Here is a 54,474-nt window from a genome sequence, read left to right on the forward strand (position 1 = left end):
TCCGCCGCGAACGGAGCGATCTTCGCCTCGGCCAGCGAACGCACCGCCTCACGGAGCATCCCGTGCTCCTCGGAGATCCGGAAGAGATCGAAGTCCTGGCTCATGATCGCCACTCCTGTTTCACGACGGTACTCAGTACCCTTCATTATGCATGCGCGCGGCAAAAAGGGAACTCAGTGCCTTCCCTTCGCGGTACTGAGTTCCCTATCCTTTTCGTGCCGAACTTCTGCCGAACTTCTGCCGAACGAGCCGGTCCGAGCGCAGGGAGATGACAGCGTGATCCACTCAGCCATCGATGCCGACACCCGCAGCACGACGCTGTACTTCCAGCGCTGCACGTGGTGCAACAACCCGACCTTCCAGCGGCTGCTCTGCCCCACCTGCGGATCCACCGACCTCAGGCTGGAGCCCAGCGAGGGCACCGGCGTGGTGCGGCGCTGCGCGGTCGAGCAGGCCCGGACGCCGCTGGTCCGTCAGAAGTCCCTGATCCGGATGGCGGAGGGCTTCGACGTCTGGTGCATCGTGGACGGGATGCGCAGCACCGTGCCGGTCGGCACCCGGGTGCGGCTGCTCCCCTCCCCCGACTCCGACCAGCCGGAACTGCGGCTGCTGCCGATGGAGCCGCCACCGCCGGTGCAGGACACCGAGCCGCGCCCGCTGCCGCCGGCCCAGGGCGGCTTCACCCAGCACCTCGCCACCCAGCACCTCGCGGCCTTCGTCGCGGAGTGATCCGCCGGGGGATCGTGCGGCGGGCGGGGCGGACGGCGCGCCCGGGGCGCTGCCGGAGAACGAGGGAGAACGACGGAGGGCGTGGCACCGAGTACCACTCGGCGCCACGCCCTCCGCTGTCGTCCGGGGATCAGGCCTTGCGGGCCTTCACCTCGGCGGTGAGCTGCGGCAGCACCTCGAAGAGGTCGCCGACCACGCCGTAGTCGGCGAGCTCGAAGATCGGGGCCTCGGGGTCCTTGTTGACGGCCACGATGGTCTTCGAGGTCTGCATGCCGGCCCGGTGCTGGATGGCGCCCGAGATGCCGTTGGCCACGTACAGCTGCGGGGAGACCTGCTTGCCGGTCTGGCCGACCTGGCTGCTGTGCGGGTACCAGCCGGCGTCCACGGCCGCGCGCGAGGCGCCGACGGCCGCGCCCAGCGCGTCCGCGAGCTCCTCGACCACGCCGAAGCCCTCGGCGGCACCGACGCCGCGGCCGCCGGAGACCACGATGGCGGCCTCGGTCAGCTCCGGGCGGCCGGAGGACACGCGCGGGGTCCGCGAGGTCACCTTGGCCGCGTTGCCGGTGAACGCGACGGCGACGTTCTCCACCGCGCCGGCGGCCGGGGCGGCCTCCGGGGCGACGGCGTTCGGCTTGACGGTGATGACCGGCGCGCCCTTGCTCACCCGGGAGTCGACGGTGTACGAGGCGGCGAACACCGACTGGGTGGCGATCGGGCCCTGGTCGCCGGCGCGCAGGTCGACGGCGTCGGTGATGATGCCGGAGCCGATCCGCAGCGCGACGCGCGCGGCGATCTCCTTGCCCTCGCCGGAGGACGTCACCAGCACGGCGGCGACGTCGCCGGCCCCGGCGATCTGGGCCAGGGCGTCCACCTTCGGGACGACCAGCTGGTCGGCGAACTCGGCGCCGTCGGCGACGTACACCTTCACCGCGCCGTACTCGCCGGCCTTCGCCGCGATGCCGGCCGCGGCCGCACCGGCGCCGAGGACGACCGCGGACGGCTCGCCGATACGGCGGGCCAGGGTCAGCAGCTCCAGGGCCGGCTTGCGGACCGCACCGTCGGCGTGGTCCACCAGAACGAGAATCTCAGCCATTGCTCAATGTCTCCGTGTTTCGCTGTGGCAGGGGGTGGGTGGCTGGGCGCGCCGGCTCAGATGAACTTCTGGTCGGCGAGGAAGGCGGCGAGCGACTTGCCGCCCTCGCCCTCGTCCTTGACGACCGTGCCCGCGGTCCGCGCCGGACGCGCCGCCACCGACTCGACCGCCGTCCACGAACCCGCCAGACCGACCTCGTCCGCCTCGATGCCCAGGTCGTCCAGGTCCAGCGACAGCACCGGCTTCTTCTTCGCCGCCATGATCCCCTTGAACGACGGGTACCGGGCCTCGCCCGACTGGTCCGTCACCGAGACCACCGCCGGCAGCGCCGCCTCGACCAGCTCGGTCGCCGCGTCACCGTCACGACGACCCCGCACCACACCGCCCTCGACCGACACCTCCGACAGCAGCGTCACCTGCGGCACACCCAGACGCTCCGCCAGCAGCGCCGGCAGCACACCCATCGTGCCGTCCGTCGATGCCATACCACCGATCACCAGGTCGAACCCGGTCTTCTCCAGCGCCTTCGCCAGGACCGCCGACGTCCCGATCACGTCCGTGCCGTGGATGTCGTCGTCGTTCACGTGCACGGCCTTGTCCGCACCCATCGACAGCGCCTTGCGCAACGCGTCCTTCGCGTCGTCCGGCCCCACCGTCAGCACCGTCACCTCGGCGCCCTCGTTCGCCTCCGCGATCCGCAGCGCCTGCTCCACGCCGTACTCGTCCAGCTCCGACAGGAGGCCGTCCACACCCTCCCGGTCGGTGGTGTGGTCGTCCGCGAAACGACGGTCACCCGTCGCGTCCGGGACGTGCTTCACACAGACGACGATCCTCAAGCTCATGAGCGGTTCTCCTGTCACGGGTGCACGGGTGCACTGGATCCATGGCCTCAGGCATGCCGGGGGTACTGAGTGCCAAGTCCGGCCCGGCGCGGCCCGCGCACCGCAAGCACCACCTGGACCGGCATACCGTGTCGGCTCTCTTCGACTGGCGTCAGAGGCTCCACGGAGAGAATACGGCACTCAGTACCCCTCGTAAAGGAACTCAGTACCCTTCCCGGCTCCGGGGGCCGGCCGGCGGCGCGGGAAGCGGACACAAGGTTTCCGCAAGCACCGACCAGATCGCGTCATGGAATCCGCCAGACGCCCCGGGGACCATCGACCCCGGGGCCCGCGAACGGCCCCGAACCTGGGATCAAGGAGGGGGAGAAGGATGACCTTGGTGCACGGGGAACAGGACATCACCACGACGGACGGAACGCGCCGGACGCCGGCGCCCTGGAGCAACAACGGGCCCTGGGAAACCCTGCGGGACCGCAAGGAGGTGCTCGTGGTCGCGCAGACCATGGTGTACGCCAAGCGGCTGCACGACTTCTACTCGCTGCTCGCCCCGGACCTGCGGGTCCACGTGCAGTTCACGGTGGCACCGCACATGTTCAACGGGGGCGCCGCGGAGATCCTCCGGGCGCTGGGCGGCACCGTACTGCCGTGGGAGCAGGCGGTCCGCCGCGAGTTCGACCTGATCCTGGCCGCCGGCTCCCAGGGGATCGAGCAGCTGCACGGCCCGGTCGTCCGGCTGCCGCACGGGGCCGGCAACATCAAGCTGGCCCGGCGCAGCGCCCCGGACGGCGAGCGGGCGGCCATCGGGCTCGGTCGGGACTACCTCTACTGGGAGGGACGGCTCGTCCCCACCTCGTTCGCCCTGGCCCACGAGGAGGAACTGCTCGAACTCCGGCGCGGCTGCCCGGACGCCCTGCCGATCGCCGAAGTGGTCGGCGACCCGTGCTACGACCGCATCTCCGCGGCCCTGCCGCACCGGGAGGACCACCGGAACGCCCTGGGGCTGCGGCCGGACGAGAAGCTGGTGCTGGTCTCCTCCACCTGGGGCGACGGCTCGCTCTTCACCCGGCTCGACGCCGTGCTGCCCAGACTCACCTCGGAACTGCCCCGGCACGGGTACCGGGCCGTCCTGCTGCCCCACCCCAACATCGCGGCCCAGCACTCGGCCTACGCGGTGCGCTCCTGGGCGAAGGCCACCACCCGGGGAGCCGTCACGGTGATCCCGCCCGAGACGGACTGGCGGCCGCTGCTGGTCGCCGCCGACTTCGTCATCGGGGACCACGGCTCGGTCACCCTGTACGGCGCGATGACCGGCGTCCCCGTCCTGCTCGCCGAGTACCCGCACCGGCACGTCAACCCGCGCTCGCCGGCCGCGCAGCTCGCCCGGACCGCCCCCGCGCTCGCCCCCGGGCACCCGCTCACCGGCCAACTCGCCTACGCCGCCGAGCAGTACCGCCCGGAGGACTACGCGGCCATCGCCGACCGGATCAGCTCCGAACCGGGCCGATTCGACCGCAACGCCCGCCGGCTGCTGTACCGCGTCCTCGGGCTCGGCCAGCCGGCGCACACCCCGGATCCGGAACCGCTCCCGCTGCCCGAACCGCTGGACGCGATCGCGGCGGCCGACGCGCGGCGGGCCGGATGACCGCCGCGCTGCACACGGTGCGCCTGGCGCCGGTCCGCCCCGGCGGGCACGACGGCTCGGCGACCACGCTGTTCGAGGCCCGGGTGACGTCCACCACCGGCGTCCGCCACGGGCTGCTGGCCGCCGACCCGGCGGCGGCGGCGGAGCGGCCGGGGCCCGGGTTCGTGGACGAGCACCTCGTGCTCGACCTCACCGAGCCCGGCGGCCTGCGCTGGCGCCGGCACGCCGACGTGCTGCACCTCGGTCCCGTTCCGGTGGTGGACGCCCACGCACGGCTCGCGGGACTGCTCTCCGCGCACCCCGGATGTGCGGTGGCCACGGCCGAACACCGTCCGGGAGCGGTGCTGGTGCTCGCCCGGACCGGGGAACGGCTCGTCCTGCGGGCCTCCGGGCCGGGCGGCGGGCCCGTCCCGCCGCCGGCCCTCGGCTCGCTGGCGCACGCCTGGCTGGCGGCCGGACGGACGCTGGACGAACTCGACCGGGTCAGCGCCGCCGGGTGCCGTACCCCGGGCTCCGGGTGCCGCACCCCGGGCTCCGAGTGCCGTACCCCGGGCTCCGGGTGGAGCCGGCTCACGCCTCCGGTTCGCCCGGGCAGGGAGTGACGGCGCCGTCCACACCGTACGCGGCGAGGCGGTCGGCCAGTCTGGCCGCCTCGGCCGCGGCACCGACCTCCTGGTACCGGGCCCTGGACTGCTCGAACCGGGCCCGCGCCGCGTCCGGTCGGCCCCGCAGTTCCTCGACCTGCCCGGCGAACTCCAGCGTCCGCGCCTCCCAGTGCGCGGACAGCCGGGCCCGGAACCCCGCCAGAGCCTCCTCCAGATGGGCCTCGGCACGCTCGTACGCACCCAGCCGGCCGTGCGCCAGGCCCAGGAAGGCCGTCGCGCGGGCCGCCTCGTAGTCGTCCTCGATCGAGGCCAGCTCGCGGCCCGCCCGCTCGACCGGCTCCACCGCCTCGGCCGCCCGGCCGGCCAGCAGCAGCACCTCGCCGTACGCCAGCCGGGCCAGCGCCGAACCGCGCAGGTAGTCCTCGGCCTCGCGGAGCCGGACCACCTCGTGCAGGCACTCGGCGGCCGTGTCCAGCCGGCCGGCCATCCGGTGGGTCTGGCTGAGCCCGTACAGCGCGTCCGCCTGCACCAGCGGACGGCCCAGCTCCCGGGCGAGGACGAGGGCTTCGGTGAACCAGCGTGCCGCCTCCTCCCCCTCCCCCGCGTTCCGCAGTCCGTTCCCGCCGTCGGTCAGCATCCGCAGCTCGCCGCTGCGGGAGCCGGCCGCCCGGGCCGCGTCCAGGCCGATCCGGGTGGCCTCCACCCACAGCCGGGCCGGGCGCAACCGCAGGAACAACGGCCACATGGCGTCCGCGAGTTGCCACGCCGCCGCGGGGCGGTCCAGTTCCCCGCACCAGCGCAGGACGCCCGCCAGCCGGTCGCGTTCCGCGTCGTACCACTCCAGGGCCGGGACGTCGCCCCCGAACTCCCGGGCCGGGTGGACGGGGCGGCTGCGGTAGTCGCGGGCGAGGGTGCGGTGGGTCGGCGAGACGACCGCCTCGGCGGCCGTGGCCGAGGCGAGGTACCAGTCGACGAGCCGGTCCAGCGCGGCCCCGGTGGACCCGGCCTCCCGGACCCGCACCCCGTGCGCCCGGGCGTGCAGCCGCACCAGGTCGTGGAAGCGGAACCGCTCCGGCCCGGTCTCCTCCAGCAGGTGCACATCGATCAGACCGTCCAGCAGCCGATCGGCCCCGGCCGCGTCCACGTCCGCCAGCACGGCGGCGTTCTCCAGGGTGAACTCGGCGAAGGGCAGCAGGCCCAGCAGCCCGTAGAGCCGGGCGGCCTCCGCTTCCAGCACGCCGTAGGACGCGTCCAGCAGGTCCCGCACCGTCTCCCCCTCCACGTTCAGCACCGCCAGCCGGTCGGTGCCGCGGCCGAGCATCTCGGCGGTCGCCGCGAGCGACTGGGCCGGGCGCGCCGCGATGCGGGCCGCCGCCAGGCAGATCGCCAGCGGCAGCCCGGCACAGGCCTCCACCACCTCGGCCGCGGCGGCGCGCTCGTCGACCACCCGGTGCCTGCCGACCCGCGCGGCGAGGATCTCGGTGGAGGCCTCCCGGGCGAGCGGACCCAACGGCCGGAACACCGCACCGTCGATGCCCAGCCCGGTGAGCCGGCGGCGGCTCGTCACCACGACCACCGTGTGGTCCGAGCCGGGCAGCAGCGGCCGCACCTGGGCGGCCGTCGAGGCGTTGTCCAGCAGCACCGCGATCCGCCGCTCCGCCGCCAGCGAGCGCCAGAGCGCGGCCCCCTCCTCCAGGCTCCCGGGCACCGGGGAGATCCCGAAGGCCCGCAGGAAGCCGCCGAGGGCCTCGGCCGGGTCGGCGGGGCCACCGGGCGCGTAGCCGCGCAGGTCCGCGTACAGCTGGCCGTCCGGGAAGCGGCCGGCCTGGCCGCGCAGCCACTGCGCGGCCAGCGCCGTCTTGCCGACCCCGGCGGGGCCGGTCACCACGAGGGTGACGTCCGCCGCCCCGGCGTCGGGGGCCAGCGAGCGGTCCAGCGCCGCCAGGTCCGCCTCCCGCCCGATCAACCGCCGCGGACAGGGCGGGAGTTGCCTGGGCGTGGGCAGGGCGGAAGCGCCGTGCAGGTGCAGCCCGCCGTGGATCGTTCCGGCCTGCACCACCGGACCGGCGACCGTCGTGGCACCGGCCAGCGAGTTCCGCACCACTCCGTACGGCAGGTTGACGTCGTTCACCGGCGCCCGCCGACCACGGTCGATCCTGTCACTGGGCCCCCCGGCCTCGGACGAATTACCCCTGCGGCGCTATCACATGACGCTTCGTCACGTCGAGACAATTCCCAAAAGCATGGGCACCGAACCCTGCGGTGGTATGGCCGATTACCTCACGTGCATGCGATGCTCACCCGCGACACGGCAAGCTGGTAGCCAACCGGCGGGGGGCGTCATCTTGAGGTTCCATCTCCTGGGTTCAGTTGAACTGTCGGTGAACGGAGAGCCATTGGCCATTCCGTCCGACAAGCGGCGCCAGTTGCTGGCCGCCCTCGCCCTGGAGGTCGGAAGGCCGCTCTCCCACGACTCGCTCGCATACAGACTGTGGGGTGAGGATCCCCCGCCCAGCGCTCTGACCAGCCTGTACAGCCACGTTTCCCATCTGCGCACCCTGCTGGGACGGGCCGCCCGGAGCACGTCGGCGACAGAGCCCCGGGAGCCGCCCTCGATCGTCACCAAATCGCATACGTACACTCTGCGGACGGATCCCCTGCTGATTGACTGGTACCTGTATCTGGACCTCTCCGAACAAGCCGGACTACTCGCCGAGAACGGACAGGACCACCAGGCCAGAACCGTGCTGAGCCGCGCCGCGAGCCTGTGGCGCGGCGAGCCCCTGGCCGGCCTGCCGGGCAGCTGGGCCCGGACCACTCGTACCACCATGGCCGACCAGCACTTCACCACCACACTGCGCCGGGTCGAGATCGACCTGCGCATCGGCCGCTTCGCCGAACTGATCCCCGAGCTCACCGCACTGCGCGAGGACCGCCCCACCGACGAGCGCCTTGCCGGCCACCTGATGACCGCGCTCTACGCCGTCGGTCGACAGACCGACGCGCTGGCGGTCTACCCCGCCGTCGCCCGGCTGCTCCACGCCCACTTCGCCACCGAACCCGGCGAACAGCTCACCCGCCTCCACCAGCTCATCCTGCACGGCGAACCGCTCCCCGGCTCGGGGGTGCGGACCGGGACCGCGCCGGCCCCCCGCCCCGCGGCCGTGCCACCCGAGGACGTCCCCGGGCGGCACCGTCTGATCGGCCGGGAGGACGACCTGCGCCGTGTCCTGCCCGGCCCCGACACCCGGCTCGCCCGGGGCGGGGTGGTCACCGTCTCGGCGATCCTCGGCATGCCCGGAGTCGGCAAGACCACCCTCGCCCTGCACGCCGCCGACCTGATGCGCGAGCACTTCCCGGACGGCTACGTCCACCTCAACCTGCGCGCCCACGTCGGCAACCAACCGCCGCTCACCCCGGAGGCGGCGGGTGCCCTGCTGCTCAGACGCCTGGGCGTGCCCGCCACCACCATCCCACTGGACGCCGACGAGGTGTTCGCCCTCTGCGCCGAGGAACTGTCCTCGCGCCGCGCCGTCGTCGTACTCGACGACGCCTCCAACGCCGCTCAGGTCCGCCCGCTGCTGCCGCCCGCCCCGTCCGCCCTGATCCTCGTCACCAGCCGCCAGCGGCTCACCGAACTCCCGGGCGCCCGACCGGTGTTCCTGGACGTGCTCACGGTGGACGACGCCGTGGCCCTGTTCGCTGACGTGGTGGGACCCGAGCGCTCGACGGACACCGCGAGCATCATCGAGATCGTCGAGCGCTGCGGCCACCTGCCCCTCGCCATCGAGATCGCCGCCAGCCGCTTCAAGGGCCGCCCGTCCTGGACCCTCGGGCACTTCGCCCGGCGCTTGTCCAGGACGCACGGCCGGCTCGGGGAGATCCGCACCGGCTCGGCCAACATCGCCCAGGTCTTCGAGCTGTCGTACCGCTACCTCTCCGCCGGCCAGCGATCGGCCTTCCGACTGCTCGGCCTGTACCCGGGACCGGATTTCGGTGTGCACGCGGCGGCGGCGCTGCTCGGGCGTTCGATCGATGAGACGGACGAGGTTCTGGAGGCCTTGCTGAACTGCCACCTGATCCAGGAGATCGCGCCCGAACGGTACCAACTCCATGATCTCCTCAGGGAGTTCGCGACAGCATTGGGGGTGGAAAAGGATCAGCGGAAAGCAGCCGCCGATCGACTGATCCGCTTCGCCCTGCACGCCGCCGACCGCGCGGACCGCCTGCTCTATCCGCACAGATCGAGATCCGAGCTTCCGGACGATCAACAACTCGGCTACCTGGCAGAGCTGTTGACCGATATTGAGATGAACTCACCCGAATCGGCGAGGACTTGGCTGGAGACTGAACACGCCGCCCTGATCGCCCTGACAACGCAGGCGCCCCGCGCCGGCGTCGCGGAGAGCGGCGCCTGGCTCGCCCATGTCCTGGCCGGCCACCTGGACGCCGAGGCCTACTGGAGCGAGGCGCAGAGCCTGCACCGGGCAGCCGCAGCCCACTGGCGGTCGCAGGCGAACGACCGACAGGAGGCGCGGGCACTGATCGACCTCGGCGCGACACTCGCCAACGCCTCCCGCTACGAGTCCGCGGCCGAGGCCCTCGAACGAGGCCTCGGCCTGGCCCGGACCGAGGGTGACCTGGACGCGGCGGCGAACGCCCTCAACCTCCTCGGGCGGCTGCGGTGGGAGCAGACCAGGCTGCATGAGGCCCTGGCGATCCAGCAACAGGTACTGGCCATCCGGGAGGACCAGGGCGACCAGTGGAACTCCGCTCGCTGCCTGGTCAACATCGGCATTCTGCACCGTTCACTGGGGGACGAGAAATCGGCACTCACCGTCTATGGCGAAGCGTTGCTACTGGCCCGGAAATTCGATGACCGGGTCCTTGAATTCCGGGCACTGAACAACACCGGGGAGCTCCACATCAGCGCCGGACGAAATTCAACGGCCCGGGGGATATTTGAAAGGATTCTGGACGCCGCCGACAATGCGGTTCCCCCACTGGATCTGTCCGTGGCCCGCGCCAACCTCGCAGAAACGCTGGAAATCCCGGACGAGCTGGAAATCGCCCTCGCGCTCTACCGGTCGGCCCTGGCGACTTTCCGCGAGTTCGGAACCGTCCGCCACGAGGCCGATGGCCGCAACGGGCTCGGTCAGACCCTGCTCGCCGCCGGTCGCCACGAGGAAGCCCGGGAACAGCACGCGCTCGCATTGGAGCTCGCACGCTCCATCGGCACCGGCCGCGAGCAGGCGGCTGCCCTGCGCGGCCTGGGCCGCTGCGAGGCGGCAGCCGGAAACCCGTCCGCTGCCCTCGCCCATCTGACAGCGGCCGTCGCTCTCGCCGAGCAGGTCGACATCGCGGACGAGGCCGCGCGCGTCCGCTCCGCGCTCACCGAACTTGAATCGCGTTTTTCATATGATCGTCCTTCCTCGAAATAAAGTTCGAGACTCGGACGCTGATTTGGATCCTTCGGTCCGGTTATGCAAAGCTCTGCGCATCAAGCGGCTCCCGCCGACCGAACCGGACCAGAAAGCAAGAGCGCCATGTGCATGTTCATCTACATAGCCCACCAGATCCTCACTTCGAGTCCGATCTGGTGCTAGGCGCGTAGGACGACGGCCGCCTCTCCCGTGTACACCCGGAACGTCAGCGTCTCCTGAAGGTAGAGCTGAATCGTTTCGGCATCGTGGGAGAGGTAGCCCACCGAGGCGTCCTGGCCGAGGAAGAGCTCGAAGTCGCCGCCGCGGGCGGAGAGCAGGTAGGCGCCTTCGATGGCCGGGGCCCAGATGATGTCCCCGTCGAGGAGGCGGGCGATGTGGTTGTGGACGGGGTAGCCGTGGTCGCTGGTCTCGTTGACCGCGGTGAAGGCGTCCGCGCCGAGCAGGAGCGAGTACGGGCCGCCGACGCCGGCGAGGCGGAGGGCGGTGAGCCCGCGGCTGACGGCCTCCGGGTATTCCCTGACGTCCTGCGGGAGTTGGACCGCAGGGTTGGTGGAGGCGGCACGGATGCCGTCGATGCCGGCGGCGCGGTAGCCCTCGAAGACGGCGCGGTCCTCGGCCAGGGCGAGCTTGCGACCGGCGTCCTTGACGGGCTGCCAATCGGAGTCCCGGGAGCCGCGTTCGACGTCGTCCACGGCGTCGCGGCGGACGGTGAAGGGGACGCGCAGCTCGACCACCGGCTGGGCGGCGCGGGCGCGGGCCTGGATGCCGTCGGTCGGGGGGTCGATGGCGGTCAGGTGGCCGGTGCCGACGGCCGCGAGGGTGGCGCCCTCGGGGCCGTTGAGGTCGACCACCCGGCGGCCGGCGATGTGGAGCTTGAACGTCTGGCGGGCCTCCTCCTCGATCTCCTCCCACGCGGCGGCGGAGATCGGGGCGAGGTCCCGGTGGAGGTTGTTCATGTGCGGGGTCCTGTTCAGGTGGTCTGTCAGGGCGTCTGTCAGGGGGTCTGCTTGAGGCTTCCGATGCCGAGCGAGCCGTCCCCGGCACCGGCCGCGGAAACGGGGACGGCCACGGGAACGGCCGCAGGGACGGGGACGGACGCGGAAGCGGCCGGCGCCGGCGGCGGGGAGTCGAGGAAGTCGGCGGTCGGGACGAAGAACAGCCCGCCGGTGACGGCGGTGGAGAAGTCGAGCAGCCGGTCGGTGGTGCCGGGCGGGTTGCCGACGAACATGTTGCGCAGCATCTCCTCGGTCACCCCGGGGTCGGCCGCGTAGCCGATGAAGTAGGTGCCGACCTCGCCGTCGCGGCCGGCGGAGCCGAAGGTGCCGTACGGCATGTTGAAGCGGACGATCTGCCGTTCCTCGCCGTCCGGCCCGGTGATCACGGTGAGCGCCACGTGCGAGTCGGCGGGTTTGACGTCGTCGGACAGCTCGATGTCGTCGAGCTTGGTGCGGCCGACCGCCCCCTCCTGCTGCTCGACGCTCAGCGCGTTCCAGGTGTCCATGTCGTGCACGTAGCGCTGCACGATGACGTAGCTGCCGCCGGTGAACTCCGGGTCCTCGGCGCCGATCAGGGCCGCGCGTTCGGCGGCCCGGCCCTCCGGGTTCTCGGTGCCGTCGACGAAGCCGAGCAGGTCCCGGTCCTCGAAGTACTTGAAGCCCTGGACGGAGTCGACGACGGCGGCCGACCCGGCGAGCCGTTCGGTGAGTTTCGCGGCCAGTTCGAAGCAGAGGTCCATCCGCTCGGCCCGCAGGTGCAGCAGCAGGTCGCCGGGGGTGGCCGGGGCCCGGTGGCGGGGGCCGGCCACCTCCCGGAAGGGGTGCAGGGCGGACGGGCGGGGGCCCGCGAAGAGGCGGTCCCAGAGTTCGGAGCCGATGCCGGTGACGCAGGTGAGGGCGCCCTTGGGGGCGCGGAAGCCGACGGCGCGGCGCAGTCCGGCGAGCTCGGGCAGCAGGTCGCGGACGGCGTCCTCGCGGCCGGGTTCGACGGTGAGGACCAGGAAGACGGCCGCGCTGGTCAGCGGGGAGAGCACGGCTTGCGGTTCGGTCTGCATGGTCGTGACCTCTCTCGGGACGCCCGGGAGGCGTCCCATTCGGCGCGGTAGTCGGCGAAGATCTGCTGGAGGTGGTGTCCGATCTTCAGGTAGTCGAGGTCGTCCAGGTTCGCGAGCGAGACCCGCACGGACCACTCGGGCCCGTCGAAGCCGCCGCCGTTGAGCAGCACCGCACCGGTCTGCTCGGCGAGCCGGAACAGCGGCTCGGTGGGCTCGTAGTTCTTCTCCAGGAAGGTCGCGAAGTCCTTGCCCGCGACCCGCAGGCGCGGCGCGGGGACGCCGGGCGGGGGATGGACCAGCACTGATCCGATCATGGGAATGATTACATCGCAAAGCGGACAATCCAGCACGGCCGGCGCATAGCCGAACGGCCCCGCCGGAAGCCGTTCCGACGGGGCCGTTCGACGCGGGCCGTTCGATGCGGACCGTTCGACGCGGGCCGTTCGACGCGGACGGGCGGCCCTCCCCCGCGGACGCCGGGCGGGTTCAGACCCGCAGCGCCGCCAGCTGCTCGGCGAACGGCACCACCTGCTCGGGCAGCTCCGGCGCCGCCGGGCCGCGCCCGGCCAGCAGCGCCGCCAGCTCCCCGGCCGCCCGGTCGATCCGGCGCGGCAGGCCGTCGGTGAGCCCGTCCCCCGCCGTGCCCCAGTCGTCGGTGGCCGCGTAGACGGCGGTCGGCAGCACCACCGCGCGCAGGTAGCTGAACAGCGGGCGGACGGCGTGCTCCAGGGCGAGCGAGTGCCGGGGCGTGCCGCCGGTGGCGGCGATCAGCACCGGCTTGCCGGTGAGCGCGTCGTTGTCGATCACGTCGAAGAAGGACTTGAACAGACCGCTGTACGAGGCCGTGAAGATCGGCGTCACCGCGATCAGGGCGTCCGCCTCCGTCACCGCCCCGATCGCCGCGCGCAGCCCGGCGCCGGGGAAGCCGGTGACGAAGTTGTTGGCGATCTCCACCGCCAGGTCCCGCAGTTCGACCACGGTGACGTCCACCTCGCGGCCCTCCGCGGCGAGCCGGCGCACGGTCGAGTCGGTGAGCCGGTCCGCCAGCAGCCGCGTCGAGGACGGCTTGCTCAGTCCGGCGCTCACCACCACCAGCTTGTACGCGGTCACTTGGCCACCTCCGCCTTCTCGTTCTCCCGCGCGTCCCGGGCCGCGACCAGCGCGGCGTGGGTCGGCCCCTGCGGCACTCCGGCCGGGCGGCCCTTGGCGAACTCCTCGCGCAGCACCGGCACGACCTCCTCGCCGAGCAGGTCCAGCTGCTCCAGCACCGTCTTCAGCGGTAGGCCGGCGTGGTCCATCAGGAACAGCTGGCGCTGGTAGTCGCCGAAGGTCTCGCGGAAGGCCAGGGTCTTCTCGATGACCTCCTGGGGGCTGCCCACGGTCAGCGGGGTCTGCTCGGTGAACTCCTCCAGCGAGGGCCCGTGCCCGTAGACCGGCGCGTTGTCGAAGTACGGACGGAACTCGCGCACCGCGTCCTGGGAGTTCTTCCGCATGAACACCTGCCCGCCGAGGCCGACGATCGCCTGCTCGGGCGTGCCGTGGCCGTGGTGCGCGTAGCGCTCGCGGTAGAGCTCGACCATCCGCCGGGTGTGCTCCTGCGGCCAGAAGATGTTGTTGTGGAAGAAGCCGTCGCCGTAGTAGGCGGCCTGCTCGGCGATCTCGGGGCTGCGGATCGAGCCGTGCCAGACGAACGGCGGGACGTCGTCCAGCGGGCGCGGGGTGGAGGTGAAGCCCTGCAGCGGGGTGCGGAAGCGGCCCTGCCAGTCCACGACCTCCTCGCGCCACAGCTGGTGCAGCAGCGCGTAGTTCTCGACCGCGAGCGGGATGCCCTGGCGGATGTCCTGGCCGAACCAGGGGTAGACCGGGCCGGTGTTGCCGCGGCCCATCATGACGTCCACCCGGCCCTCGGCCAGGTGCTGGAGCATCGCGAAGTCCTCGGCGATCTTCACCGGGTCGTTGGTGGTGATCAGCGTGGTCGAGGTGGAGAGGATGATGCGGTCGGTCTGCGCGGCGATGTAGCCGAGCATGGTCGTCGGCGAGGACGGGACGAACGGCGGGTTGTGGTGCTCGCCGGTCGCGAAGACGTCCAGGCCGACCTCCTCGGCCTTGCGGGCGATGGCCACCATCGCCTTGATCCGCTCGTGCTCGGTGGGGGTGCGGCCGGTGGTGGGGTCGGTCGTCACGTCGCCGACGGAGAAGATTCCGAACTGCATGCTGCTCACCCGTCCCAGGTAGTCCAACTTTCAACCACCTTAGCACCCCGGCGCGGATCGTTATTCCCGCCAGTCCCGTTCCCGCCGGTCCCGTTCCCGCCGGCCCCGTTCCCGGCGGTCGGCGCCGGCCGCGGAACGCGGACCCGCCCCGGGCGGGGCGCCGTAGCGCTCCGCCCGGGGCGGTCACCTGTCCGTTTGCCGTTCCCGGCTCACATTTCGCTCGTGACGCTCACCCCGCTGAAGCCCTGCTGGGCGTAGAGGCTGAAGAAGATGTAGCCACCGGCCGGCGGGTCCGTGACGGTCAGCGTCTCGGAGTTGTCCGGGCCGGCCGAGTGCGTGGTGCTGCTCTCGGTGTACGCCCAGCCGGTCGGGTTGTAGTAGAGGTCGCCGTTGCCGGTGCCCCCACTGGTGGTGATCTTCACCTGCTTGGTGCCGGCCGGCACCAGCAGGTAGAAGTGCGCGTAGTTGCCCGTGGTCGCCGCGACGTTGCTGCGGGTGCAGTTGGCGGCCAGCAGACGGGTGTCGGTGGCGGTGCACTCCGGCAGCTGCGGCGTGGTGGGCGTACCGCCCCCGTCGGTGGCGCAGGCGCCCGCGGCGCACCTGGTCAGCCAGCTGTCGAAGTCGGCGTCGTAACGGGTGCCGATGGTGGTCTTCAGGATGGTGCGGGCACCGTTCCAGTCACCGACGCGGTACTTGGCGAGGACCGCGTCCATGTCGGAGCGGTGCTGCTCCAGCATGTAGCGCACGGCCAGGTACCCCCAGCGGTACACCCGGTCCTGGTCGCCGTAGGCGGTGTCGAAGAGGTCGCTCAGCCGGTAGGTGTGGCGGCCGGCCGCCGCGATGGCCGCGTCGTTGTTGACCTTGCGGTACGACCAGGAGACGTACTCGGCGAAGCCCTCCACCCACCAGACGGTCGGGGTGGTCATGCCGGCGTCGAAGTCGCCGTACATGTCGAACCGGCCGTCGAGGTAGTGGGTGTACTCGTGGTTGAGGTTCCAGATCTCGAAGGACGGGCGGGCCCACTCGGCCTCGTAGCAGAGGAAGCGCGGCTGGTTGCCGGCCGTGGCCGGCTCGCCCTCCAGGTACATGCCGCCGTTGTTGGTGTCGATGCCGTAGATCGCGGCGGCGAGCACCTGGTAGTCGAGCGAGGAGTGGAAGACCACGACCTCGATCGTGTTGTTGCCGTCGTCCTTGACCGGGCCGCTGTCCTTGGCCACCGCGTGGAAGAACGCGTCCTGGCCGTTCAGGCTGGTGCAGGCGGTGCCGACCTGGGTGCTGTCCAGCGCCTGGGCGAGGATCGTGATGCTCGGGCTGCAGGTGTGCTTCACGGTCAGCACGCCGGCCTTGAGCTGGTCGGCCTTGTTGCAGGTGCCGTAGTACGAGCAGTTGCCGGCGTCGTAGTAGTCGACGCCCTCGGCGACCGCGGCCCACTGGTAGACGGTGCGGCCCTTCGGCTCCGAGGTGCCGACCAGCCCCTTGGCGAGGGGGCGGACCTTGGCCTGGAGAGCCGTGTCCTTCAGGAAGCGGGTGAGCTCCTTGGTCGCGTTGTAGACCAGCACGCCGTAGGTGTCGCCGAGCAGGGCGTTGTTGCGGGTCGCGAAGTCGGACAGCGCGTCCAGCACGCTCGGGTCGGCCTCGACGGCGGCGTCGAAGCCGGGCACCTGGTGACCACGGAACAGCACGGTGAAGACCGGGTTGACGGCCCACGCCATGCCGGCCGGGTTCCAGGTGTCGGCCTTGTAGTCGCCCAGCAGCCGCTTGACGACCGGCAGGTAGCGGACGTTCTCCTGGGCGCTGTCGATCAGGGTGACGGCCTCGCCCAGGATGGGCCCGTTGCCCGCCGCGACGTCGCGCGAGTGCGCGCTGTTGAAGAAGGCGTCCAGGCCGGACTGGATCGCGGTCTTGAGGCCGGCGCCGTACTCGCCGACGTCCTGCTTGTGGTACCACTGCGCGAAGTAGCCGGCGCGCAGGTAGAGCACCAGCTGCTCGACCGACGTGCTGTTGTCACCGGGGTAGTTGGCCGCCGCGTCGCGCAGCGCGTAGGCCACCGTGCTCATCTGCTCCTCGCGGAACGCGCCGCGCGCGTCGCCGCCGGTGAGCTGGAACAGACTGTTGATGCACTGGATGTCGGCGTCCTTGATGTGCTGGACCAGGTCGCCGCCGGTCCGGCCGGAGAAGTCGCCGACGGTACAGGGCTTTTCGGCCGCCGCGCCGAGGCGCAGGGCCTTGGCGGTCGGCCGGACCTCGGCCGGCCGGGTGTCGACCGGGAGCGGGGCGCGCTGGTCGGTCGAGGCCAACTGCTGCCCGCTGTCGGCTCGTTCGGGGGCGCCGGTGGCGGGCTGCGGGGCCGGTCCGGTGGGGACGGGCGTGGGCGTGCCGCCGGGGGTGGGGGCGGCGGGAGCGGCCTGGGACTGCGGGGCGAACAGGCCGACCGCCAGGAACAGGGACAGGACGAGCGTCAGCAATCGTGCCAGCTGCGGGAGTCGCAGCAGACGTGAAGGACTCACGTGGGGGCCTCCGGGCCGTCGTCGGCCGCGACGTGGGGCGCGGCCGGTGGGGGTGTCGAGGACCGTTGGTGACGGCGCCGCGTGGGGGGCGGTTCCGTCGGGCACGGTGGGGGGTGTGACATGTACCATGGCACATCTCACATGGCCTTGGGAACCCGGGGCGTTGTGCGCAGTTCGCGGGGAATTCAGGTGGGACCGGTGATGACGGTCCGTCAACAGACCCGCCCCGGGCGGGGCGCTGTCGCGCTCCGCCCGGGGCGGTCACCTGTCTGGTTGCCGAGGTCGGCTCACATTTCGCTCGTGACGCTCACCCCGCTGAAGCCCTGCTGGGCGTAGAGGCCGAAGAAGACGTAGCCGGCCGGCGGGTTGGTGACGGTCAGCGTCTCCGAGTTGTCCGGGTTGGTCGACCGGAAGACGTGGGAGTTGGTGTAGGCCCAGCTGCCCGGGTTGTAGTAGAGGTCGCCGTTGCCGGTGCCGCCGCTGGTGGTGATCTTCACCTGCTTGGTGCCGGCCGGCACCGTCAGGTAGAAGTGCGCGTAGTTGCCCGTGGTCGCCGCGACGTTGCTGCGCACGCAGTTGGCGCCCAGCTGCCGGACGTCACCTCCGGCGCACTCCGGCAACTGCGGCCGGCCCGGCGTGTCGGCGGCACAGGCGCCGGCGGCGCACCTGGTCAGCCAGCTGTCGAAGTCGGCGTCGTAACGGGTGCCGATGGTGGTCTTCAGGATGGCGCGGGCACCGTCCCAGTCACCGGCCCGGTACTTGGCGAGGACCGCGTCCACGTCGGATCGGTGCTGCTCCAGCATGTAGCGCACGGCCAGGTACCCCCAGCGGTACACCCGGTCCTGGCTGCTCCTGGCGTAGACCGTGTCGAAGAGCTCGCTCAGCTTGTAGGTGTGCTGCGAGGCCACCGCGACGGCGTCGGTGTTGACGGCCTTGCGGTACGACCAGGAGACGAACTCCGCGAAGCCCTCGACCCACCAGTCGATCGGCTGGACCTGGCCGGCGTCGTAGTCGCCGTACACGTTGAACCGGCCGTCGAGGTAGTGGGTGTACTCGTGGTTGAGGTTCCAGATCTCGAAGGACGAGGCCCACTTGTTCTCGTAGCAGACGAAGCGCGGCTGGTTGCCGGCCGCGGCCGGGTCGCCCTCCAGGTACATGCCGCCGTTGTTGGTGCTGATGTCGAAGATGACCGCGGCGAGCACCTTGTAGTCGAAGTCGGTGTGGAAGACCACCACCTCGATCGTGCCGTTGTTGTCGTCCCTGACCGGGCCGCTGTCCCTGGCCACCGCGTGGAAGAACGCGTCCTGGCCGGTCAAACTGGCGCAGGCGGCTCCCAGTTGGGTGCTGTCCAGCGCCTGGGCGACGATCGTGATGCTCGGGCTGCAGGTGTACTTCACGGTCAGGTTGGCGGCCCTGAACTTCGCCGGGTCGTCACAGATGCCGTAGTACGCGCAGTTGCCCTTGTCGTAGTGCAGCGCCCACCAGGTCAGGGTGCCGCGCACGTACTTGCTGGGACCGCTCGGCGAGGACTGCGCGATCTGGGGGCTCACGTACGGGCGCAGCTTGGGCAGGAACTCCGGGTACTGCATGAACCGGCCCAGCTCGGTGGCCGCGTTGTAGACCATCGGGCCGAGGTCGGTGCCGATCAGGTCGTGGTTGCGGCTGGCGAAGGTGAACAGGGCGTCCATGACGCCCGGGTCGGCGTTGACGACGGCGCGGTACCCGGCCTGATCGGGGCCGCGGGAGAGCGTGAAGAAGACCGGGTTCACCGCCCAGGCCATGTTGGCCCTGCTCCAGGCGGCACTGTCGTAGTCGTTCAGCAGGCGCCGGATGACGGGCAGGTAGTGGCCGGCGTCCTGGGTGCTGTCCATCAGCGTGGTCGCCCCGAACAGCGGGCCGGCGTTGTCGGGCGTGACGTCCCGCGAGCGGGGGTTGGCGTAGAACGCGTCCAGTGCGGCACGGCTCGCGGTGAGCAGGGCGTCACCGTAGGGGCCGACCACCTTCTCGTTGTAGAACTCGACGTAGTAGCCGGCCTGCAGGTAGAGCATCAGCTCCGAGATCGAGCCGCTGTCGTTGCCCTGGTAGCTGTTGGCGGCGTCGCGCACCGCGTACGCCACCGAGACCATCTGGGACTCGCGGAACGCGTTGACGGCGTCGCCGAGGCCGATCTTGAACAGCGAGTTGATGCACCAGTAGTCACTGGACTTGATCTGCTGGACCAGGGCGCTTCCGGTGCGGCTGGTGAAGTCGCCCACGTTGCAAGGCTTTTCGGCCGCATCGGCCGCCTCGGCGCCGAGGCCCAGGGCCTTGGCCACCGGCTGCTGCTCGGGCGCCAGGCCTGGCACCTGGGGCGCGAGGGGCTCGGGCAGCGGCTGATCCGAGGTGGAACGCCTCCCGCCGTCCATCTTCGCCATGGCCCGGTCGGCCGGGTTCTCGCCGGTGGCCGACGGTGGCGCCAGCCGGGTGGGCGTGGTGGTGGGGGTCTCACCGCCGGGGGTGGAAGCGCCAGGGGTGGGGGTGGGGGCGGCGGCCTGGCTGAGCGGGGCGAACACGCCGATCGCCAGAACGAGGGTCAGAACGAGCGTCAACAGTCTTGCCAACTGCGGGACTCGCAGTAAGCGTCGGCCATTCACGTGGGGGCCTCCGGGCCGTCAAAGGCCGCGAGTTGGGGCGCGGCCTACGGTGGAGCGAGGTCCGTCGGCGACGGCACCGCGTGGGGCGGTTCCGCCGTGGAGACGGTGGGGATGTGCCATGTACCATTGCACACATCACACAACATTGTGAAGGCCTTTACCCAAGGCCCACCCATCCACGACAGCGGAAAGGGCACGGCGACGAGTCGTCACCGTGCCCTTTCCGCTTGCGAAGGAGGGGATTCCGGGAATTCCCGGAATCCCCCTCCCGGAGCGGCTACTTGCGGAGCATCTACTTGCGGAGCAGCAGGATCACGCCCGCCGTCACCAGGCCGACCACGACGGCGGCCACGCCGTACGCCAGGCGGTGCGCCCGCAGCACCGGCAGGAAGCGGTCCACGGCGTAGCGGCCGGGGCCGGTCAGGGCGAGTGCCGCGGCGCCCGCGGTCAGCAGCAGCTCGTACTCGCTGCCCTTCGGGGCGAAGAAGCCGCCGCCCCAGGTGACGGCTATCGCGTTGACCATCGTGCCGACGATCGCGGCGCCCGCCAGCGGGGTCAGCAGGCCGACGGCGAGGGCGAGTCCGCCCAGCGTCTCGGTGAGGCCGGCCACCACGGCCATGGCGTCGCCGGCCGGGTAGCCGCTCATGGTGAAGAACTGACCGGTGCCGTCGATCCCGCCGCCGCCGAACCAGCCGAACAACTTCTGGCTGCCGTGCGCGGCCATGGTCAGGCCGAGGGCCAGGCGCAGGAGCAGGAGTCCGGCGTCGTAGGCGTGCGGGGAGGTCGTCGCGGGCCCGGCGGTGTCCCGGGCCGGGCTGACGGTGGTGGTGGCGGCGGTCGTGCTCGGGCTGCTGCTCGGCATGCGCGTCTCCATCGATCGGGGTTCGGTCGTCGTCCGGCGCGGCCGGACGTGGTCACGGGTTGTGGTGGTACGGCGGGCAGGGGTCGTCACCCGGGGCCGTTGTTCAAATTTGAACCGCCGCTCTTCGACCGTACCGCGAAGTTCGAATTTGAACAACTGACGGATCGTCGGCGACTCGCGGAGCCCGTCCGGGCCGGAGAGGGTGGAGGCATGGCTCAACACAGGCACCACCGACGGGAGGCGCGGACCGGCACCCCGTACCCCGAGGCGCTGGACGCCTTCGGCGAGCGCGTCCGGCTCATCACCCCCGGCCAGTGGGACTCCCCCACGCCGTGCAGCGACTGGTCCGTCCGCGACCTGGTCAACCACCTCACCGGCGAGCAGCTCTGGGTACCCGAACTGCTGATGGGCGCCACCGTCGGCGAGGTCGGCGGACGCTTCGACGGCGACGTGCTCGGCGACGACCCGGTCACCGCCTGGACCGACGCCGCCGAGGCCGCCCGGGAGGCCTGGACCGTCCCCGGCGCCACCGAGCTGACCGTCCACCTCTCCTTCGGCGACACCTCCGGCCAGTACTACCTGGACCAGCTCACCACCGACCTGGTGATCCACTCCTGGGACCTCGCCGAGGGCATCGGACGGCTCACCCGGCTCCCGGACGGGCTCGTCGGGTTCGCGCTCGGCGAGTTCGCCGGGTACGGGGACCTCTCCGGCAGCGGGCTCTTCGACCCGCCGGTGCCAGTGCCCGAGGACGCCGGACCGCAGACCCGGCTGCTCGCCCTCGCCGGGCGGCAGGACGGCGGGTGACCGGGCGGCGGCGCGCAGGGTGACCGGACTGCACGACGGAGGGTGACCGGCCGCGCCCGCGCGTGAACGGGCGTGCCTCCGGGTGAACGGGCCGGCGCCGGATACTGGAAGGCGACGGGGGAAGTCTTCCGTGCGAGAGGCGGGCGGGCCATGAGCCGCAGGCCTGACATCCTCGGCGAGTTCACCGCCGACCACCGGGCGGCGATCGAGCTGCTCGACCGGATCGAGTCCGCACCGGCCGACGACCCCGGGCGCGGCGAGCTGATCGCCCGGCTGACCGACCTGCTGTTCACCCACTGCGCCGCCGAGGAGGAACACCTCTTCCCCGTGGTGCAGCACGACGTGCCCGACGGCGGGGCGCTGGTCTTCCGCAGCATCCACGACCACCTGGCGATCGGGCAGTACCTCGCCGACCTCCAGGGGCTCGGCCCCGCCGACCCGGCCCTCGGCACCCTGTTGCGCGGCCTCGCCGAAACCCTGCGACGGCATCTGCGCGACGAGGAGGAGCAGCTCTTCCCGGCCGCCCGCCAAGCCCTGCCGGCGGCGGCCCGCACCGCCCTGGGCGACCGGCTGCGCGCGGACCGGGCCGAGCTGGACGCCCCGGGCTGATCAGGCCCCGGGTCGATCGGCGCCCCGGGCCGGTCGGTTCTCCTGGCCGGTCAGTCCCCCGGACCGATCGGCTCCCCGGCTCCGGTCAGTCCTTCGGGCCGATCACCGCGAACCGGGCGCCCTCGCGGTCCCGCAGCCGGGCCACTCGCCCGTACGGGGAGTCGAAGACCGGCCCGAGCGCACCGCCGCCCAGCTCCACGGCCCGGGCCAGCGCCCGGTCGGTGTCCGGGACGGCGAAGGACACCTCCCAGTGCGGCGGCATCCCGGCCGGGCCGCCCGCCTGCTCCTTGGCCAGCGCCGCGACGCTGTGGCCCTCGGCGCGCAGCACCACCCGGTCGTGCTCCCAGCGGACGTCGAAGCGCTCCGGGTCCCGGCCGTCCCAGCGGAACACCTCGCCGTAGAACAGTGCCGCCGCGAACGGGTCCGGGGTGCGCAGCTCGATCCAGACCGGCGCGCCGGGCACGTCCAGCTTCCGGGCCCGGCCCGGCGGGCCCTCCCAGATGCCGAACACCGCGCCCGCCGGGTCCGCTGCGAAGGCCACCCGCCCGGCGTCGAAGGTCAGCGGGCCGACCGCCAGCGTCGCGCCGCGCTCGCGCACCGCGTCGGCGGCGGCGTCGGCGCTCTCCGTCCCGAAGTAGCTGGTCCACGCGACCGGGATCGCCCCGAAGCCGGCCACGCTCAGTCCGGCCACCGCCTCCCCGCCGGTCACCGCGTGCACGTACGGGCCGAAGCGGTCCGGCCCGGGCTCGAACTCCCAGTCGAGCAGGGGCCCGTAGAACTCCTCGGCATCGTCCAGGTCCCGGGCCATCAGGCTCACCCAGCACGGTACGGCCGCCACACAGCGCACCCTGGCGGCCGTCTCACCGCTGCCCATCGCGAACCTCCTCTGCCCACCCGACCGCCGGGCCCCTCCCGGCTCCGACGACCCACCGGCCGCCCGGGACGCCCACAGCCTAGGCCGCCACCCGCACCGCCCCGGGGACGCCATGCCCGGGATCAGCGCACCCAGTTCTTGAGGGGCTCGGTGTCCAGGGAGATGCCCACCGGGTCGGGCAGCTGGACGGCCTTGCCGAAGGGGAGGGTGTGGACCGTCTCGTAGCGGACGCCGTCGGGCCGGCTGAACACCCTCGCCTCGGCGCTGTCCCGGTCGATCAGCAGGTAGACGGGGATACCGCTCTCGGCGTAGACCCGGGACTTCTCCACGCGAGCACGACGGTCGGCGTCGGAGTCGTAGGAGGTGACCTCCGCGACCATCAGGACGTCATCCGCGTTGGCCCACTCCCCCTGCCCGGCGACGGTGCCGTGCGGAGCGAGTGTGCCGTCCGGATGCGCACGCCCGTCTCGGCACGACTGAACCTGCAGACCGTGGTCGTACATCCACAGCTCGGGCCGCGACTGCACGCAGACCTGCGTCAACCACTCGATGATCATGCCGTGGTCGCCATCCGGCGCGGGTTTGATCCCCAACTTCCCCTTGAGGAGCTCCAGCCGGATACCCTCGACCGTCCGACCCAGGTGACGGGCGAACTCCTCGAACTGCTCGGGCAGCATCTGCGGGCGCTCGGAGATCGCAGCCACGGGCCCCTCCTTCTCCTGGACACCCTTCGGCTCAACGAGGTCCCCGGCGAGTGGTTACGGGCCGCTCGGCACAGATCGCAGCCCAGTCGGCCGAGGCGCGCCCCCCGGGCGTGACGCAGGTCACATGGGGGGCGGAAATTCCGGGGACGGATTCCCCGTTTGCGAGTACGTTGGAAGAAGCGGGGAGAATTTCCCCGGTATCCTGATGAGGAGCAGTCGTCGTGACCACCACCGCCGAGTCGGTCCGTCCCGCCGGGAGCGCGCGTACGCCGAAGTTGCGTGCGGACGCGAGCCGGAACCGGGAGCGGATCGTGCTGGCGGCCCGGGACGCGTTCGTCGAGCACGGTGCGGACGCACCGCTGGACGAGATCGCGAAGCGGGCGGGGGTCGGCAATGCCACGCTGTACCGGAACTTCCCGGACCGGGTGGCGCTGATCCACGAGGTGGCGGTGCTCGTCAAGAACCGCATCCTGGCCCTCGCCGAGACGGCGACGGCCGAGGCGGACGCTCCTGACGGCGGCGGCCCGTTCGACGCCCTCCAGCGGTTCGCGCACGCGTCCGTCGGGGAGAAGGTCGGCGGTCTCTGCACCCTGTTCAGCAACCATGTCGACCCGTTCGACCCGGAGTTGGCCGAGATCCGGGAGCGCCTGCAGGCCGCCGTGGGCGGGCTGATGGAGCGCGCCCGGGCCGCGGGCGAGCTACGGTCGGACGTCGACCACGGTGACCTGTTCATCGCGATGAGCCAGCTGACCCGGCCACTGCCGAACACCGCCTGCCGACTGCTCGACGACTTCGTCCACCGGCACCTGCAGATCTTCCTGGACGGCCTGCGCGCGCCGGCCGCTTCGGTGCTGCCCGGCCGGGCCGCGACCTTCGAGGACTTCCAGCCCCAGAACTGACCCGACCACCAGTACCGACCGCCCGACGGCGCCCTGTCGCGCCCCGGCACACCCTTTCACCGCACCTTCCCGGTGCGGCAACCCGCCGTTCCCGTACGGCACTCGACCGTTCACGCACACCACACGCACCGTGAAGTGAGTACCCCCATGTCTCAAACCGACGCCCGACCGGCGACGCTGCCCGATCCCCGGCGCTGGAAGGCACTGATATTCATCGGCCTCGCCCAGCTGATGGTCGTCCTCGACGCCACCATCGTGAACATCGCCCTGCCGTCCGCGCAGCGCGACCTGGGCATCTCCGACGGAAACCGCCAGTGGGTGATCACCGCCTACGCGCTGGCCTTCGGCGGCCTGCTGCTGTTCGGCGGCCGGATCGCGGACCTCTGGGGCCGCAAGCGGACCTTCATCGTCGGCCTGACCGGCTTCGCCCTCGCCTCCGCGCTCGGCGGCGCCGCGGCCAACACCGCGATGCTGCTCGGCGCCCGCGCGCTCCAGGGCGTGTTCGGCGCGCTGCTCGCGCCGGCCGCGCTGTCGCTGCTCGCGGTGAGCTTCACCGAGGCGCGTGAGCGCGCCAAGGCCTTCGGCATCTACGGCGCGATCGCCGGTGGCGGCGGCGCCATCGGTCTGATCCTCGGCGGCCTGCTCACCGAGTACATGAACTGGCGCTGGACCTTCTTCGTCAACATCCCGTTCGCCATCGTGGCCGCCGTGGGCGCCGTGCTGGTGATCCGCGAGCCCGCCGAGGGCCGCAACCGCAACCGGCTGGACGTCCCCGGCGTGCTGCTGGTGACCACCGGCCTGGTCGCGCTGGTCTACGGCTTCACCCGCGCCGAGTCCGACGGCTGGTCGTCCGGCAGCACCATCGGGCTGTTCGTCGCGGCCGCCGTACTGCTGACCGCCTTCGTGCTGGTGGAGCGCCGGGTCAAGGCCCCGCTGCTGCCGCTGCGCGTGGTGCTCGACCGCAACCGCGGTGGGGTGTACCTGTCGCTGGGCATGGCCGTGATCGGCATGTTCGGTCTGTTCCTCTTCCTGACCTACTACCTGCAGATCGTGCTCGGCTACAGCCCGGTGCTGACCGGCGTCGCCTTCCTGCCGATGGTGGCGGGCATGATCACCGGCTCGACCCAGATCGGCGCCCGGCTGATGACCAGGGTCCCCGCGCGCTACCTGATGGCGCCCGGCTTCCTGGTCGCCTCGGCCGGCATGTTCCTGCTGGCCCACATCGGCGTGGACACCTCGTACCCGGCGCTGATCCTGCCCGGCCTGGTCCTGATGGGCCTCGGCATGGGCACCGCGTTCATGCCGGCCATGAGCCTCGCCACCCACGGCGTCCAGCCGCGCGACGCGGGCGTGGCCTCGGCCATGGTCAACACCTCGCAGCAGGTCGGCGGCGCCATCGGCACCGCGCTGCTGAACACCATCGCGGCCAGCGCGACCACCGGGTGGCTGGCCGCGCACGCCACCGCGGCGGCCACCTCGCCGGAGGCCGCCAAGGCGTTCCAGTTCCAGGGCATGGTGCACGGCTTCTCGACCGCGATCTGGGTGTCCTTCGGGATCCTGGTGGCGGCGGCCGCGGTCGCCTTCACCTTCGTCAACGCCGGCCGGCCGGGTGCCGCGGCGGGCTCGGACACGGGCGCGGCGAAGGAGAACGAGGTGCCGGTGCTGGTGCACTGACGGCCGGGGGTTTGCTCGGGTGCGTACGCGGCCCGTCCGGTGTCCTGGAGGACACCGGGCGGGCCGCTCGCCGTTCGGGGCCGCGGAGCCAGGGGACCGGGGGGCCGCGGAGCCAAGGGGCCGGGGGCCGGGGGGCCGGGGCCGGGACCGAAGCCCCGAAGGACTCCGGGGAGCCGCCGAGGACCCCGGGGTGGAAGTGGGGATCACTCCCCGATTATGGTGGCCCTCAGTGCGAATCGGGGACTCCTCCCCGTTTCCTTTGGACCGAGGTGCGTGCACATGACCCGGAATCAGAGCCCTGGGCGGGGGCAGCGGGCCGCCGACTGGGCGGACGGCCGGCTGGGGATCCACTCCCTGGCCAGGGCGAACCTGCGGAAGATCTTCCCGGACCACTGGTCCTTCATGCTGGGCGAGATCTGCCTCTACACCTTCCTGATCATCATCCTGACCGGTGTCTGGCTGACGCTGTTCTTCAAGCCCAGCATGGGCGAGGTGGTCTACGCGGGCTCGTACGTCCCGCTCAAGGGCGTCCCGATGTCGGAGGCCTACGCCTCCACGGTGGACATCAGCTTCGAGGTCCGCGGCGGACTGCTGATCCGCCAGATCCACCACTGGGCGGCGATCGTCTTCGTCGCCGCCATGTTCGTCCACATGATGCGGGTGTTCTTCACCGGCGCGTTCCGCAAGCCGCGCGAGATCAACTGGGTCTTCGGCTTCCTGCTGCTCTTCCTCGGCATGCTGGACGGCTTCTTCGGCTACTCGCTCCCGGACGACCTGCTCTCCGGCACCGGCATCCGGTTCATCGAGGGATCGATCCTCGCCGTCCCGCTGGTCGGCACGTACATCCAGATGTTCCTGTTCGGGGGCGAGTTCCCCGGCCACGACATCGTGCCGCGCTTCTTCACCATCCACGTGCTGCTGATCCCGGGCATCATGCTCGGCCTGCTCGTGGCGCACCTGATCCTGGTCTTCTACCACAAGCACACCCAGTGGGCAGGCCCCGGCAGGACCGAGAAGAACGTCGTCGGCATGCCGCTGATGCCGGTCTACCTGGCCAAGGCCGGCGGGTTCTTCTTCCTGGTCTTCGGCATCATCGCGCTGATGGCCGCGATCGCGACCGTCAACCCGATCTGGGCGTACGGCCCGTACCGGCCGGACCAGGTCTCCACCGACGCCCAGCCCGACTGGTACATGGGCTTCGCCGAAGGCCTGATCCGGATCATGCCCGGCTGGGAGGTCGGGCTGTGGGGGCACACCCTCAATCTCGGGGTGCTCATCCCGTTCGCGCTGTTCCCGCTGGTCCTGGGTGCCATCGCCGCCTACCCGTTCCTGGAGGGCTGGGTGACCGACGACAAGCGGGAGCACCACCTGCTCGACCGGCCGCGCAACGCGCCCGTCCGCACCGCGCTCGGCGCCGCCTGGATCAGCGTCTACCTGGTGGCGCTGGTGGCCGGCGGCAACGACCTGATCGCCACCCACCTGCACCTGTCGCTCAACTCCATCACCTACGCCGCCCGCGTCGGCTTCTTCGCCGTCCCGGTCGCCGTCTTCGCCATCACCAAGCGCTGGTGCCTGGGCCTCCAGCGCCGGGACCGCGACAAGGTGCTGCACGGGCGCGAGACCGGCGTCGTCAAGCGCCTGCCGCACGGCGAGTTCACCGAGGTGCACGCCCGGCTCTCGCCGCGGGAACTGCACCGGCTCACGGCGCACGAACAGCCCCGCCCCCTCGAACTGCCCGCCCCGGTGGACGAGAATGGAGTGGCCCGCCCGGCCGGTGTGCTCACCCGCACCCGGACCCGGCTCTCCCGCGGGTTCCACGGCGAGGGCAGCCGGATCCCCAAGCCCACCGCCGAGGAGTTCCGCGAGATCACCGAGGGCCACGGGCACTGACCCGCACCCCCGATGGCACAGGGAGGACAGGTGCACCACCGAACCGACCGGCTCGCCGACAGCAAGTACCTCCTGCTCACCACCTTCGACGAGGACGGCAGCCGGATGGAATCGCAGCTCTGGGTGGTGCCCGACGGCACGGCCCTCGGGGTCTGGGCCCCGGCCCACTCCGGCGAGGCCGAACGGATCCGCCGCCACCCCCGGGTGCTGATCGGCCCCTGCGACGCCCACGGGCGCCCCACCGGCCGCCCGGTCCCCGCCCGGGCGCGGCTCTGCGACGCCGACGACACCGCCCGCTACCGCACCTCGCTGATCAACAAGTACGGCCTGACGGCGCTGGTCGTGCTGGCCCGCAGCCGGTTCCGGGTGGGGCTGGCCGGGACGGTCGGCATCCGGATCACGCTGAACGAACTGGAACAGCGGCTGGTCGGTCCGGACTGGCAGCCGCCGAGCGGCTACTGCGTCAACTGACGGGCCGCGTCAACTGACGGACCGCGTCGGCTGACGGGCCGCCGATTCCCCACGGAGTGCCGGGGCCCCGGAAAGGGCGGCCCCGGCGCTCGGCGCTTCCGAAGCCGTTCACGACGGCGGATGGGAGGTCACGGCGGCGGGCGGGGCGTCGGGGACGCCGGGACGGGCCCGGGGCCCGCGGGCCGGACGTCAGGACAGCGGGTGCGTCGGGACCGGGCTGACCTCCTGGATCTCGCCGTGGGCCTTGGTGAGCAGCTGCGAGGCGAGCTCGTTGAGCGCGCGGGCCCCCGCGATCTCCTCACCGACCCTCAGCTGTTCCGGGTCGGAGGGGTGGCGGCTGCTGTAGCCGTGGGCGCGCAGTTCGCTCCCGTCGCCGAGCCGCAGCAGCGCGGCGGCGCTGGTCCGCGGTCCCTCTTCGCGGAACTCCATCTCGATGTGCCAACCGACCAGAGTCTGCATGGCGGATCACCTCCATCGGTTACTCCTCCAGAGTGCGCCGCACCCACCGTGAACACCAGGCCAGCCCGACGGGGGCAGCATCCGGGGCCGAGTTGAACACGTTCAACTCGGCCGCGTAGAGTCGGCGGCGCAAGCCATTTGAACACGTTCAAGGGGGTGTGCCCGCGATGGGAAAGGGCACCACGGAGCTGGTCGACCTGCTGATCCTGCTCGGCATGGGCGCCGTCGTCCCGCTCGGCCTCGCCCTCGTCGACGAGCCCGGGCTCACCCGGATCCGCCGGCTCTGGCCGCTCGCCGCCGTACCCGGCGCGCTCTCGCTCTGGCTGCCCCGCGGCGGTCCGGCCACCGGCTGCGCCCTGCTCTACGCGCTCGGCACCCTGGCCGTCGCCCTGCACGCGCCGCTGCGGCTGGCCCGCACCCGCTCGCTCGCGCCCGCCGAGATCGCGGTGCTCACCGCGCTCGCCGCGCCCTCGGTGGCCGGGGTCGCCCTCGTCGCCGAACGCTCCGGCTACCCACTGTTCGGCTTCGAACCGCACATCCTGGCGCTCACCGTGCCGCACTTCCACTACGCCGGGTTCACCGCCGCCCTGGTCGCCGGACTGGTCTGCCGCGCCGCCCGTCCGGACTCGGCCGCGGCCCGCTGCGCGGCGCTCAGCGTCCCGGCGGGCACCCTGCTGGTGCTGGCCGGATACTTCCTCGGCAACTGGTGGCAGTTCGCCGGGGCCGCCGTACTGACCACCGGAATGTGGCTGGTCGGCCTGGTCACCTGGCGCGAACTGCGGCCCCGCAGCGGCGATCCCGTCACCGCCCGGCTGCTCGCCGCCTCCTCGGCCGTCCTCGCGCTCACCATGCTGCTCGCCCTCTGGTGGGCACTCGGCCGGGCCGCCGGACTCCCCCACCCGACCCTGACCTGGATGGCCGCCACCCACGGCGTCGGCAACGCGCTCGGCTTCGCACTCTGCGCCCTGCTCGCCTGGCGCCGGATCGCGGCTGATCGGACTGCCGCGGGCCGGACCGCCGTGGACCGCACTGCCGAGGAACGGACCGCCATGGACCGGACCGCCGCGGCCCGGACCGCCGCCGACGCAACGGAGAGCGCTCGATGAACGACTACAGCTACCCCGAGCAGGGCGCCAGCCGCACCGGCGAGCTGCCCGCCGGCTACAACCACCTGCGGCACAGCGCACTCATCGGCCACGGCCGCCCCGCGCTGGAGGCCGCCGGCGCCGCCCTGCTCGACTGGCGGATGCACCGGCTCGCGGGCGTCCGGATCGACGCGGCGGCCGACCGGGCCGCCCCCGGCGTCGCCGTGCGGTGCGCCATCGGCCTCGGCCCGCTGCGGGCCGGCGCCCCCAACCGGGTGCTGGCCGCGGTCGACGGCCCGGACCGGTACGGCTTCACCTACGGGACCAGGACCGGGCACCTGGCCCGGGGCGAGGAGACCTTCCTGGTCGAGCTGACCCCGGACGGCGGGGTCCGGTTCTCCGTCACCGCCTTCAGCCGACCGGTCGCCCGGTACGCCCGGCTCGCCGGCCCCCTGCTCCCCCTCGCCCAACGCGCCTTCGCCCGCCACTGCGGCCGCGTCCTGACCCGGATCGCGGCCCGGGCCGGCTGAGCACCGGCCACCCCCACTCACCCGACGCACCTTCACCCACCACCGCGCACGCGCACCGACCCGGAACACGGCGCGGGCCGGCCGACCGGACGGTGGTCGGGTGGGTCTGTGGGGGCGTAAATCCGCTCGTCGGGGCGGTGGTCCGTTCGGGATGATCGGCGGATGATGTCGATACGACCGGTCCTGGAGATCTTCGCCCCCGACGGCTTCGCCCTCTGGCCGACGGGCAGCCACGAGCCGTACGGGAGCCTCACGCTGAACGGGCGGCTGACGGCGGCCGAGGTCGGTACGGCGGTGTGGCGGCTGGCCGACTGCAACGACGTCGAGCCCGAGTCCGAGCAGGCCGAGGAGCGCGGGCCGCGCCCGGCGGACTCACTGGGCGGCTTCCTGCACGGGCTGCTCACCGAGTCGCACCCGTACGCCCCCGGCGGCCTGGTGGTGACCGACTCCGTCACCGGCGCCGTCTTCGAACCGGGCTGCTGCAACGGCCTGGAGGACTGGCGCGAGTGGCTGAACGTCACGGACGGCTCCGGCACGGCCTGGTTCGGGCACGACCCCGACGCCCGGGCCGAGTGCGTCGGCCGGGTCGTCCGGCTGACCCGGGACGCCGAGAGCGGAGAGGACCCGGTGATCGAGCTGCCGGTGGACGAGCTGCGCCGGCTGCTCGCCGGGGCCGAACGGGACCTGCGGGACTTCCTCGCCCTGGCCACCGGCTGGGCCGGACAGCAGCTGCCCGAGCACGCCGCCGCCGTCACCGCCGCGCTCGCCCGGGCGCTGGACCTGGAGCCGGCCCCGGGGCTTCCGTCATGACCAGCTTCCACACCCACCGGGCCCGGGTGCACGACACCTCGCTCCCGCCGTACCGGCGGCACAGCGCGCTGCGCACCTGCCTGACCCGCTTCGCGCCGTACGGCCTGCGGGCGACGTACCACCACCTCACCGTCAGCGCCCGGGTGCCGCGCTTCCTGGAGACCGACCCGGAGTCGCTGGTCCACGCGGTGGACGAACTGCACGAGGCGCGCGAGCTGTGGCGGGCCCGGGCCGAGGAGTACGCGGCGCGGCGCCGGGTGCAGAAGCGGGCCGGGCAGCGGCGGGCGCCGGAGACGGCGTGGTGGCACCAGCGCTGGTGGGGATCGCCGAACGCGGCCTGGGACCATGACCCGTTCCTGCACCCGCCGTTGCGGCTGCCCGACTACGTCCGGCGGCAGAACGCGCTGCTGGACGGCGCCGAGCTGCCCGGCTGCCCGGCCTGCGGGGAGCAGGGCACGCCGGTGGGGATCCCGACCGGGCACGGCCGCGCCGAGCTGTGCCGCGGCTGCGCCCGGGTGCTGACCCCCTGTGGCTGCGGGCGGTGGCACAGCTTCGAGCCCGCGCTGCGGGTCGGCTGGAGCCGGACCTGGCAGCGGGAGCACATGACCGGCACCGGCGAGCCGAGCCCGCACTGGCCGGGTGTGCGGGGCACGGCCCGGGTGGAGCGGCTGGAGTCGTACACGGTCGACCTGGAGTCAGGTGTGGTGCGCCGGGACCGCGACCAGTAGCGCGCCGCTGTCCTGGACCCGGACCTCGAAGTGGTCGATGTCCCCGGGCTGGAGGGCCGCCCCGCCGGTGGTGCGCACGGTGCCGTCCCCGCCCCCGTAGCCGCTCGCGGGGACGGACCAGCTGGTGACCGTCTGCTGCTCGCCGGTGCGCGAGACGGCGACCAGTCGGCACGTCAACGGGCCTTGGACGCCGGAGAGTTGCAGGCTCACCCGGCTGCCCCAGGCGGCGCCGTCCAGGCCGACGGTGGCGTGCGCGCCGGTGCTCGGGTCGGTGGCGCTGAACTGCTCGGCCATCGCGACCACGGCGGGCGCGTGCTCGGCGGTGAGCACCGCGGCGGTGACGGCGGGGCCGGCCGCCACCATCGCGGTCGCGGCCAGGGCCAGCACCAGCCGCCGGATCCGGCCCCGCCGCCGGGTGCTGCCGACCTCGGCGACCAGGCGGTCCAGCAGCCGCGGGTCCGGTTGCGGGGCGGGGCCTGCCGGGTCCGTTCCGGCCGCCCGCGCGGTGGCCGCGTACTCGGCCAGCATCGGCTCCACGGGGCCGAGTTCGGCCACCTGTTCGGCACACTGCGGGCAGTCGGCGAGGTGCAGTTCGAAGGCGGTCTGCTCGGCGGGCTCCAGCAGGCCGAGGACGTACGCGCCGACGTCCGCGTGCTCCGGCCCGCCGGCGGGGGTCCGGTCGGGGTCCGGGTCGGGGTGTCCGGTCACGATGTCACTCCCCGTTCCTCCAGCGCGAGCCTGAGCGAGCGCAGCGCGTAGAACACCCGCGAGCGCACCGTCCCGGCCGGGATGCCGAGTTCGGCGGCCGCCTCGACGGCCGTGCGGCCCTTCAGACAGGTCTCGACGATGATCTCCCGGTGCGCGGGCGAGAGGTCGGCCAGTGCGTCCGCGACGGTCATCATCCGCAGGGCCCGGTCGATCTCGTCCTCGGCGGGCAGCTGCTCCAGCACCGCGGCGTCCACCTCCCGCGGCCGGGCCATGGCGCTGCGGTGGCCGTCGATCACGATCCGCCGGGCGACCGTGACCAGCCAGGGCCGCAGTGAGCGGGCCTCCGGGTCGAGCCGGTGGATGTTGCGCCAGGCTCGGACCAGCGTCTCCTGCACCACGTCCTCGGCCCGCTGCCGGTCCCCGGCGACCAGGTGGAGCACGAACCCGAACAGCGGGCCGGCGTGCTCCCGGTAGAGGGCGCGCATCAGCTCCTCGTCCGGCGCCCCCGTACCGCGGCCGCCGGTGCGTCCGCCGGGGTGCTCCTCGGTCACCACTTCATCGTTGCGCACCCGGGCCTCCCGGTCGAGGACGGTCGGGACCGGTCAGTAGCCCGGGGTGCTGGGCATCGGGTTGCCGGGCGCCGGGTTGCTGGGCGCCGGGGTGCCGGGCATCTGCGGGGAACCGGCCGCGGTGCCCGCCCTGCCACCGCTCGGGGTCAGCGCGAACCAGGTGCCGCCGACGCCCTGGCCCTTGGTGTCTCCGGGCTTGGTGTCCGGCGAGTAGCGGTAGGCCGGCCAGCCGTTCAGGGTGACCTGCTCGGTGCCGTCGGCGCGGGTGACGGTGCCGACCAGCTTGCTGTCGATGCCCTTCACCGTGACGTTGCCGTTGGCGTGCTCGGGCGGCCAGATGACGGCGCAGCTGCCGTTGCAGGAGGACTCCGGCGGGCTGTTCCGGTCCTGGTCGAAGCGGTAGAGCGTGAAGCCGGCGCTGTCGGTGACGATCGTGCCCAGCTTCGGGTCCTGGGCGGTCTGCATGGTGGCGCTCGCCGGGGCGCTCGGGCTGCTCGACGGGTGCGACGAGCCGCCGGACGACCCGCAGCCGGCGATCAGGGCGGCGGCCGCGATGCCGGAGGCGGTCAGGGCCAGGGTCCGGCGGGTGCGGAGTGTGGTGGGCATGGGGTGCCTCCCGCGGGGGAAGGGGTCGGGGCGGACCGGACACCCCTCTGTACGGGTGGTGGCCGCCGAGTGCTCAACCCCGGCGCGGGGAGTTCCCCGCGCTCCCCCGCGACTCCCCCGGAATACGCCGCCGACCGGCACCGTTGTGCCGGGCGACGGTCTGAGCCGCCACCTCCGGAAGGGAAGGAATCACGAGATGAGCAGCACGGTCGAGCTGACCAAGGAGAACTTCGACGACATCGTCCCGGGCCCGGAGGGCAAGGACTTCGTCTTCATCGACTTCTGGGCCGGGTGGTGCGGGCCGTGCCGCCAGTTCGCCCCGGTGTTCGAGAAGGCGGCCGAGCGCCACCCCGACCTGGTCTTCGCCAAGGTGGACACCGAGGCGCAGCACGAGCTGGCCGCCGCGTTCGAGGTCCAGTCGATCCCGACGCTGGCGATCATCCGCGAGGGCGTACTCGTCTTCTCGCAGCCCGGCGCCCTGCCGGAGACGGTGTTCGAGGACCTGATCAACCAGGCCCGCAACCTGGACATGGCCGATGTGAAGCGCAAGGTCGCCGAGGAGAGCGCGGCCGGCGGCCAGGCCTGATCCGGACGCGGCCGGGCCCGGTCCCGACCCGGCCGGGCCCGGTCCGGACGCCCGAGGGCCCGGGGAGCACCGTCTCCCCGGGCCCTCGCCGTACCCGGCCGCGGCCGCTCAGGCCGGTTCGGCGCCCCAGGCGGCGAGCCGGTCAGCGAGCGCCCGCACCTCGGCGCGCAGCGCGGCGGGCTCCCGGACGGTGAACGGCCACCCCAGGCCGGCCAGCAGCACCGCGAGGCCGTCGAGGTTCTGCGCCCGGGCCCGCAGCAGCACGCGGTCCTCGGCGAGTTCGGTGAGCGTGCCGACGGCGGGCGGAAGCCGGCGGCGGGCCTCGGCGAGGCCGACCCCCAGCTCCACCTCCACCCGGTGCCGCCAGGGCGCGCCGGCCAGTGACTCCACCACCCGCTGGACCGGGTCGAAGTCCTCGGGCGGCTCGAAGCCCGCCTCGCCCTGCTCGACCCGGGTGATCCGGTCCAGCCGGAAGGTGCGCGGCTCGCCGCTCCGGTGGTCGAGGCCGGTGGTGTACCAGCGCCCGGAGTGGAAGACCAGCCCGTACGGGTCGAACTCGCGCTCACTGGGCCGGTCCTCGCGGTCCCGGTAGGCGAGCCGCACCCGGCGCCGCCGGCGGGCCGCCTCGGCCAGGGTGAACAGCGCTGCGGCGGCCGGGCCCGGGCCGGTGGCCGGGACGGCGGTGAGGCCGAGGGTCTGCTCGACGGCGGAGACCCGGTCGCGCAGCGAGGGCGGGAGCACCCGCTGGATCTTGGCGAGGGCGGTCCCGGTGGCCTCCTCCCCCACCGACAGGCCGGAGCTGCGGCCGGCCAGCAGGCCGAGCACGACGGAGACGGCCTCCTCCGGGTTGAGCATCAGCGGCGGCAGCCGGTAGCCGGGCCGCAGACGGTAGCCCCCGTAGCGGCCCCGGTCGGCCTGGACGGGGATGCCGAGCTCGGCCAGCCGAGAGGCGTAGCGGCGGACGGTGCGCTCGTCCACGTCGAGCCGGGCGGCCAGTTCGGCGCCGGTCAGGCCGGGGCGGTCCTGGAGCAGTTCCAGCAGGGCGAGGACACGGCTGACCGGGTGCTCCACCGCGCGTTCCTCCCGTCTCCCCGCCGGTTCCGTACCGACTCCGAACCGACTCCTCGCCGCCTCCGGGCCGCCTCCGGGCCGCCCTTGCGGACGCCTCTTCCGCGGACCCCTTCCGGACGCCGTCCGGACACCCTCCGGACGCGCGGGGACGACGCGGAGGAAATGCGGGCGACTTCTGTCCGGATCCGATCCTAGAGTCGGCGGTGGAGGAGGCCCCACCGCGGCGAAGCCCTCCCACGGGCCCCTCGACGCCTCCGGCCCGTCGAGGCCTCCCCCGGCATTCCCAACGACGAAGGAGCGATCCGCCATGAGCACGTTCGTACTGGTCCCCGGATTCTGGATCGGCGCCTGGGCCTGGGACGAGGTGGCCGAGCCGCTGCGCGCGGCCGGGCACCGCGTGTACGCCGTCAGCCTGCCCGGATTGGCCGAACGCGCCGTCGAGACGGGCGAGTTCGGGCTGGAGGACCACATCGCCGACCTCGCCGCACTGCTGGTCCGGGAGGACCTGTCGGACGTCGTCCTGGTCGCGCACAGCGGCGCCTGCGCCCCGGCGGGCGGGCTCGCGGACCGGATGCCGGAGCGGATCCGCCGGGTGGTCTACCTGGACAGCGGCCCGCTGATCGACGGCTCCGCGGTCCAGGACCTCTGGGAGCCCGACTACCGGCGGACGGCCGAGGCCTCGCTGGTCGACGACCGTCTCCCGATGCCGTCCTGGGAGTACCTGGCCGAGCACGGCGCCAGCGTGGCGGGACTGGACGGGGCCGCCCTCGCGCGCATCCGCTCCCGCGCCACCGCGCAGCCGGCCGGGGCGTTCCGGGACCGGCTGCGGCTGACCGGCGCCGGGGCCGCGCTGCCGCAGGCGCTGGTCTCCTGCTCCTTCCCGCTCTCCCAGGTGCGCGAGCTGATCGCCGCCGGGCACCCGTACTTCGCCGGGATGTCCGGCCCGAACTGGGAGCTGCGCGAACTGCCCACCGGGCACTGGCCGATGTTCTCCCGTCCGGCCGACACGGCGGCCCTGCTGGCGGAGCTGGCCGCGCTCTGAGTCCGTCGGCCCGGCCCGGCCCGCTCCGTTCCGTCCGGCGCCGGGCCGCCGGGCTGTCCCGTCCGCGCCCGACGGTGTGCCCCACGGCGCCCTCGGCGTGTCCGACCGTCGCGCAACCGCGCCCGGACCGGCAGGATGGGGCCCACGCCGTACCCGAGCGAGGAGCGAGCACACGCCCGCCACCCCGCCGTACGGGCCGGGGTGGCCATCGAGACGACGGAGGACAGGGCATGACCAGCACCGCCGAGGAGTACGACGTCATCGTCCTGGGAGCCGGGCCGACCGGCGAGAACGTGGCCGACCGGACGGTCGCCGCCGGACTGAGCACCGTGATCGTGGAGGCCGAGCTGGTCGGCGGCGAGTGCTCGTACTGGGCCTGCATGCCCAGCAAGGCGCTGCTGCGGCCGGTGGCCGCGCTGGCCGACGCCCGCGCGGTGGCCGGCTCCCGGGAGGCGGTCGACGGCCGGCGGCTGGACCCGGCCGCGGTGCTGGCCCGGCGGAACTCCTTCGCCTCCGACTGGAAGGACGACGGCCAGGTGCGGTGGCTGCGGGACACCGGCATCGAGCTGGTCCGCGGCCACGGCCGGCTGGCCGGGGTGCGGACGGTGACGGTGGAGGCCGAGGACGGCAGCGAGCGGATGCTCACCGCCCGGCACGCCGTCGTGGTGTGCACCGGCAGCCGCCCGGTGCTGCCCGCGCACGTGCCGGGGCTCGCCGAGGCCCACCCGTGGACCAACCGGGAGGCCACCGGCTCGCAGACCGTCCCCGGGCGGCTGGCCGTGGTCGGCGGCGGGGTGGTCGGGGTGGAGATGGCCGCCGCCTGGCGGGCGCTCGGCTCCGAGGTGGTGCTGCTGGTGCGCGGTGACGGGCTGCTGCCGAGGATGGAGCCGTTCGCGGGCGAGCTGGTCGCGGAGGGCCTGCGGGCCGCCGGGGTGGACCTCCGCTTCGGCACCGAGGTCACCGCGCTGGAGCGGGCGGACGGCTCCGGGCCGGTGACCCTCGCCCTCGACGGCGGCGGCACGCTGACCGTCGACGAGGTGCTGTACGCGACCGGCCGGGCCCCGCGCACCGCCGACGTCGGACTGGAGCAGGTCGGCCTGAAGCCGGGCGACTGGCTGGAGGTGGACGACAGCTGCACGGTACTCGGTGTGGACGGCGAGTGGCTCTACGCCGCCGGGGACGTCAACCACCGGGCGCTGCTCACCCACCAGGGCAAGTACCAGGCCCGGATCACCGGCGCGGCGATCGCCGCCCGCGCCCAGGGGCTCTCGCTGGACACCTCGCGCTGGGGCGCGCACGCCGCGTCCGCCGACCTCGCGGGCGCGCCCCAGGTGGTGTTCACCCAGCCCGAGGTCGCCGCCGTCGGTCTGACCCGGGCCGCCGCCGAGGCGGCCGGGCTGCGGGTGAAGACCGTCGACCACGAGATCGGCTCCGTCGCCGGGGCCTCGCTCTACGGCGACGACTACCGCGGCCGGGCCCGGGTGGTCTTCGACCTGGACCGGAAGGTGCTCGTCGGCGCCTGCCTGGTCGGCCCCGGGGTGGCCGAACTGCTGCACTCGGCCACCGTCGCGGTGGTCGGCGAGGTGCCGATCGACCGGCTCTGGCACGCGGTGCCCTCCTACCCGACGATCAGCGAGGTCTGGCTGCGGCTGCTGGAGGACTGCCGGGGGTAGCGACGCACGGTCTGCGGACGGGCACCCGGGCGGCCGGCGCTCCTGCGGGCGGTCACCCCGCCCGGGCGGCGCTCCCGCGGGCCCCGGACGGCCCTCGTTCGTGTCGGCCTCCCGGGTGACCGGCGCGGCGAGATGTGGCCACCGGTGGTCGGCGGGACACTGGCAGTCGGGGGCCGTCCCGGGGGGCCGTGCACATGACCAGGTGGTGTGAGGCATGACCGAGGTGCTGTTGGCCGTCGGAACCGAGAAGGGCCTCTTTCTCGGCCGCAGCCGCGACCGGCTGACGTGGGAGTTCAGCGGGCCGCACTTCCCGATGAACGCGATCTACTCGGTCTCCATCGACCGCCGCGACGGCCGGACCAGAGTGCTGGTCGGCGCCGACAGCAGCCACTGGGGGCCCTCCGTCTGGCGCTCCGACGACCTCGGCGCCGGCTGGTACGAGCCGCCGCGGCCGGCCATCCGCTTCCCCGAGTCCACCGGCGCCTCGCTCACCCGGGTCTGGCAGCTCCAGCCCGCCGGGGCGGAGGCCCCCGGCGTCGTCTACGCGGGCACCGAACCGGCCGCGCTGTTCCGCTCCACCGACGGCGGCGAGAGCTTCGCGCTGGTCGAGCCGCTCTGGAACCACCCGCAGCGGTCGCAGTGGGGCGCCGGGTACGGCGGCCAGGGCCTGCACACCATCCTGACCGACCCGCGCGACCCGCAGCGGCTGCTGGTCGCCGTCTCCAGCGGCGGCGTCTACCGCAGCAAGGACGGCGGCGACAGCTGGCAGCCCTCCAACACCGGCCTGCGCGCCGAGTTCCTCCCGGAGGAGGGCCAGTACCCCGAGTTCGGCCAGTGCGTGCACAAGATCGCCCAGGACCCCGTCCACCCGGACCGGCTCTACCTCCAGAACCACGGCGGCGTCTACCGCAGCGACGACTGGGGCGCCGGCTGGCACTCGATCGTGGACGGGCTGCCCGCCGAGTTCGGCTTCGCCGTGGCCGCCCACCCGCGCCGGGCCGGCACCGCCTATCTCTTCCCGCTCGGCGGCTCGGACGACCGCATCCCGCCCGGCCGCCGCTGCCGGGTCTTCCGCACCACCGACGGCGGCACCAGCTGGCAGCAGCTCGCCCAGGGCCTGCCCGGCGAGGACCACTACGGCATCGTGCTGCGCGACGCCCTGCGCACCGACGACGCCGACCCGGCGGGCATCTACTTCGGCAACCGGACCGGCGACGTGTACGGCAGCCGCGACGAGGGCGAGAGCTGGTCGCTGCTGCTCTCCCACCTGCCGGACGTGCTCTGCGTCCGGGCCGCGGTGGTGGCCTGAAATAACCGGTTGCCGTGCGGCAGGACCTCGGTGAGCATGGGCCGCCGACGAACGATCGCACGATTGTGGGGTGGGCCATGGCCGAGGACTGGGTGGTCAGGCGGGGTGCCGACGGCGAGCCGGTGCTGCGCTACCTGCTGGACGAGCGGGAGGGGCGGCCCTGGGCCGACCTGCTGGAGGTCCTGGACGGATCGGTGGACGCCGCCGGGTTCATCCGGGCCGAGCTGCCCGGCTGGGTGGTCTCCGGCCCTCCCGCGCTCGGGCAGGAGCTGGTGACGCACGGCGCGCGGGTGCTGCGGCACGCCCACACCTTCCGCCGCGACCTGCGCGCCGATCCCCCGCCCGCCGACTGGGCCGGGACGCCGCTGCGCGAGGGCCTGCGGACGGTGCCCTGCGACCGCGCGCCCGAGGAGCTGTACGAGGCCTGGCGGGGCGCGTTCCACCCCGGCCACGTCGACTTCTACCCGGGCGAGAAGGCCCAGGTGCTGGCCGAACGGCTCGGCCTGCTGCTCGAAGGGAAGGCCATCGGCCCGGTGCTGCCGTCCAGCCTGCTGGCGGTGGACGCCGAGGACGGCGTGGTCGCCGGGCTGATCCTCACCGACCGCGACGGCCGGCCGTGGATCGCCGACGTCTTCCGCCACCCGGAGCGCGGCTACCGCGGCCTCGGCGCCGACCTGCTGCGCCGCGCCGTCGGGGACGCCGCCGCGCGCGGGCTCGCCGATGTGACCCTCGTGGTGTCCGAGGGCAACCCGGCCCGCCGGCTCTACGAGTCGCTGGGCTTCCTGCTCCAGGAGACCTCGCTCACGGTGGTCGTGCCCGACGCGGCCTAGCCAGTACTGCACGGTCAGCACCGTTGCGGTACTGGCCCTTGTCCTTGTGCCCGCCCTCGACGCGGGCGCCGCGCACCACGACCATGGTCAGGCCGACCGCTACCAGCAGCTCCGCCCAGAAGAACGCCGCGTAGTCCAGCAGCGAACCGATCGGCGGGTTGCCGGGCGCGGCGTTGCGCATCCCGACCAGGGCGAACAGCGTGGCCGCCATCCAGCCGAGGGCGGGCCAGACGATGCCGCGCCGCTGCCGGACGATCAGCCAGGCCGCCACCAGCACGGACAGCGCCAGCGCCCACATCGCGGCCATCATGAACCAGGCCAGGATGAAGGTGCTGCGCGAACGGCTGATCCGCTCGGTCACCGCGACGCCGGAGCCCTCGCTCACGTCCTCGCTCCGCCGGAAGACGAAGAAGGGGTCGGCCTCCGTCAGGCCGATCACCACCGGGACCGGACGCCCGCCGACGGTGGCCTGGAAGCCGACGATCGCGTTGTAGCGGTCGAACGGGTAGTCCGAGAGCCGCCCGTCGAAGAGGTTGAAGGACACCGCGCTGGAGCCGGCCTGCTGGCCGGCCGGGTACCTGAGCGTGGTCTGTTCGAGCGAGGTGGTCTCCAGCACCACGTCCCCCGCCGGGACCAGCAGGCTGTCCGCCTGCCCCAGGGCGCCGTGCGGCTGGACCAGGACCTTCGCCGTGAGCGTCTGCGCGGCCGCGTCCACCCGCTGCAGCGTCACGTCGACCTCCAGGAAGTCCGGCCCGGGCGCGGCGCCCACCACCTGGGCGTGGCCGCGGCTGGAGCGCTCGTTGAGGTAGAGCAGCAGCCCGGCCGCGCAGAACAGCAGGATCGCCGCCAGTACCGCGTACGGGCGCCAGGGCGCGACCCTGGGCACCGGCGCCGCGGCCCGGGTGGCCCGCACCCGGGCGTGGATGCGGACCCGCGGCCGGGCCGCCGGGCGCGTGCTCCGGACGGCCCGCCGGTGCGGCGGCGCGCTCATCGGCCTGCTCCCACGGTCGGCGGTGGCGGCTCCGGGTGCCGCCTGTCCCGCCACCCTCCGGGCGGCCGCGGCCGGGGCGCAACCGCACGGGGCCGATCGGGGCGGCCGGACGCCGCCCGAAGACTCGGCAAACAGGCTGGTCGCAGGGGCTGTGTAGGCTCAACGGTCATGGCGAGGGTGACACGGGACGATGTGGCGCGGGTGGCGGGGACGTCCACGGCGGTCGTGAGTTATGTGATCAACGACGGGCCGCGGCCGGTGGCGGCGGCTACCCGGGCGCGGGTGCTCGCGGCGGTCGAGGAGCTCGGCTACCGGCCGAACCGGGTCGCCCAGGCGATGGCCCGGCGGCGGACCGACCTGCTCGGGATGGTCGTGCCGGACGCCCGCCAGCCCTTCTTCGCCGGGCTCGCGCACGCCGTCGAGCAGGCCGCCGCCGAGCACGGCCGGCTGCTGCTGATCGGCAACTCCGACTACGCCGACGAACGCGAGGCCCACTACATCCGCGCCTTCCTCGGGATGCAGGTGGACGGTCTGATCCTGGTCACCCAGGACCCGGCCACCCCCGGGCTGACCGGCTTCGACGTGGCCGACGGCACCCCGGTGGTGCTGCTGCACCACCGGGCGGAGAGCACCGGCGGCGTCGCCGTGGTCGCGGACGACGAGGGCGGCGCCCGCGAGGTGGTCCGCCACCTGCTCGGGCACGGCCACGCCGAGGTGCACTGCTTCGGCGGCACCCTCGCGCTCAGCCCGCACGACCCGGTCACCGGGCGGACGGCCGGCTGGGCCGCCGCGCTGGAGGAGGCCGGGCTGCCCGTCGAGGGGCGGCTCGTCCCGGCCCCGTTCGACCGGGTCCGGGCGCACGCCGAGGCGCTCGCCCTGCTCGCCCGGCCCGACCGGCCGTCCGCCGTGTTCTGCACGACGGACGACCAGGCGATCGGCCTGCTGCGGGCCGCCGACGACCTCGGCATCCGGGTGCCGGAGGACCTCGCGGTGGCCGGCTTCGACGACATCGCCGAGGCGGTGATCGCCGGACCCGCCCTGACCACCGTCACCACGGCGCAGGACGAGATGGCCCGCGCCGCGCTGGAACTCGTCCTCGGCGGGCCGGAGCGCCGTGCCCGGGGCGCCCGCACCTTCCCGGCCCAGCTGGTGGTCCGGCGCTCCTGCGGCTGCCCGGCGGCCACGGCCTGACCCCCGGGGCGCCGGGGGCGAGAGGATCCGGGGCCGCTCAGCCTTCGAGCAGTTCGTCCGCGAGCAGGTCCATCAGCAGGTTGTCGTGCCAGGTGCCGTCCGGGCCGCGCTCGTACTGGCGCATGGTGCCGACGGTGCGGAAGCCGACCTTGGTGTAGCAGCGGATCGCGGCGAGGTTGTCCTCCGCCGGGTCGATCACCAGCCGGTGGTAGTGGTGGTCGTGCACCAGGTGCCTGGCCATCGTGCGCACGGCGTCGGTGCCCAGGCCCAGGCCGTGCACCGTCGGATCGAGGTAGAGGTCCATCCCGGCGTGCCGGTACTCGTCGTCGTTGTTGGCGTACCACTGGATGGCACCGACCACCTTGCCGCCGAGGTCGATCGCGAAGGTCTCGGTGCCGGGCGATTCCAGGTCGTTGGCGACCTCGCCGGCCAGGTCGTCGCCGCCCCGCCAGCGGGAGAACACCTCGGGCGTGCCGCGGATGGCCGCCAACGCCGGGATGTCCTCGCCGGTGGCCGGGCGGAGCGTGACCAAGGTGCCGTGAAGAATCGTCCCCATATGGGGCATGTTGGCACGGAAACCCGGCTCCGGCGAGTGTTTTCGGACCGCCGTCCGGCCCTTCCGGCGCGCGGCCGCCGGGCCGGGGCGGCAGGGCCCGCGGGGTGGGCGGCCGGGCGTCAGGCCGCGGGGGGCGCCGGGTCACCGAGTGGGCCGAGCCAGACGGCGGTGACGGAGCTGACGTAGCGGGCGCCGCAGCGGTCGCCGGGGACGACGAGCTGCGGGCCGGCCGCGTCCAGCGGGGCGCCGTCCATGCTGGTGGCGAGCAGGATCTGCTGGTCGCCGAAGTCCGGGTCGATCTCGGCCCAGGAGACCACCGCCCGGTGGCCGTCAGCGCCGGCCACCGAGAGCAGGAAGCGCAGCCGCTGCTTGCGGCCGGAGAAGTCGATCCGCGGGCGGGCGGCGCGCAGCACGTCCAGCAGTGTCGGGCCCTCGTAGCCGTGGCGCTGCTCGCCCGCGCTCCGGCAGTCGAAACCGACCTCGACCCGGTGGGCGGGGAGGGCGCGCAGTTGCGCCACCGTCAGCTCGGCGGGGCGGTCGAGGTGGCCGTGGAGTCGGACGGTGGGTCTCGCCGGGGTCATGGGTGCTCCCTCCTCGCGGGCCACGGCGCCGTGACCCGCGAGGAGGACTACCCGAGGGGCCGCTCGGGCATTCGCAACTGCCAGGGTGAATGCCGCCATTCATCCGCAATTGCGATGGCGAACCCCCTGTGCCACCGGAATCTGCGCTCAGTCGCCGTCGAAGCGCAGCGCCCGGCGGACGGGGCGGACACCGCCCGGGGCGGACGGCGGACGGGGCGCAGCCGTCGCGGAGCGGGAGGAGCCGGAAAGATTCTCCGCGGCGGATGTCGATCAGGCACCGTCCGGTTCGACGCAGGGGTGAGAGGCGGGGAGAGACCCCGCCCGCACGACCGAGGAGTCACCATGCCGCGCTTCATGACGCTGATCCGCATCGACGAGCAGGCCCGTGAGGGATGGGAGCCGGACCCGGACTTCGAGCAGCGGATGGGGGCCCTGTTCGAGGAGATCACCAAGGCCGGCGTGATGCTGGAGACGGCCGGCCTCACCCCGAGCTCCCGGGGCACCCGGCTGACCTGGGCCGGCGGGAAGGTCGGCTTCACCGACGGGCCGTTCACCGAGACCAAGGAGGTCGTCGGCGGCTACGCCGTCCTCCAGTGCAAGGACCACGCCGAGGCCCTGGAGTGGACCCGCCGCTTCCTGCAGGCCCACCCGGTGCACTGGCAGGTCGAGGCGGAGGTCCGGCAGATCGATGAGATGCCCGAGCCGCGGAAGTAACGTCGTGGCCGTGCTTGCCCCCCTCTCCGGCGGCTGCTCTGATGGGTGGCCGTGACGGAGAGGGCTGTTACCCGAGGAACCGCGGCGGCGGCCGTCGAGACGGCGTTCCGGATCGAGTCCGCCCGGATCATCGCCGGGGTCGCCCGGATCGTACGGGACGTGGGCATCGCGGAGGAGCTGGCGCAGGACGCACTGGTGGCCGCGCTGGAGCAGTGGCCGCGGGAGGGTGTCCCGGACAATCCGGGCGCCTGGCTGACGACGACCGCCCGGCACCGGGCGATCGACCTGGTCCGCCGCCGGGAGGTCTACGCCCGCAAGCTCGCCGAGGTGGGGCGGTCGGCGCAGGACGTGCCGCCCCCGGAGCCGGCCGAGCCGGAGGACATCGACGACGACCTGCTGCGACTGGTCTTCACCGCCTGCCACCCGGTGCTGTCGGCGGAGTCCCGGATCGCCCTCACCCTCCGGCTGCTCGGCGGGCTGGCCACGCCGGAGATCGCCCGCGCCTTCCTGGTGCCCGAGTCGACGGTGGCGCAGCGGATCGTCCGGGCCAAGCGGACGCTGGCGAAGGCGGGGGTGCCGTTCGAGGTGCCGTACGGGGAGGACCGGGCGCAGCGGCTCTCCTCGGTGCTGGAGGTCATCTACCTGATCTTCAACGAGGGCTACTCGGCGACCGCCGGGGACGACCTGCTCCGCCCCCGGCTGTGCGAGGACGCGCTGCGGCTGGCCCGGGTGCTGGCCGCGCTGATCCCGGCGGAACCGGAGGCGCACGGGCTGGCCGCACTGCTGGAGTTCCAGGCCTCGCGCACGGCCACCCGGACGGGCCCGGACGGTCGGCCGCTGCTGCTGGCCGAGCAGAGCCGGGCCCGCTGGGACGGACTGCTGATCCGGCGCGGCTTCGACGCCCTGCAGCGGGCGGGAACCGGGCCGTACTCGGTGCAGGCCGCGATCGCCGCCTGCCACGCCAAGGCGCGGCGGTACGAGGACACCGACTGGGCGACCATCGCCGCGCTGTACGAGCGGCTGCTGGCGCTGTCGCCGTCCCCGGTGGTGGCGCTGAACCGGGCGGTGGCGGTCTCGATGGCCCGGGGCCCGGCCGCGGCACTGGAGCTGGTGGACGAGCTGGCGGCGGAGCCGGCGCTGCGCGGCTACCACCTGCTGCCGAGCGTGCGGGGCGATCTGCTGGCCCGGCTGGGGCGGGTGGCGCAGGCCCGGGCGGAGTTCGAGCGGGCGGCGGGGCTGACCCGCAACGAGCGGGAGCGGCAGCTGCTGCTGGAGCGGGCGACGGCGCTCGACCCGGCCGGGGCAGGACGCCGGGGCAGGAGTCGAGGCAGGTCGCCGGAGCCGGGGCGGAGTCGGCCGCCGGGGCCTCCGGCAGGCTAGGCGTCCTCCAGGCGCAGCCGGGCGCTGACCGCGCCGAGGCCCTCGGCGAGCACGGCGAGCTGCTCGCGGGTGAGCACGTCGATCAGCAGCTCGCGAACCAGGGCGACGTGCCCGGGCGCGGCCTGGCGCAGCGCCTCCCGCCCCTGGTCGGTGAGTTCGGCGATGACGCCGCGCACGTCGCTGGGACAGGAGCGGCGGGCGACCAGGCCGGCCCGCTCCAGCTGGGTGACCTGGTAGGTCAGGCCGCTCTTGGAGGTGACCAGCTTGTCGGCGAGTTCGGTCATCCGCAGCGAGCCGCCGGGGGCCGCGGACAGGTGCACCAGGATCTCGTACTGCTGGTGGGAGAGCCCGGAGTCCTCCTTGAGCTGGCGTTCCAGCCGCCGGTTCAGCAGGTTGCTCGCGACGACGAAGCCCCGCCAGGCGGCCGCCTCGTCCGGGTCCAGCCAGCGGGGTTCGTTCAGTGAGGACATGGGGTGAAGCCTACTCCTGTTGTTCAAATTCGAACGAAGGTGTACCGTCGATCCCGTAGACGGTTCAAATTTGAACTATCACCAGCCGAACGGTCCCGAGGAGGACGCCATGAGCACCGCGGCCCCCGAGCGCATGCCCGCCCTGTACCTGTCGCACGGCGCGCCGCCGCTGGCCGACGACCCGGTCTGGCCGGGCGAACTGGCCGCCTGGTCCGCCGACCTGCCCCGGCCCAAGGCGGTCCTCATGGTCTCCGCCCACTGGGAGGAGGCCCCGCTCGCCCTCGGCGCCGTCACCACCGTCCCGCTGGTGTACGACTTCTGGGGCTTCCCCGAGCACTACTACCGGGTCCAGTACGCCGCCCCCGGCGCACCGGAACTCGCCGAACGCGTGCGCAAGCTGCTGCGCGCCCCCGGCACGCCCGTCCAGGACATCCCCGAGCGCGGACTCGACCACGGCGCGTACGTCCCGCTGGTGGAGATGTACCCGGACGCCGACGTCCCGGTGCTCCAGGTGTCGCTGCCCACCCTCGACCCGCAGCGGCTGATGGAGATCGGCCGCAAGCTCGCCCCGCTCCGCGACGAGGGCGTGCTGATCGTCGGCAGCGGCTTCTTCACCCACAACCTCCGGGCGCTCAGCAACGACGGCCGGATCACCTCGGTGATGGCCGAGTTCGACGACTGGGGCCGGCGCGCCCTGGAGGCCCACGACCTGGACGCGCTGCTCGACTTCGAGCACAAGGCCCCGGCCGGACGCCTCGCCCACCCCCGCACCGAGCACTTCGCCCCGCTGTTCGTCACCCTCGGCGCCGGCGAGAGCGACCTGGACAGCCAGCGCAGCGTCATCGACGGGTTCTGGATGGGCCTGGCCAAGCGCTCGATCCAGCTGGGCTGAACCCCTGGTGCGGAACCTCCCGGGGTTCCGCACCAGGAACGGCGGGCGGGGCGCCCGCCGGTGCACCCGGGCTGCCCGACCCCCGGCGCCCGGGCTATCGTGTGACGCTCCGTCGAAGGAGTGATCATGCGCAACGGCGACGCGGTACGAACCGCCCTGGAAGCCTCACTGGCGGTCCTCGCCCCGCACACCGCGGACCGCGACTGGGACCTGCCCGCCGGGCTCCTGGAGTGGAGCTGCCGCGACACCGCCGCCCACATCGCCCACGACCTGCTCGCCTACGCCGGCCAGCTCGCCGCCCGCCCCCGGGACCGTTACCTGCCGCTGGACCTCACCGTCCGGCCCGAGGCCGACCCGGCCCAGGTGCTCACCGTGGTCACCGCCGCCGGACAGCTCCTCGCCACCGCCCTGGACGCCGCCCCGCCCGAGCTGCGCGCCTACCACCACGGGCCCTGCGATCCGCCCGGCTTCGCCGCCATGGGCGTCGCCGAGACCCTGCTGCACACCCACGACATCACCAGCGGCCTCGGCCTGCCCTGGCGGCCGCCCGCCGAGCTGTGCCGCCTCGTGCTCGACCGGCTCTTCCCGCACGCGCCGCAGGAGCCGGCCGTCCACCCGGCGGAGGTCCTGCTCTGGTGCACCGGGCGCGGGGAACTGAACGGCCGCCCGCGCACGTCCTCGTGGGTCTGGCGGGCGGCCGTGGGCGACTGGCCGGACTGAGGCCGGCCCGACCGGTCAGGCGGCCCCGGTCGCGACCCGCTCGGCCTGGCTGCGCTCGACGCAGAACTCATTGCCCTCGGGGTCGGCCAGGGTGACCCAGCCCTTGCCGTCCGGGGTGCGGTGGTCGGCCAGCACGGTGGCGCCCAGGGCGACCAGGCGCTCCACCTCCTCGTCCCGGCCGCGGTCCTGCGGCTGGAGGTCGAGGTGGGTCCGGTTCTTCACCGACTTGCCCTCGGGCACCCGGATGAAGAGCAGCGAGGCGCCGGCGGAGTCCACCAGTGCCTCGTCGTCACCGGGGTTGTCGTCCTCGCCCAGGGTGCCCTCCAGCGCCCGGGCCCAGAAGGAGGCCAGGGCGTGCGGGTCGGCGCAGTCGATCGTCACATGTCGTACCAGAGAAGCCATGTGTCCACTCTCACCTGCACCGTTCGGCTTCGTCCAGCCTTTTCCGGGAATGCCGGTGCCCGTCCAGCGGGTACGGCGGGAAGGCCGGGACGATCTCCGTGAAGGCGTAGCCGCTCTTCTCCGCGACCCGGCAGGAGGCGTGGTTGTCGCCCGCATGGAGCAGGTCGATCCGGCGCAGGCCGTCCTCGGCGAAGGTGGCGAAGGCCCAGGTGGTGAGGGCCTCCACCGCGCGCGGGGCCACCCCCCGGCCGCGGGCCGGGGCGGTCGTCCAGTACCCCACCTCGGCCGTCCCCCCGCCGGGGGTGGGGTACTTGAGCGCGACGTTGCCGACCAGCCCGCCGCCGTCCAGGACGGCGAAGCTGTACCGGGTGCCGGCCGCCCGGCCCTCCTCCTGGGCGCGCAGCCAGTGCGCGGCCTGGTCGGCGTCGTCCACCAGGGTGCGGAGGAAGCGGCGCAGGGTCTCGTCCCGGTAGGCCTCGATCAGGGCCGGCGCGTCGGCGGCCTCGAAGGGGCGCAGCACCAGGCCGTCGGCCATCGGCAGTGCGGCGACGGTCACTTGAGGCCCTCCCAGCCCCAGCGCGGGGTCGAGCCGGGATCGCCGAGGTCGGTGCCGACCGGGGAGGCGGAGACGTCCTCGGCGATCCTGGTGCCCCAGTCGAAGTACTCCAGCACCCGGCGGCGCAGCAGCTCGTCCTCCGGAAGCTCCGCGCGGACGGCCTCGGCCATCAGCTCCATCCAGCGCAGCCGCTGCTCCTCGGTGATGGCCAGGCCCAGGTGGGCGCGGAGCAGCGCCTGGTGACCGCCCAGTTCACCGGTGTAGCCCGCCGGACCGCCGAAGACCTCGGCCAGCCAGACCGCGACGCGCTCGATGTGGGTGGGGGTGAAGTCGGCGAAGACCGGGGCGAGCAGGGGGTCGGCGAGGGCGCCCCGGTAGAAGGTGCGGCTGAGCCGGCGCAGGGCGTCGATGCCGCCGACGGCCTCGTAGAGCGGGCCGGACCGTTGGTCGTTCATGGGTGTGCTCCCCGTGGTTGGACCGTGCGTTGCGACCTTCCTAGCAGGCCGGGGCGCGAACGGCGGTCCCGGGCCCGCCGTTCGCGCCGGGTTCGGCGGGCGGCGGATTCGGCGGGCGGCGGGTTCGGCGGGCGCCGGATTCGGCGAGCGGCGGGTTCGGCGAGCGGCGGACGGGGCTCCCGCTTGACCCTGACGTTGGCGGCAGGGTCGCAGGGTGGGGCCATGAACGACGAGAGCGGGACGCGGGGCAGGGTCGTGGTGGTCACCGGGGCCGGGACGGGGATCGGGCGGGAGACGGCGCGGGCCTTCGCGGCCGAGGGGGCGCGGGTGCTGGCGGTGGGACGGCGGCTCGAACCGCTGGCCGGGACGGCGGCCGCGCACCCGGCGCTGATCGAGCCGCTGACCGCGGACGTGACCGGGCCGGACGCGCCGGAGGAGATCGTCCGGGCGGCCGTGGAACGGTTCGGGCGGCTGGACGTGCTGGTCAACAATGCCGCGATCGTGCGGAGCCGGCAGGACCTCGGCGGTTTCGACCGGGCGGGCGTCGAGGCGCTGCTGGCCACCAACCTGGTCGCCCCGGTGCTGCTCGGGCAGGCCGCGCTGCCCGAGCTGGAGCGGAGCCGGGGCGTGGTGGTCAACGTCAGCACGGCCGTCGGGCAGCGGGGCTGGCCGGGCAACTCGGTGTACGCGGCGAGCAAGGCGGCACTGGAGACGGTCACCCGCAGCTGGGCGGTGGAGCTGGCGCCGCGCGGGGTCCGGGTGGTGGCGGTGGCGCCCGGGGCGATCGACACGCCGATCGGCGAGCACTCCGGGTACGGCCCCGAGCAGCGGGCGGCGATCCGGCGGTGGCAGATCGAGCACACCCCGCTGGGCCGGATCGGCAGCCCGGCGGAGGTGGCCTGGGCGATCACCCAACTGGCCTCGCCGCAGGCCTCGTTCGTGACCGGCGTAGTGTTCTCGGTGGACGGCGGCGCGCTGGTGGGCTGACCGGGAGGGGACGGGTGGCGGTGCGGATCGGCGAGCTGGCGGCCCGGACGGGCAGTACCGCGCGCGCTCTGCGGCACTACGAGCAGGCCGGGCTGATCGAGTCCGGGCGGGCGCCGAACGGCTACCGCGAGTACGGCGGGTCGGCGGTCGTCCGGGTGCGCAACATCCGCGCGCTGGTGGCCGCCGGGTTCACCCTGGAGGACCTCCGGCCGCTGCTGGGGTGCCTGGACGGGGACGTGCTGGCGGGCCGGCCGTCCGCGCGGGTGCTGGGGATCGCCCGGGAGCGGCTGGCAGTGCTGGAGCGCCGGATCGCCGCCCAGACGGAGGCCCGGGACCGGCTGGTGGCGGCGCTGACGGCCGCCGGGGAGGCGGATCCGGCGCCCGTGGACACCGGCCCGGCGCCCACGGGCGGGTGACACCCCCGTTCGGGGGTGTGCAGGGCGCGGACGGGGGAGGACAGTGGGCGCATGCAGATTCCACTCTCCGTGATGGACTTCCTCGACCGGGCCGAGCTGGTCTACGGCGACCGGGTCGGCATCGTCGACGAGCCGGTGCAGCCGGCCGAATCCTGGGGCGAGCTGAGCTACCGCAGGGTCGCCGAGCTGGCCCGGGCCCAGGCCGCCGGGCTGGACCGGCTCGGCGTCGGGCCGGGCGAGCGGGTCGCGGTCGTCTCGCACAACTCGGCCCGGCTGCTGACCTCCTTCTTCGGGGTGAGCGGGCACGGCCGGGTGCTGGTGCCGGTGAACTTCCGGCTGAAGGCCGAGGAGGTGTCGTACATCGTCGAGCAGAGCGGCGCCTCGGTGCTGCTGGTCGACCCCGAGGTCGCCGATTCCCTGCACGGGGTGGTCGCCAAGCACAAGTTCGTGCTGGGCGCGGACAGCGACGCCGTGCTGTACGACTTCGACGGCACCCCGCGGCGGTACGCGGTGGACGAGAACGACACCGCCACCATCAACTACACCAGCGGAACCACCGCCCGCCCCAAGGGCGTTCAGCTCACCCACCGCAACATCTGGCTGAACGCGACGCTGATGGGCCTGCACTACGGCGCGAACGACCGGGACGTCTACCTGCACACCCTGCCGATGTTCCACGCCAACGGCTGGGGCCTGCCGTTCTCGCTCACCGGCCTGGGCGCCCGGCACATCGTGCTGCGCAAGGTGGACGGCGCGGAGATCCTGCGCCGGGTCGAGCGGCACGGGGTGACCTTCCTGTCCGGCGCGCCGGCCGTGGTCCAGATGGTGCTGGACGCGGCCGCCGACCTGGACGGCCCGGTGCCCGGCCGGGACCGGGTGCGGATGATCGTGGCCGGCGCCCCGCCGCCGACCTCGGTGGTGCAGCAGGTCGAGGAGCAGCTGGGCTGGGAGTTCATGCAGCTGTACGGCCTGACCGAGACCTCCCCCGCCGTCACGGTCAACCGCACCCGGGCCGAGTGGGACGCGCTGCCGGCCGCCGAACGGGCCGAGAAGCTGGTGCAGGCGGGCGCCCCTGCGCTTGGCACCCAGCTGCGGGTGGATCCCTCCGGGGAGGTGCTGGTGCGCTCCAACACCGTGCTGGACGGCTACTGGCAGCAGCCGGAGGCCTCGGCCGAGGCACTGCGGGACGGCTGGTTCCACACCGGCGACGGCGGCACCCTCACGGACGGGCAGCTGACCATCTCCGACCGCAAGAAGGACGTCATCATCAGCGGCGGGGAGAACGTCTCCTCGATCGAGGTGGAGGACTGCCTGTACGACCACCCGGCGGTCGCCGAGACGGCGGTGATCGGCGTGCCGCACGAGAAGTGGGGCGAGACGGTGAAGGCGCTGGTGGTGCTCCGGGAGGGCCACGAGGCGGTCACCGAGGCCGAGTTGATCGCGCACTGCAAGCAGCGGCTGGCCGGCTACAAGTCGCCCACCACGGTGGAGTTCCGGGACGCCCTGCCGCGCACCGCCACCGGGAAGCTGCAGAAGTTCCGGCTGCGCGAGCCGTACTGGACCGGGCGGGAGCGCCAGGTCAACTGACGAGCCCCGACTCCCTTGCCGCGAGGGCGAGTTCGGTCCGGTTTCGGACGCCGAGCTTGTGCATCGCGGACTTGAGGTAGCCCGTCACCGTGTTGCAGGTCAGGCCCAGCCGGGCGGCGATCTCCGGGTTGGTCCGGCCGGTCGCCGCCCAGCGCAGCACCTCGTGCTCGCGCGGGGTCAACGGCGGTACGGGGGCGGACTTCCGGGGCCGCTCGCGACTCCAGGCGGCGGCCCCGGCGAGCGCCCGGGCCGCCGCCCTCGCCAGCGTGCCGACCGCGGAGATCCGCACGTCCCCGAACGGGACGACGGTGCGCAGCGAGGCGTACACCACGCCGTGCACGGTGCCGCCGTCCATCAGCGGGACGGTGAGCATCGCGTACAGGTCCTCGGCGGCCACGGCCGCGTCGTAGTGGTGCGAAATCGTCGTCGCCGCACGGTAGTCGGGCACCCAGGTCGGCGCGCGCTCGGCGAGCGCCCGGCCGCCGAGGCCGAGTCCGGCCGGGACGGGGACGTCGTGCAGCAGGTCGGCCCGGGTGCCGGCCCAGTGCCGCAGCACCATGCCCTCGCTGTCGGGGCGGCTGCCGGGCAGCGGCTCGGGCACGCCGACCAGGCCGACGTCGGCGCCGCACTCGGCCACCACCCGGCGGGCGAGGTCACCGAGCACGGCGTCCCGCACCAGCTCGGCGGCGCGCGCGGCCAGTTCGGGGTCGTCGGGTCGCGCAGCGTCGGCGACGGGTTGCGCAAGGTGGGGGTCCGCAGCCCTGGTCATCGCGGAATTGTCACACGCGGTGGGGCCGGTGGCGAGAGTCCTGACATGCGTGTTTCGTGGAGTCGCGGACACCGGCGGCCGGGCGGGCATAGGGTGCGCCCGTACGCTACCGGCGGGTAGCAACTGCCGGACGGCAACCGCCTTCGACCGGAGGGAAACCGATGACCGACCCGAACGCCCCGGGCGACGTCCTGGGCGGACTGCTGGCGGACCTGCGGGACGAGAGCGCGGTGCTGGACGACCTGGTCGCCGGGCTGCCCGCCGGGGGCTGGGCCCGCCCGACGCCCGCCGAGGGCTGGACGGTGGCGCACCAGATCGCCCACCTGGCCTGGACCGACGACTGGACGGCCCTGGCCGCACGCGACCCGGAGGGCTTCGGCACCTCGCTCGGCGGGCGCTTCACCGAGCTGGTGGCGGCCGGCACCGACCCGGTCGAGGAGGGCGCCCGCACGGGTGCGGCCGCCGAGCCCGCGGCACTGCTCGCCCGCTGGCGGGCCGGCCGGGCGCAGGTGCTGGCCGCACTCGCCGCCGCCCCGGCCGACGTCCGGCTGCCCTGGTTCGGCCCGCCGATGAAACCCGCCTCGATGGCCACCGCCCGGCTGATGGAGACCTGGGCGCACGGCCAGGACGTCGCGGACGCACTCGGCGCCACCCGTGAGCCCACCGACCGGCTGCGGCACATCGCCCACCTGGGGCTGCGCACCCTGGGCTTCGCCTTCACCCTGCACGGACTGCCCGCGCCCGAGCGGCCGGTCCGGCTCGACCTGACCGCGCCGGACGGCGGGACCTGGTCCATCGGCCCGGCCGGGGCCGAGGACGTGGTGTCCGGCCCCGCCCTGGACTTCTGCCTGCTGGTGACCCAGCGCCGCCACCGGGACGACCTCGCCCTCACCGCCACCGGGCCGGTCGCCACCGCCTGGCTCCCGATCGCCCAGGCCTTCGCCGGGGCACCGGGCAAGGGGCGGCAGCCGGAGGCGCAGGCGTAGGGACCGATCCGCTCGGAGGCCGATCCGCTCGGAGGCCGATCCGCTCAGAGGCCGATCCGCTCAGAGGCCGATCCGCTCAGAGGCCGATCCGGAGCGGGCCGATCCGCTCAGAGGCCGATCCGGAGCGGGGCGAGCCGGGTGGCGATCAGGTTGGTGGCACCCCGGTCGCGCTCGATGTGCCCGTGGACCAGCAGCCCGGCCCGGTCCAGGGCGGTGCGGCGCTGGGACTCCCAGACCGGGCGGTTGCAGATCACGTTGATCAGCCCG

Annotated in this window: 54 protein-coding genes and 1 pseudogene (1 of these 55 only partly in view); 28 read left to right on the top strand and 27 right to left on the bottom strand. The window is 73.4% G+C overall.

What is annotated here, in order from left to right; all coding sequences use genetic code 11:
- The first annotated feature begins 276 nt into the window (after window positions 1-276).
- On the top strand, window positions 277-729 hold the full coding sequence (locus ACFVVA_RS24855) for a hypothetical protein (protein ID WP_359915655.1): 453 nt from the start codon (window positions 277-279) through the stop codon (window positions 727-729).
- Between the two features lie 130 nt (window positions 730-859).
- Here ACFVVA_RS24855 and ACFVVA_RS24860 read toward each other — a convergent pair whose 3' ends face one another.
- Window positions 860-1,822 carry an electron transfer flavoprotein subunit alpha/FixB family protein gene (locus ACFVVA_RS24860; protein ID WP_387692746.1) on the bottom strand — a complete coding sequence of 321 codons (963 nt, stop codon included), beginning with the start codon at window positions 1,820-1,822 and terminating at the stop codon, window positions 860-862.
- 56 nt (window positions 1,823-1,878) lie between these two features.
- Entirely contained in the window at window positions 1,879-2,664 is a 786-nt protein-coding gene (locus ACFVVA_RS24865; protein ID WP_387692748.1) for an electron transfer flavoprotein subunit beta/FixA family protein, read from the bottom strand.
- 370 nt (window positions 2,665-3,034) lie between these two features.
- Between ACFVVA_RS24865 and ACFVVA_RS24870 the strand changes: the two genes are divergently transcribed.
- Together ACFVVA_RS24870 and ACFVVA_RS24875 are read left to right on the top strand one after the other, a co-directional pair.
- The gene (locus ACFVVA_RS24870; protein WP_387692750.1) at window positions 3,035-4,306 is read left to right on the top strand and encodes a hypothetical protein; all 1,272 of its coding nucleotides are present in this window, start codon (window positions 3,035-3,037) and stop codon (window positions 4,304-4,306) included.
- Window positions 4,303-4,908: a hypothetical protein gene (locus ACFVVA_RS24875; RefSeq protein ID WP_387692752.1), complete on the top strand. Its 606-nt coding sequence runs from the start codon at window positions 4,303-4,305 to the stop codon at window positions 4,906-4,908. The genes ACFVVA_RS24870 and ACFVVA_RS24875 overlap by 4 nt, the downstream gene beginning before the upstream one ends.
- Here the strand turns inward: ACFVVA_RS24875 and ACFVVA_RS24880 are convergent.
- A complete protein-coding gene (locus ACFVVA_RS24880) occupies window positions 4,877-7,042 on the bottom strand; it encodes a tetratricopeptide repeat protein (RefSeq protein WP_387692754.1) in 2,166 nt (721 codons plus the stop codon). The genes ACFVVA_RS24875 and ACFVVA_RS24880 overlap by 32 nt on opposite strands.
- 112 nt (window positions 7,043-7,154) lie before the next feature.
- On the opposite strand from ACFVVA_RS24880, the gene ACFVVA_RS24885 reads away from it, so the two are divergent.
- Window positions 7,155-10,352 (top strand): BTAD domain-containing putative transcriptional regulator, encoded by a 3,198-nt coding sequence (locus ACFVVA_RS24885; RefSeq protein WP_387692756.1) that lies wholly within the window; start codon window positions 7,155-7,157, stop codon window positions 10,350-10,352.
- Window positions 10,353-10,513: 161 nt separating this feature from the next.
- Here the strand turns inward: ACFVVA_RS24885 and ACFVVA_RS24890 are convergent, their stop codons facing one another.
- The 8 genes and pseudogenes from ACFVVA_RS24890 to ACFVVA_RS24925 form a co-directional block, all read right to left on the bottom strand.
- Window positions 10,514-11,311: a family 1 encapsulin nanocompartment shell protein gene (locus ACFVVA_RS24890; RefSeq protein WP_387692758.1), complete on the bottom strand. Its 798-nt coding sequence runs from the start codon at window positions 11,309-11,311 to the stop codon at window positions 10,514-10,516.
- Window positions 11,312-11,349: 38 nt separating this feature from the next.
- Complete coding sequence (locus tag ACFVVA_RS24895) at window positions 11,350-12,405, bottom strand: Dyp-type peroxidase (RefSeq protein ID WP_387692760.1); 1,056 nt, start codon at window positions 12,403-12,405, stop codon at window positions 11,350-11,352.
- Window positions 12,369-12,665 (bottom strand): annotated as a pseudogene (locus ACFVVA_RS24900) (hypothetical protein); the annotation flags it as partial. The gene ACFVVA_RS24895 and the pseudogene ACFVVA_RS24900, both read right to left, overlap by 37 nt.
- A 226-nt stretch (window positions 12,666-12,891) precedes the next feature.
- Entirely contained in the window at window positions 12,892-13,515 is a 624-nt protein-coding gene (locus tag ACFVVA_RS24905) for an FMN reductase (protein WP_387692762.1), read from the bottom strand.
- Window positions 13,512-14,618 (bottom strand): LLM class flavin-dependent oxidoreductase, encoded by a 1,107-nt coding sequence (locus ACFVVA_RS24910; protein WP_387692763.1) that lies wholly within the window; start codon window positions 14,616-14,618, stop codon window positions 13,512-13,514. Before ACFVVA_RS24910 ends, ACFVVA_RS24905 begins: the two co-directional genes overlap by 4 nt.
- Before the next feature lie 209 nt (window positions 14,619-14,827).
- Complete coding sequence (locus ACFVVA_RS24915; RefSeq protein ID WP_387692765.1) at window positions 14,828-17,125, bottom strand: M9 family metallopeptidase; 2,298 nt, start codon at window positions 17,123-17,125, stop codon at window positions 14,828-14,830.
- 287 nt (window positions 17,126-17,412) lie between these two features.
- Window positions 17,413-19,713, bottom strand: coding sequence for a M9 family metallopeptidase (locus tag ACFVVA_RS24920; RefSeq protein WP_387692767.1), 2,301 nt, complete (start codon window positions 19,711-19,713; stop codon window positions 17,413-17,415).
- Window positions 19,714-20,050: 337 nt separating this feature from the next.
- Window positions 20,051-20,620 (bottom strand): DoxX family protein, encoded by a 570-nt coding sequence (locus ACFVVA_RS24925; RefSeq protein ID WP_387692769.1) that lies wholly within the window; start codon window positions 20,618-20,620, stop codon window positions 20,051-20,053.
- Window positions 20,621-20,830: 210 nt separating this feature from the next.
- Here ACFVVA_RS24925 and ACFVVA_RS24930 point away from each other — a divergent pair, with 210 nt between their 5' ends.
- Together ACFVVA_RS24930 and ACFVVA_RS24935 are read left to right on the top strand one after the other, a co-directional pair.
- Entirely contained in the window at window positions 20,831-21,427 is a 597-nt protein-coding gene (locus ACFVVA_RS24930) for a TIGR03086 family metal-binding protein (RefSeq protein WP_387692771.1), read from the top strand.
- Window positions 21,428-21,577: 150 nt separating this feature from the next.
- On the top strand, window positions 21,578-22,036 hold the full coding sequence (locus tag ACFVVA_RS24935) for a hemerythrin domain-containing protein (RefSeq protein WP_387692773.1): 459 nt from the start codon (window positions 21,578-21,580) through the stop codon (window positions 22,034-22,036).
- An 85-nt stretch (window positions 22,037-22,121) separates the two neighbouring features.
- Here the strand turns inward: ACFVVA_RS24935 and ACFVVA_RS24940 are convergent, their stop codons facing one another.
- Together ACFVVA_RS24940 and ACFVVA_RS24945 are read right to left on the bottom strand one after the other, a co-directional pair.
- Window positions 22,122-22,910, bottom strand: coding sequence for a VOC family protein (locus ACFVVA_RS24940; RefSeq protein ID WP_387692775.1), 789 nt, complete (start codon window positions 22,908-22,910; stop codon window positions 22,122-22,124).
- A gap of 122 nt (window positions 22,911-23,032) precedes the next feature.
- Window positions 23,033-23,614 carry a Uma2 family endonuclease gene (locus ACFVVA_RS24945; RefSeq protein ID WP_387692777.1) on the bottom strand — a complete coding sequence of 194 codons (582 nt, stop codon included), beginning with the start codon at window positions 23,612-23,614 and terminating at the stop codon, window positions 23,033-23,035.
- A gap of 221 nt (window positions 23,615-23,835) precedes the next feature.
- Here ACFVVA_RS24945 and ACFVVA_RS24950 point away from each other — a divergent pair, with 221 nt between their 5' ends.
- The 4 genes from ACFVVA_RS24950 (at window position 23,836) to ACFVVA_RS24965 (ending at window position 28,548) form a co-directional block, all read left to right on the top strand.
- Entirely contained in the window at window positions 23,836-24,513 is a 678-nt protein-coding gene (locus ACFVVA_RS24950) for a TetR/AcrR family transcriptional regulator (protein ID WP_387692779.1), read from the top strand.
- A gap of 147 nt (window positions 24,514-24,660) precedes the next feature.
- Window positions 24,661-26,187 (top strand): MFS transporter, encoded by a 1,527-nt coding sequence (locus tag ACFVVA_RS24955; protein WP_387692781.1) that lies wholly within the window; start codon window positions 24,661-24,663, stop codon window positions 26,185-26,187.
- 279 nt (window positions 26,188-26,466) lie between these two features.
- Window positions 26,467-28,077, top strand: coding sequence for a cytochrome bc complex cytochrome b subunit (locus ACFVVA_RS24960; protein ID WP_387692782.1), 1,611 nt, complete (start codon window positions 26,467-26,469; stop codon window positions 28,075-28,077).
- Between the two features lie 30 nt (window positions 28,078-28,107).
- Entirely contained in the window at window positions 28,108-28,548 is a 441-nt protein-coding gene (locus tag ACFVVA_RS24965) for a PPOX class F420-dependent oxidoreductase (protein WP_387692784.1), read from the top strand.
- Window positions 28,549-28,737: 189 nt separating this feature from the next.
- Here ACFVVA_RS24965 and ACFVVA_RS24970 read toward each other — a convergent pair whose 3' ends face one another.
- Window positions 28,738-29,007: a DUF1876 domain-containing protein gene (locus ACFVVA_RS24970; protein ID WP_359900185.1), complete on the bottom strand. Its 270-nt coding sequence runs from the start codon at window positions 29,005-29,007 to the stop codon at window positions 28,738-28,740.
- A gap of 167 nt (window positions 29,008-29,174) precedes the next feature.
- Here ACFVVA_RS24970 and ACFVVA_RS24975 point away from each other — a divergent pair, with 167 nt between their 5' ends.
- From ACFVVA_RS24975 to ACFVVA_RS24990, 4 genes are all read left to right on the top strand, one after another.
- The gene (locus tag ACFVVA_RS24975) at window positions 29,175-30,113 is read left to right on the top strand and encodes a YndJ family protein (RefSeq protein ID WP_387692787.1); all 939 of its coding nucleotides are present in this window, start codon (window positions 29,175-29,177) and stop codon (window positions 30,111-30,113) included.
- A complete protein-coding gene (locus ACFVVA_RS24980) occupies window positions 30,110-30,622 on the top strand; it encodes a DUF1990 family protein (protein ID WP_387692789.1) in 513 nt (170 codons plus the stop codon). Before ACFVVA_RS24975 ends, ACFVVA_RS24980 begins: the two co-directional genes overlap by 4 nt.
- A 162-nt stretch (window positions 30,623-30,784) precedes the next feature.
- Window positions 30,785-31,432, top strand: coding sequence for a hypothetical protein (locus ACFVVA_RS24985; protein ID WP_387692791.1), 648 nt, complete (start codon window positions 30,785-30,787; stop codon window positions 31,430-31,432).
- On the top strand, window positions 31,429-32,160 hold the full coding sequence (locus ACFVVA_RS24990) for a hypothetical protein (protein WP_387692793.1): 732 nt from the start codon (window positions 31,429-31,431) through the stop codon (window positions 32,158-32,160). Before ACFVVA_RS24985 ends, ACFVVA_RS24990 begins: the two co-directional genes overlap by 4 nt.
- Here the strand turns inward: ACFVVA_RS24990 and ACFVVA_RS24995 are convergent.
- From ACFVVA_RS24995 to ACFVVA_RS25005, 3 genes are read right to left on the bottom strand one after another with little or no spacing between them, the layout of a single operon-like run.
- Window positions 32,128-32,868 (bottom strand): anti-sigma factor family protein, encoded by a 741-nt coding sequence (locus ACFVVA_RS24995; protein ID WP_387692795.1) that lies wholly within the window; start codon window positions 32,866-32,868, stop codon window positions 32,128-32,130. The genes ACFVVA_RS24990 and ACFVVA_RS24995 overlap by 33 nt on opposite strands.
- On the bottom strand, window positions 32,865-33,437 hold the full coding sequence (locus ACFVVA_RS25000; protein ID WP_387692797.1) for a sigma-70 family RNA polymerase sigma factor: 573 nt from the start codon (window positions 33,435-33,437) through the stop codon (window positions 32,865-32,867). Before ACFVVA_RS25000 ends, ACFVVA_RS24995 begins: the two co-directional genes overlap by 4 nt.
- 33 nt (window positions 33,438-33,470) lie before the next feature.
- The gene (locus ACFVVA_RS25005) at window positions 33,471-34,043 is read right to left on the bottom strand and encodes a hypothetical protein (RefSeq protein WP_387692799.1); all 573 of its coding nucleotides are present in this window, start codon (window positions 34,041-34,043) and stop codon (window positions 33,471-33,473) included.
- 196 nt (window positions 34,044-34,239) lie between these two features.
- Here ACFVVA_RS25005 and ACFVVA_RS25010 point away from each other — a divergent pair, with 196 nt between their 5' ends.
- Window positions 34,240-34,629 carry a thioredoxin family protein gene (locus ACFVVA_RS25010; RefSeq protein WP_387692801.1) on the top strand — a complete coding sequence of 130 codons (390 nt, stop codon included), beginning with the start codon at window positions 34,240-34,242 and terminating at the stop codon, window positions 34,627-34,629.
- A gap of 108 nt (window positions 34,630-34,737) precedes the next feature.
- On the opposite strand, the gene ACFVVA_RS25015 is transcribed toward ACFVVA_RS25010, so the two are convergent.
- Window positions 34,738-35,700: a helix-turn-helix transcriptional regulator gene (locus ACFVVA_RS25015; RefSeq protein ID WP_387692803.1), complete on the bottom strand. Its 963-nt coding sequence runs from the start codon at window positions 35,698-35,700 to the stop codon at window positions 34,738-34,740.
- A 307-nt stretch (window positions 35,701-36,007) separates the two neighbouring features.
- Here ACFVVA_RS25015 and ACFVVA_RS25020 point away from each other — a divergent pair, with 307 nt between their 5' ends.
- The 4 genes from ACFVVA_RS25020 to ACFVVA_RS25035 all read left to right on the top strand — a co-directional run bounded on the left by ACFVVA_RS25020 (window position 36,008) and on the right by ACFVVA_RS25035 (window position 40,554).
- The gene (locus tag ACFVVA_RS25020) at window positions 36,008-36,742 is read left to right on the top strand and encodes an alpha/beta fold hydrolase (RefSeq protein ID WP_387692805.1); all 735 of its coding nucleotides are present in this window, start codon (window positions 36,008-36,010) and stop codon (window positions 36,740-36,742) included.
- Between the two features lie 230 nt (window positions 36,743-36,972).
- On the top strand, window positions 36,973-38,415 hold the full coding sequence (locus ACFVVA_RS25025; RefSeq protein ID WP_387692807.1) for a dihydrolipoyl dehydrogenase family protein: 1,443 nt from the start codon (window positions 36,973-36,975) through the stop codon (window positions 38,413-38,415).
- 214 nt (window positions 38,416-38,629) lie between these two features.
- Entirely contained in the window at window positions 38,630-39,724 is a 1,095-nt protein-coding gene (locus ACFVVA_RS25030; RefSeq protein ID WP_359900164.1) for an exo-alpha-sialidase, read from the top strand.
- A 77-nt stretch (window positions 39,725-39,801) separates the two neighbouring features.
- Window positions 39,802-40,554 (top strand): GNAT family N-acetyltransferase, encoded by a 753-nt coding sequence (locus tag ACFVVA_RS25035; RefSeq protein WP_387692809.1) that lies wholly within the window; start codon window positions 39,802-39,804, stop codon window positions 40,552-40,554.
- Here the strand turns inward: ACFVVA_RS25035 and ACFVVA_RS25040 are convergent.
- Window positions 40,526-41,545 (bottom strand): DUF4436 family protein, encoded by a 1,020-nt coding sequence (locus ACFVVA_RS25040; protein WP_387692811.1) that lies wholly within the window; start codon window positions 41,543-41,545, stop codon window positions 40,526-40,528. The two genes, ACFVVA_RS25035 and ACFVVA_RS25040, sit on opposite strands and share 29 nt — an antisense overlap.
- A 168-nt stretch (window positions 41,546-41,713) precedes the next feature.
- Here ACFVVA_RS25040 and ACFVVA_RS25045 point away from each other — a divergent pair, with 168 nt between their 5' ends.
- On the top strand, window positions 41,714-42,736 hold the full coding sequence (locus tag ACFVVA_RS25045) for a LacI family DNA-binding transcriptional regulator (protein WP_387692813.1): 1,023 nt from the start codon (window positions 41,714-41,716) through the stop codon (window positions 42,734-42,736).
- Window positions 42,737-42,773: 37 nt separating this feature from the next.
- On the opposite strand, the gene ACFVVA_RS25050 is transcribed toward ACFVVA_RS25045, so the two are convergent.
- A complete protein-coding gene (locus tag ACFVVA_RS25050; RefSeq protein ID WP_387692815.1) occupies window positions 42,774-43,292 on the bottom strand; it encodes a GNAT family N-acetyltransferase in 519 nt (172 codons plus the stop codon).
- 119 nt (window positions 43,293-43,411) lie between these two features.
- Window positions 43,412-43,873, bottom strand: coding sequence for a molybdopterin-dependent oxidoreductase (locus ACFVVA_RS25055; protein WP_387692817.1), 462 nt, complete (start codon window positions 43,871-43,873; stop codon window positions 43,412-43,414).
- Between the two features lie 342 nt (window positions 43,874-44,215).
- On the opposite strand from ACFVVA_RS25055, the gene ACFVVA_RS25060 reads away from it, so the two are divergent.
- The gene (locus ACFVVA_RS25060) at window positions 44,216-44,587 is read left to right on the top strand and encodes a YciI family protein (protein ID WP_387692819.1); all 372 of its coding nucleotides are present in this window, start codon (window positions 44,216-44,218) and stop codon (window positions 44,585-44,587) included.
- A 51-nt stretch (window positions 44,588-44,638) separates the two neighbouring features.
- Complete coding sequence (locus ACFVVA_RS25065) at window positions 44,639-45,967, top strand: RNA polymerase sigma factor (RefSeq protein WP_387692821.1); 1,329 nt, start codon at window positions 44,639-44,641, stop codon at window positions 45,965-45,967.
- Here the strand turns inward: ACFVVA_RS25065 and ACFVVA_RS25070 are convergent.
- A complete protein-coding gene (locus tag ACFVVA_RS25070) occupies window positions 45,964-46,428 on the bottom strand; it encodes a MarR family winged helix-turn-helix transcriptional regulator (protein WP_387692963.1) in 465 nt (154 codons plus the stop codon). The two genes, ACFVVA_RS25065 and ACFVVA_RS25070, sit on opposite strands and share 4 nt — an antisense overlap.
- Before the next feature lie 118 nt (window positions 46,429-46,546).
- On the opposite strand from ACFVVA_RS25070, the gene ACFVVA_RS25075 reads away from it, so the two are divergent.
- Together ACFVVA_RS25075 and ACFVVA_RS25080 are read left to right on the top strand one after the other, a co-directional pair.
- Entirely contained in the window at window positions 46,547-47,329 is a 783-nt protein-coding gene (locus ACFVVA_RS25075; RefSeq protein ID WP_387692823.1) for a dioxygenase, read from the top strand.
- Window positions 47,330-47,455: 126 nt separating this feature from the next.
- Entirely contained in the window at window positions 47,456-48,049 is a 594-nt protein-coding gene (locus ACFVVA_RS25080) for a maleylpyruvate isomerase N-terminal domain-containing protein (RefSeq protein ID WP_387692825.1), read from the top strand.
- Window positions 48,050-48,064: 15 nt separating this feature from the next.
- On the opposite strand, the gene ACFVVA_RS25085 is transcribed toward ACFVVA_RS25080, so the two are convergent.
- From ACFVVA_RS25085 to ACFVVA_RS25095, 3 genes are read right to left on the bottom strand one after another with little or no spacing between them, the layout of a single operon-like run.
- Window positions 48,065-48,451: a VOC family protein gene (locus ACFVVA_RS25085; RefSeq protein ID WP_387692827.1), complete on the bottom strand. Its 387-nt coding sequence runs from the start codon at window positions 48,449-48,451 to the stop codon at window positions 48,065-48,067.
- Window positions 48,452-48,461: 10 nt separating this feature from the next.
- Entirely contained in the window at window positions 48,462-48,986 is a 525-nt protein-coding gene (locus ACFVVA_RS25090) for a GNAT family N-acetyltransferase (RefSeq protein ID WP_387692965.1), read from the bottom strand.
- Between the two features lie 17 nt (window positions 48,987-49,003).
- The gene (locus tag ACFVVA_RS25095) at window positions 49,004-49,462 is read right to left on the bottom strand and encodes a group II truncated hemoglobin (RefSeq protein ID WP_387692829.1); all 459 of its coding nucleotides are present in this window, start codon (window positions 49,460-49,462) and stop codon (window positions 49,004-49,006) included.
- Between the two features lie 222 nt (window positions 49,463-49,684).
- Between ACFVVA_RS25095 and ACFVVA_RS25100 the strand changes: the two genes are divergently transcribed.
- From ACFVVA_RS25100 to ACFVVA_RS25110, 3 genes are read left to right on the top strand one after another with little or no spacing between them, the layout of a single operon-like run.
- On the top strand, window positions 49,685-50,449 hold the full coding sequence (locus ACFVVA_RS25100; protein WP_387692831.1) for an SDR family NAD(P)-dependent oxidoreductase: 765 nt from the start codon (window positions 49,685-49,687) through the stop codon (window positions 50,447-50,449).
- A gap of 20 nt (window positions 50,450-50,469) precedes the next feature.
- Window positions 50,470-50,865: a MerR family transcriptional regulator gene (locus tag ACFVVA_RS25105; RefSeq protein WP_387692966.1), complete on the top strand. Its 396-nt coding sequence runs from the start codon at window positions 50,470-50,472 to the stop codon at window positions 50,863-50,865.
- A 51-nt stretch (window positions 50,866-50,916) separates the two neighbouring features.
- Window positions 50,917-52,452 (top strand): AMP-binding protein, encoded by a 1,536-nt coding sequence (locus ACFVVA_RS25110; protein ID WP_359900140.1) that lies wholly within the window; start codon window positions 50,917-50,919, stop codon window positions 52,450-52,452.
- On the opposite strand, the gene ACFVVA_RS25115 is transcribed toward ACFVVA_RS25110, so the two are convergent.
- On the bottom strand, window positions 52,445-53,221 hold the full coding sequence (locus ACFVVA_RS25115; RefSeq protein ID WP_387692833.1) for a LuxR C-terminal-related transcriptional regulator: 777 nt from the start codon (window positions 53,219-53,221) through the stop codon (window positions 52,445-52,447). The genes ACFVVA_RS25110 and ACFVVA_RS25115 overlap by 8 nt on opposite strands.
- A 161-nt stretch (window positions 53,222-53,382) precedes the next feature.
- Here ACFVVA_RS25115 and ACFVVA_RS25120 point away from each other — a divergent pair, with 161 nt between their 5' ends.
- Window positions 53,383-54,207, top strand: a complete 825-nt coding sequence (locus ACFVVA_RS25120; RefSeq protein ID WP_387692834.1) for a TIGR03084 family metal-binding protein — start codon at window positions 53,383-53,385, stop codon at window positions 54,205-54,207.
- Between the two features lie 107 nt (window positions 54,208-54,314).
- Here the strand turns inward: ACFVVA_RS25120 and ACFVVA_RS25125 are convergent, their stop codons facing one another.
- Window positions 54,315-54,474, bottom strand: the 3' end of a protein-coding gene (locus tag ACFVVA_RS25125) for an error-prone DNA polymerase (RefSeq protein WP_387692836.1). 3,122 nt of this gene lie beyond the right edge of the window; the window shows 160 of its 3,282 coding nt (coding positions 3,123-3,282); its start codon lies off the right edge, out of view; the stop codon is at window positions 54,315-54,317.

This window comes from Kitasatospora sp. NPDC058048 (assembly GCF_042885555.1).
Taxonomy (GTDB): domain Bacteria; phylum Actinomycetota; class Actinomycetes; order Streptomycetales; family Streptomycetaceae; genus Kitasatospora; species Kitasatospora lactacystinica.

Excerpts from the sequence above, each read along its gene's own strand:
- ACFVVA_RS24860 (WP_387692746.1), bottom strand. The coding sequence starts at position 1,822 with ATGGCTGAGATTCTCGTTCTGGTGGACCACGCCGACGGTGCGGTCCGC.
- ACFVVA_RS24865 (WP_387692748.1), bottom strand. The coding sequence starts at position 2,664 with ATGAGCTTGAGGATCGTCGTCTGTGTGAAGCACGTCCCGGACGCGACG.
- ACFVVA_RS24870 (WP_387692750.1), top strand. The coding sequence starts at position 3,035 with ATGACCTTGGTGCACGGGGAACAGGACATCACCACGACGGACGGAACG.
- ACFVVA_RS24875 (WP_387692752.1), top strand. The coding sequence starts at position 4,303 with ATGACCGCCGCGCTGCACACGGTGCGCCTGGCGCCGGTCCGCCCCGGC.
- ACFVVA_RS24885 (WP_387692756.1), top strand. The coding sequence starts at position 7,155 with ATGGGCACCGAACCCTGCGGTGGTATGGCCGATTACCTCACGTGCATG.
- ACFVVA_RS24890 (WP_387692758.1), bottom strand. The coding sequence starts at position 11,311 with ATGAACAACCTCCACCGGGACCTCGCCCCGATCTCCGCCGCCGCGTGG.
- ACFVVA_RS24895 (WP_387692760.1), bottom strand. The coding sequence starts at position 12,405 with ATGCAGACCGAACCGCAAGCCGTGCTCTCCCCGCTGACCAGCGCGGCC.
- ACFVVA_RS24910 (WP_387692763.1), bottom strand. The coding sequence starts at position 14,618 with ATGCAGTTCGGAATCTTCTCCGTCGGCGACGTGACGACCGACCCCACC.
- ACFVVA_RS24925 (WP_387692769.1), bottom strand. The coding sequence starts at position 20,620 with ATGCCGAGCAGCAGCCCGAGCACGACCGCCGCCACCACCACCGTCAGC.
- ACFVVA_RS24930 (WP_387692771.1), top strand. The coding sequence starts at position 20,831 with ATGGCTCAACACAGGCACCACCGACGGGAGGCGCGGACCGGCACCCCG.
- ACFVVA_RS24935 (WP_387692773.1), top strand. The coding sequence starts at position 21,578 with ATGAGCCGCAGGCCTGACATCCTCGGCGAGTTCACCGCCGACCACCGG.
- ACFVVA_RS24940 (WP_387692775.1), bottom strand. The coding sequence starts at position 22,910 with ATGGGCAGCGGTGAGACGGCCGCCAGGGTGCGCTGTGTGGCGGCCGTA.
- ACFVVA_RS24955 (WP_387692781.1), top strand. The coding sequence starts at position 24,661 with ATGTCTCAAACCGACGCCCGACCGGCGACGCTGCCCGATCCCCGGCGC.
- ACFVVA_RS24960 (WP_387692782.1), top strand. The coding sequence starts at position 26,467 with ATGACCCGGAATCAGAGCCCTGGGCGGGGGCAGCGGGCCGCCGACTGG.
- ACFVVA_RS24970 (WP_359900185.1), bottom strand. The coding sequence starts at position 29,007 with ATGCAGACTCTGGTCGGTTGGCACATCGAGATGGAGTTCCGCGAAGAG.
- ACFVVA_RS24975 (WP_387692787.1), top strand. The coding sequence starts at position 29,175 with ATGGGAAAGGGCACCACGGAGCTGGTCGACCTGCTGATCCTGCTCGGC.
- ACFVVA_RS24980 (WP_387692789.1), top strand. The coding sequence starts at position 30,110 with ATGAACGACTACAGCTACCCCGAGCAGGGCGCCAGCCGCACCGGCGAG.
- ACFVVA_RS24985 (WP_387692791.1), top strand. The coding sequence starts at position 30,785 with ATGATGTCGATACGACCGGTCCTGGAGATCTTCGCCCCCGACGGCTTC.
- ACFVVA_RS24990 (WP_387692793.1), top strand. The coding sequence starts at position 31,429 with ATGACCAGCTTCCACACCCACCGGGCCCGGGTGCACGACACCTCGCTC.
- ACFVVA_RS25005 (WP_387692799.1), bottom strand. The coding sequence starts at position 34,043 with ATGCCCACCACACTCCGCACCCGCCGGACCCTGGCCCTGACCGCCTCC.
- ACFVVA_RS25010 (WP_387692801.1), top strand. The coding sequence starts at position 34,240 with ATGAGCAGCACGGTCGAGCTGACCAAGGAGAACTTCGACGACATCGTC.
- ACFVVA_RS25020 (WP_387692805.1), top strand. The coding sequence starts at position 36,008 with ATGAGCACGTTCGTACTGGTCCCCGGATTCTGGATCGGCGCCTGGGCC.
- ACFVVA_RS25025 (WP_387692807.1), top strand. The coding sequence starts at position 36,973 with ATGACCAGCACCGCCGAGGAGTACGACGTCATCGTCCTGGGAGCCGGG.
- ACFVVA_RS25030 (WP_359900164.1), top strand. The coding sequence starts at position 38,630 with ATGACCGAGGTGCTGTTGGCCGTCGGAACCGAGAAGGGCCTCTTTCTC.
- ACFVVA_RS25035 (WP_387692809.1), top strand. The coding sequence starts at position 39,802 with ATGGCCGAGGACTGGGTGGTCAGGCGGGGTGCCGACGGCGAGCCGGTG.
- ACFVVA_RS25040 (WP_387692811.1), bottom strand. The coding sequence starts at position 41,545 with ATGAGCGCGCCGCCGCACCGGCGGGCCGTCCGGAGCACGCGCCCGGCG.
- ACFVVA_RS25045 (WP_387692813.1), top strand. The coding sequence starts at position 41,714 with ATGGCGAGGGTGACACGGGACGATGTGGCGCGGGTGGCGGGGACGTCC.
- ACFVVA_RS25050 (WP_387692815.1), bottom strand. The coding sequence starts at position 43,292 with ATGGGGACGATTCTTCACGGCACCTTGGTCACGCTCCGCCCGGCCACC.
- ACFVVA_RS25055 (WP_387692817.1), bottom strand. The coding sequence starts at position 43,873 with ATGACCCCGGCGAGACCCACCGTCCGACTCCACGGCCACCTCGACCGC.
- ACFVVA_RS25060 (WP_387692819.1), top strand. The coding sequence starts at position 44,216 with ATGCCGCGCTTCATGACGCTGATCCGCATCGACGAGCAGGCCCGTGAG.
- ACFVVA_RS25075 (WP_387692823.1), top strand. The coding sequence starts at position 46,547 with ATGAGCACCGCGGCCCCCGAGCGCATGCCCGCCCTGTACCTGTCGCAC.
- ACFVVA_RS25080 (WP_387692825.1), top strand. The coding sequence starts at position 47,456 with ATGCGCAACGGCGACGCGGTACGAACCGCCCTGGAAGCCTCACTGGCG.
- ACFVVA_RS25085 (WP_387692827.1), bottom strand. The coding sequence starts at position 48,451 with ATGGCTTCTCTGGTACGACATGTGACGATCGACTGCGCCGACCCGCAC.
- ACFVVA_RS25090 (WP_387692965.1), bottom strand. The coding sequence starts at position 48,986 with ATGGCCGACGGCCTGGTGCTGCGCCCCTTCGAGGCCGCCGACGCGCCG.
- ACFVVA_RS25095 (WP_387692829.1), bottom strand. The coding sequence starts at position 49,462 with ATGAACGACCAACGGTCCGGCCCGCTCTACGAGGCCGTCGGCGGCATC.
- ACFVVA_RS25100 (WP_387692831.1), top strand. The coding sequence starts at position 49,685 with ATGAACGACGAGAGCGGGACGCGGGGCAGGGTCGTGGTGGTCACCGGG.
- ACFVVA_RS25110 (WP_359900140.1), top strand. The coding sequence starts at position 50,917 with ATGCAGATTCCACTCTCCGTGATGGACTTCCTCGACCGGGCCGAGCTG.
- ACFVVA_RS25115 (WP_387692833.1), bottom strand. The coding sequence starts at position 53,221 with ATGACCAGGGCTGCGGACCCCCACCTTGCGCAACCCGTCGCCGACGCT.
- ACFVVA_RS25120 (WP_387692834.1), top strand. The coding sequence starts at position 53,383 with ATGACCGACCCGAACGCCCCGGGCGACGTCCTGGGCGGACTGCTGGCG.